Below are 57,671 nucleotides of genomic sequence, written 5' to 3' on the forward strand. Positions count from 1 at the left end.
ATCATCCTCAGGAGGAGGCGGATCCCCAGTATTTAAAAATCCTTACCCAGATGTAGCTCCAGACATTAAATCAATAAAAATAAAAGAAATAGTACATAAAGCAAAATTAATAGTAGGTTCTAATATAGATGTCAATCTGTCAGCAAAGGACTTAAAAACAACATTTGTTCTAACAAATAAACCTCTTGATATAGAAGAAGATTGTATCTTAATAGGAGGGCCGGTGGCAAACCCGATTGTGAAAAAATACTTGTGGGCATTCTCAGTTAAGGTAACTAACGAATACCCAGGAAAACATAAGGGAGTAATTCAAAAACAGATTATTAATGGACATACAGTTATTCTCTTAGCAGGTTCCGACAGATGGGGTACAAAGGCTGCCGTGGAGTACTTCAAGACCCTTGAAGATATCCCTGAAGAGCCAATCTTTGTAGAGTGGAGAGATGGAAAGGCAGTTAAAATAAACAGACCTTAATTAATATTTTATTCTTTTTGTTCCTTTTAATATAATTTTAAAAATATTTTTTTTAAAGTCTTTAATATTATTACGTTATTAAAATTAAACTTATAACCTATAAAATAAATATTATATGCTCGTATTTATACTAATACCGTTATTATATAACCAACAATTATATGTGTAATTAAAAAAAATATAAACATATAATGTATTCTAAATACCTGCAAAATAATAAGAAGTGAAATCTATACATTCCCAGTGGAAATAACCATTACAAATGCCTCAGGAAATGTGGTATATACTGATACAATAAATGTAAGCGGATTAAATTGGATGAAAATAAAACCTTAACCTTCAACTGGATTCCTGGCAACACTGGAGAATACACTATCATAGCAGTTGTAGATTCAAACTACACTATAAATGAGTCAAACTTAATGGTGAGGTATTATGAAGTGGAAGTTTTTACTAATACCAATTTTACTAATGTCACTGGTTGGTATCTGTTATGGGGAGAACATCACAGTGGAACTCCTACCTAGCAATATAGAGGCAAATATTGGAGATACTTTTAACTTAAGTTTAATTGTAAAAAATGTTCCTGAAATTGTAAAAAGTAGAATTAATATATTTAATCCAAATGTCCCTGAAGAAGATGGGAAGTGCGCAGGTGTTGATATTTATATATGTTATGACTCCAATATCCTGAGTTTAAGTAATATTCAATTGAGTAATATTGGAGAGAGTGCTGATTTAAAAATGGTAAATCTCTCCTCTGGATTCATATCCTTAGCATGGCTCTTTAACCCAGTTTATGGTAATTTTACAATAGCCACTATCTCCTTCAAGGGGTTAAATCCTGGAGAAACAAATATAACCCTGAAGAATGTGGTAATATCTACAGAGGATGGATACGAGTATAAAAATGTATCAACTTATCCAGCAACGGTTGTAATTAAACCCTACACCACAACCATCACTGTAACTGTACCTACACCAAACCTAGTAATAGGTACTACTACACCACCTCAATTACCTGCCCAATACTATGGAAAGGTTATTTCGCCAACTCCATTAAGTGGATATATTGTAGCAAAAATAGGGAATGAATCTTATGGTTCCATACCTCTAGTGAATAATACTTTTGGAGGTCCTACTTATTTAGATGAAAAGTTATTGGTATATGCACCGGGACAGGATGGTGCAGAGGTTACTTTTTATTTAAATGGTAGTATCCTACTTAACTCTTCTGATACTATATATTATAAGGCAGGAGACATTAGAAATGTTACCTTATATTATAATGCAGAAAACATTAGAAATGTTACCTCATCAAGTAGCACATCATCAGGATCAGAAAGTACAAGTAGTACATCATCAGGATCAGAAAGTATAAGTAGCACATCATCAGGAAGTAGTATATCATCCTCAGGAGGAGGCGGATCCCCAGTATTTAAAAATCCTTACCCAGATGTAGCTCCAGATATTAAATCAATAAAAATAAAAGAAATAGTACATAAAGCAAAATTAATAGTAGGTTCTAATATAGATGTCAATCTGTCAGCAAAGGACTTAAAAACAACATTTGTTCTAACAAATAAACCTCTTGATATAGAAGAAGATTGTATCTTAATAGGAGGGCCGGTGGCAAACCCGATTGTGAAAAAATACTTAGAGATTTTTCCAGTAAAGGTAACTAACGAATACCCAGGGAAGCACAGAGGAGTAATAGAGGTGACAAAGATCAACGGCCATACAGTAGTTCTTTTGGCAGGCTCAGACAGGTGGGGTACAAAGGCAGCAGTGGAGTACTTTAAAACCTTAGAGGATATCCCAGATAGACCTATCTTTGTAGAGTGGAGAGATGGAAAGGTAGTTAAAATAAACAGACCTTAATAATTAATATTTTTTTTATTTTTTAATATTCTAAGTTCCCATCTACTAATATTAAGTATTTTTCACCTGTATTTCTTCTTTTAACTCTTTTTATAGATCTCATTTTAACAACAAAATAGAAAATCTTCATGGTTATTATTAGATGGAAACTCTGAGATTAAAAAAAAATAAAAAAAGAAAAATAATTATAGAAAAAAGTAATGGGAATTAAGGTAATTTTATTCTATGTTAATACCTCTTTTAATAGAAGCTTCAGTCTTTGGTAGATTCACAATAAGTAGCCCATTTTCATATTTAGCACTTGCAGCATCTTCTTTTACAGTTGCAGGTAATTTTATTATCCTGTAAACTTCTTCATCTTCAGGTATTTCAGAGTAGATAACCCTCTCAGATTCAGTTACCATTAAAGGTGCCCTCTTGGCCCTAATTTCTAAGGTATCTCCAATAGCATTTAATACAATATCCTCCTTATTTACTCCAGGAAGCATAGCAATAACTTTTATATTGTTGTCTCCCTCTATCAATGTAATGGGCATGTATCCTTTACCTGAGATCTCCAGTCCTGTGGAAGTTATAGTTCTTCTACTGGATAAACCCATCATAGGAGTCATGAACATTTCAGCCATTAATTTTTCTATCTCTGAGAATGGATCTCTTCCAAACATATATTTCACCTCTTTCCGCTCTTATATAATTATTCCTCCGTAGTTCTATATAAATCTTTTGATGTAGTGCTAAATATAATCACAACAGTGGTATTAAAAGTTTTAAAGGTGATAATATTAAAATAACCAAAATAACTGAATTTTTAGATAAATCTATAATTCATCCTGTTTTTATTGTAACTATAGGACATTTGGCAATATTCTTAATAGCTATTCCTTACTATTCCTCTTTTGAATACACTTCATTAATAAAGATTTTTCTACTGGTTTTTATCTTTATAATCTTCTATTCCATACCTTTTTTTATAGATAAAAAAGTATATCAGTATTTCGATAGAATAAAAATACTCAATATCCAATTAAAAACACTACTTCCTGTAGTATATGGGACACTACTGTTTATCTTGATATTCCATGGAGTGTTTATAATTACACATTCCTATTTACTATCTCTTCTCTACCCTATCTTGGTACTTATAATATTGAATCTCTATGTCATCCAGAAGTTTGTAGAGAATGGAATTGTAAAAAACCTTTCCACAGTGTTTAGGGTATTCAGACAGATAGATAATGTACTATTTGTAGTAGGTGTTTTATCCTTTATAGTATTGACGGTGAAATACGGTACTCTACCAATATTGGACTACAAAGTTAGAATAGCTATCTCTCATGATCCCCTACGGCTCATTTCTACTGGGGCCCTTGTATACGGAGGCATGTGTAATACTTTTTACTTTACAGTAGCCTTTGTACTTCTTCTGCTTCTGGGATATAAGGCAGGGATATTGATACTTTGCATCTCTTTTTTACTATATAGATATAGTCTAAGGAAGATATCCATTAAAGAGATAGTTGTTTCACTACTGGGATTAATGGTAGTATTAGCAGTTATGAGTAAGGTTATACTGCTATCTTCTGGACAGAGATGGAGTATTGGTGTATTCGAGATACTGTCCTATAGAGCCTATTTCGATATTACTGTATTGGAAAAGATAATAAACTCCCAGATACACACACTAGGTAAGATTACACTAAACCCAGATGGTGAAAAACTAATTGGAGAGTTACTCTTTGGTTATCCCCATAACCTTACATCAACAATGTTTGGGCCTGTATACTTAGATTTTGGTATCTACGGGTTGGTGTTTGCAATCCTTTTGGGTTTATTTAGTAGATCGATATACATGGGGGATAGGAAGATATACTGTATATACGCAGCTATACTTCTGTCTATATGTGAAATAGGTATTAACTACGGATTTTTGATAGTTGTCTTTATTATGCTCTATATCAATTCCATTCTTTCTTCAAGGTGGTTTAGGATAATTGTTCTTAATCTTGTCCAATATTATAAAAATTAATAAAATTAATAAAAAAGTAAAAAAATGAAGGATAAATAGATAGATATACTCCCTCTACTCCTGAACGTTGCAAAAATAGAGATATATAATATCTTCTAACTACAAGTGTGGATATTCCTTATATCATGCTATAATTTTCTCATATTATTCCAGTATTCAGGAAAAGATCTTGGATATAGGTTATGGTCAAAAAATTAATTATACTTATAACTATTATAAAATAAAGAATTATTAAAATAATAAAAAAATCACTTCAAAAAGTTATGTGCCCAAATATATAACGATCAATAATATTTCTACAACTGTCAATCCGATTTAACCTTCTGCAATTTCTCCTTAAAAACCTCATAACAAAGATCTAAAACTTCCCTTATAACTTCATCTTTACTTCTATCTTTATCGTACTTTGCATTTAGTCCTGCAGCTTCTCTATGTCCCCCACCTTCTCCTCCTAACCTCTTAGCTACCTCTTCCATCACTTCCCCTATATGTATCCTCTTGGACAGAGATTTTCTACACCTCCCACTTACCCTTATCTCCCCCTCCTTCTTCCTCACCGCCACCACAAAGGACACATCTGCACCGATAGATACGATAGTTTTTGCACAGGATGCCTCGTAGGAACTTACATAGGACAGTGCTACGATATATCTGTCGACTTCCCTCAACTCCATCCTACTACAGGCCTTTAAATGTGCCATCCTTTTACTCTCATCCATTTCCTGGGTTAAAAGACTGAGTATTCTCTGAAAGTTAATACCTTTTATAAGCCAGGCTATTATCTGAAATGTTTCTTCCCTTGCAAGTTTCAGATGCTTGGTATCGTAGAGAATCCCGCAGAGTAGGGCTACCCTAATCCCCTTTGGAGGATATATTCCCATCTTCCTGAATATCTGAGAGACTATCTCACAGGTGGAGGTAGCCCCTTCATCTACGATAGAGAAAGTACAGAGATCTAAGAGATCTGTCTTTTTATGATGATCTATCATCACTAAAATAGAATTTTTCAACTCCTGGGTACTCACCTTCACCTGGTTTAAATTAGAGGTGTCTACAAAGAATACTACATCTAACAACTTAGGATACTGGACAATTTCCACCTCTTCACCAATTTCTTCAAGTATATTTTTTGACAACTTACTTATAGAATCCGCTGATATTTTGAGGTTTTTATCCTCTCCTTTGTTCAAAACATCTGCAAGGTACTTTAAGGCAACTGCAGCCCCAACTGCGTCTGGATCTGCATTATGATGACATAAAAACAGTATATTTCTATTCTCCTGAAGTATCTTTTTTAGGTTAATTACATCTTCACTTTTTAACTTTACCATATTAACACCAAGTTTTTATAGTCAAGAAAACAAATTTTCAAAGTAAAATTAAAAGTATAAAATAAAAAAATAAAAAATTCTAAGAAGAAAGGTCAACGGAGATCTATAGTGTTAGGATATTTTCAAAAGATGAAACAGAATTTATTTTTACTTCTGTTTTTCTTATTAAGTATCTGGCAATTTATAAAATTTTTATCATTTTTCTGATTTAACTATTCTTTAATTTATTATTAGCTCTATTTCTCACTAAACTGATAGTTAAAAAATAATTTTATTTAAAAATAAAATAAAAGAAGATTAAAAAAATAAATTAAATATAAATTCTCAAAAAAGTATTAACAGATAAATTACTCTCTCTACTCCTAAAAATTAGAGGAATTGTCCCTGAATATTTCTATTATAACTGTTGATATTACAATAGAGGTGGTTTAATAATATTTTTTTAATTCTACTTTGATGAGAACTAGGATTTATTGTTATTTTTTATTATATTCATATTTATTTTTTATATTATATTTTATTATTTTATCGAGATTCCCAATGTTTTTGAATGATTTGTTGTAAAACATTTTAAAATTAATTTTAATGTTATAAAAGTTACTTTTAATTCTTTAAATTGGATTTTAAGGGATAATTCATGCTATTCAAAAACTTTATATATTATTAACATAATTTATAATGATTTATAATGATAAATTTTATCCCTTGGTGATCTTAATGGATATTGATGAACTACTTAATCTAATGAAGAAGGTAAAGAAGATAAAAATAGATAATATCGAAATAACGGCAGACGAGATAATTATAAACATTCCCACACTACCTCCTATCCCCATACCACAAACTCCCCCAATAAGAGAAGGTATTAAGAGAATAGTATCACCTGTAGAGCCTAAGATAGAGATACCTGAGGTAGATTGGAGCCCTCCAGTAGAAAAGTATAAAGGATATATAAGGGAGGTGCAATTTGGTAGGCCTAAATCTGAGGGGGGTAGAGGTAAGGTGATAAAGATAGGGGGACAGAGAACACTTTACAGGTTCGAGGAGGTTCAACCAAACCCTCCAGTGGTAACATTTGATATATTTGATATGCCTATGCCTGGGCTACCTAAACCTGTTAGAGAGTACTTCCAGGACGTTATGGAGGATCCTGTTGAGTGGGCTAAAAAGTGTGTGAAAGAGTTCAACGCAGATATGGTAACTATTCACCATATATCAACAGATCCAAAACTTAAGAATACACCTCCAAAGGAATCTGCTAAGTTGATGGAGGATTTACTCCAGGCTGTAGATGTACCCTTTGTTATTGGAGGTAGTGGAGATCCTAAGAAGGATCCTCTTGTTTTGGAAGCCTGTGCTCAGGTTGCAGAAGGGGAGAAATGCCTACTGGCGTCTGCAAACTTAGATCTAGATTACAAGAAGGTGGCAGATGCTGCAATGAAGTACGATCACAACGTGCTATCCTGGACTATTATGGATCCAAATATGGCAAAGGACTTAAATAGAAGATTGATATCCCATGGCTTGGATGGAAATAGGATTGTTATGGATCCTACTACATGTTCCCTCGGATACGGTATAGAATTCTCCATAAACACCATGATAAGGTTGAGACTGGCAGGTTTGAAAGGTGATGAATTAGTAAATATGCCAATGTCTTCTGGAACTACAAACGCCATAGGTGCTAGGGAGGCCTGGATGGTTAACCCAGAATGGGGAGATAGAAGGTACAGACTACCTCTCTGGGAGATTACAACAGGACTGACTATGCTCCTATGTGGTGTAGATATATTTATGATGCTTCACCCTCTTTCTATAGCGGTAATAAAGGAGTTTGGGCGGTTACTGGTGAGTAAGCCTGAGAAAATAAAGGTAAATACTGATAACTATGAGTGGATAAGGGCATAGTGCCGGTGATATGATGGCTAAAAAAATAAGTGCCATGGATATTTACAAACTACTTCCAAAGATAAACTGTAAAAAATGTGGGGAATCTTCCTGTATGGCCTTTGCCACGAAACTACAGGAGAGAAAAGTTACCATCGATGAATGTCCTATCTTAAAGTCTCCAAAATTTGAGAAAAACAGAAAGAAACTTGAAGAACTCCTTTCTCCACCTGTAAAGGAGATATGGTTTGGATACGAGGATAAGAAGGTGATCCTAGGTGGAGAGGAGGTAATGTATAGGTATGAACTTACCTTTTTTAACCCCACGGCTATAGGGATAGATATATCAGATAGTCTACCTGAAGAGGAGATAAAAAAGAGGGCTAAATTCGTTGAAGATTTTGTTTTTGAAAGGACAGGAGAGAAATTGAAGTTAGATTTTATAGCCCTGAGAAACGCTTCAGATGATCCTGAGAGGTTTGTAAAGGCGTTGAAAATTATCCAGGAGAACACTAACATGCCTGTCGCTCTCTGTTCTCTAAATGTAGAAAGTATAGAAAAAGCCTTAGATATTGTAAGATCTAAACCTATGATATATGGAGCAACGGAGAAGAACTTCTCTGAAATGATAAAGATGTTAATATCTAAGAAGAGAGATAAAAAAGAGTTTGCACTGACACTGTCCTCAAGTAATATTAAAACATTAAAGGGCATGGTTAAGGCATCCTTGGAACATGGCATAGAGGATCTAATTTTAGATCCCCACACAACACCAGAGAACATTATGGAAACTCTGGATAAGTTCGTAATGATAAGGAGGAGTGCCATTGAAAGAGGAGACAAACTTCTTGGATATCCTATCTTAGGACTCCCAATAAACACTTACTTCTATGTACTCAAGGGCAATAATCCAATTAAACAGTTTGTTGAAAAGTTGGATAAGGCTGCTGCAATTATGGAGGCGAGGACAGCTTGTGCAATGTTGAACAGGTATGCAGATGGGATAATTATCCATGGTACAGAGGTCTGGGAGTTGATGCCGATACTTACCCTCAGACAGGCGATATATACAGATCCTAGAAAACCTCAAACTGTTGAGCCTGGCCTATATCCAATTGGCAACCCAGATGAAAACAGTCCTGTGATCATGACAACAAACTTCTCCCTAACCTTCTACACAGTAACTGGAGATTTTGAGAAGGATGGTGTTGTCTGTTGGCTCCTAGTTATGGATACAGAAGGTAAGGCTGTTGATGTTGCAGTGGCAGGAGGGCAATACTGTGGAGATAACGCCAAAAAGCTAATAGAAGAGACGAAAATAGAGGAAAAGGTAAATCACAGGATTATTATACTCCCAGGGTTGGCGGCTCCTGTAAGGGGAGATATTGAGGAGAAGACAGGTTGGACATGTGTAGTGGGGACGAGGGATTCTTCCCAGGTTGGAGAGTTTCTAAGGAAGAACTGGAATAAAATACTTGAAGAGTGGAAGGCTAAACAGGAGTTGTAAATATATACTTATTTAGTTATTCAGGAAAATATAGTAATGGTTTTATTTATTTTTATGATTATATTTTATTGGGGATTTTATTATTCAATAATAAATAAATTATATCATGTACTATTTAGATTAAATAATCTGGGAAATGATGAAAATAACAGAGTTGGATGTAATAAAAACCATAATGGATAACATAACCTACAGGGGAGATGTAGTAAAGGGAATAGGAGATGACTGTGCAGTTTTCAAACTGGGTAATACCTACTTAACAGTTACTACAGATATGATGTTCAGATCTACACACTTTCCAGATATTCTTACACCTTTTCAGATAGGAATGAGGGTGATCACTGCAACTGTATCAGACATATGTGCGATGTGTGCGAGGCCCTTGGGAATAGTAGTGTCTATGGGACTTCCCACGGTGGAGAGAGGTTTTCTCTTAGAGTTAATAAAAGGAATAGATTATGCATGTAGGAAGTACAGTTGTCCCATAGTTGGTGGGGATACAAACAGAGGGAAAGAGTTAATACTCTGTGGTACAGCAATTGGAGTTACAGATAATCCTGTATATAGAGGGGGAAAAGTAGGGGAAGATATAATGGTAACCTACGATATAGGCAGAGTATATTGTGCCTTAGAAATTCTCAAGATGAAGGAGAAGGGAGTAATAAGCAGAAAAACCTTTTACGATCTCTGGGAAGAGTATCCAAATATTATGAAAAAATTAGTTGAACCTATTGCAAGGGTGAGGGAAGGGCTGCTCTTGAATAAATATGTGAGTTCCTGCTGTGATATATCAGATGGACTTAAAAAAGAGTTATTCTATATTGGTAATTTTGAAATATCCAGTAAAAAACTTTTAAGAGTTGTACCAAAGGATGTTATAGAGTTCTGTGACAGGTTTCAGATAGATCCTATCCATGCCGCTTTAAACAGTGGGGAGGAGTTTGAATTGTTGTTTACAACGAAAAGATGTGATGACATCTTTGAGGTATTGAGAAGTGAATGTGAAGGAGAAGCTAAGAAAATTGGTAAGGTTATTGAGGAAGGCTACTATATAGATGGTGAAGAGTTAGAGTTTGGAGGGTACATTCACAGTTGGGAGTGATTTATAGAGAAGTAGAATAGTATTTATATCCAGGATTATGAGACATTTATTTTTAAAATCTTTTCTTTATTTTCTATATTATACTAAAAACTGTTAACACCTAATATAAAGAATAAATAGCGATAAGAAGTTAAAAATACAAATTTTACTCCTTAGTACTACCATATACATTTTTATTTTATTATTAATTTTTTTATATTATTATCCTGAAAATCCTATTTTCTAATTACTTATAACAATCTATAGCCTTTAACTTCTCTTCTATTGTGTTCTCCTTATCCCTTCTGTCGTCGATCTTTAAAGTACTCAGTACTCTTACAGTATCTTTAAGTACAGTTTCGTGAGCCTCTTTATAGGCCTTTATTATCTCATCTAAGTTCCCTTCTAATACAGTTCCCATAGCACCAGGTTCAACCTTCAAGTTATACTTTTTAAAAACATCTATGGCCTTCTTTACATACTTTGAGATACTTGGACCTTCTCCAATGGGTACTATACTAACTTCTGCAACGGGCATATTATCCCCCGAAATACTTTATAAAACATAAAAGTTTAAACTTCATACTATCTATAGTTAATTCCCTCTCTTAGCGAGGCGATCTTTCTCAGGTAGGCTCTCTATATCTATACCTGGCATGGCCTCTCCAAGGTTCTTACTAACCTCTGCTATAACATCAGGTTTATCGTAGTTGTATGTAGCCTCGACAATAGCCCTTGCTCTCTCCTCTGGATTCTCAGATTTGAAGATACCAGAACCTACAAATACTCCATCACATCCCAACTGCATCATCATGGCAGCATCTGCAGGTGTGGCAATACCTCCTGCAGCGAAATTTACAACAGGCAGTCTTCTCAATTTGGCAATCTCATATAAGAGATCTACAGAGACCTTTAGCTCTCTTGCCATTTGTAGAAGTTCCCTGTCTAATCCCATCTCGTAGTATCCAACTACCTTTGCAATACCCTCATTTACAGCCCTTACATGTCTAACAGCCTCTACAACGTTACCAGTCCCTGCCTCTCCCTTAGTTCTTATCATAGCTGCCCCTTCTTCTATCCTCCTAAGTGCCTCCCCTAACTCCCTTGCACCGCATACAAAGGGCACTGTAAATACCTTCTTATCTATATGGTGTACATCGTCTGCAGGTGTAAGTACTTCACTTTCGTCTATCATATCTACACCTATGGCCTCTAAGACCTGTGCCTCGACGAAGTGTCCTATCCTTACCTTGGCCATTACAGGAATGGACACAGAATCCTTTATATCTAAGATCAGTTGGGGATCAGACATCCTTGCAACCCCTCCCTGGGCCCTTATATCAGCAGGCACCCTTTCCAACGCCATCACTGCAGTAGCTCCAGCATCCTCGGCGATCTGTGCCTGTTCAACATTTGTAACATCCATTATAACTCCATACTTCACCATCTTAGCAAATCCTCTCTTTAAGACCTCTGTACCTACTTTTTTCATGTTTTTCACCTTTAGGTTATGATACATAATAACATACCATTTACTTTTCATTTACTTTATATCTTTAACACTAAATTTATAATAATTTATTTATACATAATATATTAGAATATAATATATAATATACTATATACCGACTATATTATTATCACATGGGATACTATGGTAAAGGTCCTAATAAATGGATATGGTTCCATAGGTAAGAGGGTAGCAGATGCAGTTGCAATGCAGAAAGACATGGAAGTACTTGGAGTTACCAAGACAAAACCAGACTTTGAAGCACGGTTAGCTGTAGAAAAAGGATATAAGTTATATGCTGCTATTCCAGAGAGGAAACCACTCTTCGAAGAAAAGGGTATAGAAATTGAAGGTACTATTTTCGATGTTATAGAGGAAGCAGATATTGTAGTAGACTGTACTCCAGGTGGCGTAGGGAAAGATAACCTAAAAATGTATAAGGAGTATAAGGTAAAGGCCATACTTCAAGGTGGTGAAAAGGCACAGTACGTAGAAGATAATTTCAATGCACTCTGGAGTTATGACAGATGTTATGGGAAAGATTATATAAGGGTAGTATCATGTAATACAACAGGGCTCTGTAGGATACTCTACGCCATAAATTCAGTTACCGATATTGTAAAGGTAAGGGCAGTACTTGTAAGAAGAGGGGCAGATCCTAACGATGTAAAGAAGGGTCCTATAAATGGAATAGTGCCGAACCCTCCAACTCTACCTTCTCACCATGGACCTGATGTAGTTTCTGTAATTCCAGAGCTTGAAGGGAAGATATTCACATCGGCGGTAGTTGTACCTACAACTTTAATGCATATGCATATAATTATGGTGGAGACTACAGGTACCACCAGGGATAATATCATAGAAAGTATAGAAAAAACTCCGAGGATAATTACAGTAAGTGCAGAGGAAGGTCTTAACTCAACTGCTGCAATAATAGAGTTTGCAAGAGATCTTGGGAGGATGAGGTACGACCTCAACGAGATTGCAGTGTGGGAAGAAAGTATCAACGTAGTGGATAACGAAGTATTCTTGATGCAGGCTATTCATCAGGAGAGTGATGTAATACCTGAGAATATAGATTGTATAAGGTCGATGCTAGAGATGGTGGATGATAAGATGAAATCTATAGAGATGACAAACAAGGCTATGGGATTGTTGAAGTAATGGATAGTTAGTTATCTTTAAAAGAGTCTTCTTTTTATATTAAATTAACTTTATAGGTGTAACATATAGAGGAAAAACTTCTAAGAAGAAGGATTAACAAAATATGCTTTAACTTTTACTCGTGTTTATTCCTTTTTATTTAGACTATTGTTTAAGATTTTTATTTTTTTGATTTTACTTTATTATTATTTTTATCAAGATTCTGAATGATGATATCTCACAAATTGTATTTAGAAGATATTGGAAAATCCATCTTCTTCTCCTAATGTTCAGGTGTGGTTATATTAGTTTATTTTCATAAGGAGTAGCACTGAATTTGATAGTAAGTATTTAAAAAATTAAAAAGTATATTAAGAATAAAATAAGATAAAATAACAGAAAAAATGGAAAAATTATTTTGTTCATATTTGCCAATGGTTGTTATTGGTTTAAAAAAGTTTTGTTCAAGGGTTGGTAATTATTTGTAATAAAGAGATAAAAATGATACATTTATCAATACCTCCATTGGATGAGTTTTATTATTATATTTATTTAATTATTGCTTCAATGAAACTAATAATATTCTATTCCTCATTTTTTATCTACATTCTCAATATATCTACATTTCGGATAGTTGGAACATCCTAAGAACATCCCGTATTTACTTCTTCTAACTACAAGATATCCTCCACACTTTGGGCATCTTCCAGAAGTTTTTATGTCCTTATCTTTCTCAATTTTGCTTATTAATTCTCTTCCAATCTCAACTTCTTTACTTTTTACCTCCTGTAGTATCTTTCTCAGTCTCTTTTCAGCCTCCTTTAAAACATCTTCCTTCCTTACCTCCCCCCTCTGTACTTTCTCCAGTTTATCCTCCATATCTCTTGTCATGCCTTCCTCTACTATCTCGGGACAGTACTTCTTTAAAGTCTCGATCACCGCCATGCCTAAATTAGTTACTCTAAGATAACCTTTCTCTTCAACTACATAACCTCTCTTTATAAGTTTTTCTACAATTTCCGCCCTTGTAGATTTTGTCCCCAATCTTCTTTTTTCCAGCTCCTTTATAATGGAAGACATGCTATATCTCTTAGGGGGTTTAGTTCTCCTCTCCTCTAATATTATCTTCTTAATAGATGCTACGTTTCCTTCTCTGAAGTTGGGAATCTCCTTCTCCTTAAACTCGGTGAAGTAGTATATCTCATGCCAACCTTCATTTAATGTTCTGGCACCACTGAGTTTAAACAACTCACCACCTATATCTAAATATATATTTATATACTCCCTCCTCATATCATCCCAGAATGCTCCCAAGGTTCTTCTAGCTATAAGATCGTAGATTTTCCTTTCCTTAGATGTTAGAGGTTCCTCAGGTATATCTACAATATGTATTGCAGGGTGGGCAGGATCCTCCTTCTCACCTTTAACAGGTTTTCTACCTTCCTTAATTATCTTCTCAGCGTATTCTCTATACTCCTCAATTTCAGTTATTTTTTTCAGTATATTCTCCAGGTATTCCCAATTATCAGGGAGTTTCTGGGAATTTGTCCTTGGGTAGGAGCAGTATCCTTTCTCGTAGAGTCTCTGGGCGATCTCCTGGGTCTCCTTAGGAGAGATTTTATATATCCTGTATGCCTCCCTCTGTAGAGTTCCTAAGTCAAAAGGGGGAAAGGGTTTTATATTTTTCTCCCTTCTTTCAATCTTTAGAATCATGCCTTCTTTTTTATCCTTTATCTTACTATATATATCCTTTGCCTCTCCCTCATTCCAGAATTTCTCCCTACTATGAATTACTTTTATATCTCCTTCCAATAACCCTTCTATTACCCAGTATTTTCTACTCTGGAAGTTTTTTATCTCCAACTCCCTCTCCACTAAGAAAGCCAAGGTTGGACCTTGAACCCTCCCGGTACTCATAGTTCTCCATCTATTTACAGCCTTGAGGGATTGCATAAGGGCTCTTGAAACGTTAATCCCGTAGTACCAATCTAACTTGTGCCTACTCTCCCCAGCATCTACGAGACCAAAGTCTATCCTATCTGGGTTTTCATATGCCTTTACTATCTCTTCCTTTGTTAAACTGGAGAATCTCATCCTCTTTGCATTCCTTCTTCCACAGATATAGTAGAGGACGTGGTATCCTATTAATTCTCCTTCAATATCCCAATCTGTCGCTATATAGATGTCATCCACATTCTTTGAGAGTTTTTTTAAAGTGTCTATGTATTTCTTTACATACTCCTTTCCCTTTACTATCCATGCAGGTACCCATTTCACACAGAATACTGGATACTCTCCAAATTTCCTATTTTTACTGTCCTCTTCCAATGTAAATAGATGTCCAACTGCAGAGGCAACTATAATCTTCTCTCCATTCCTCTCCACCTCGTAATAAGGTACTCCCTTGTAGGATTTCTTCTTTGCCTTTCCCAGAGCATTGCCTATCTTCTTCGCAACCTTAGGTTTCTCGCAGATTATTAACTTTGTCATGGTTAAAACCCTAGAATATTAATGTTAATTAAACCATAAATGTTATATAACATGAGAGAATGTAGTTTAACATTTGATAGAGTATAGAACATATCGATATTTAATTTAATAGATATTTTTAGAAAAAATTTTTAAAGTATTTATTACCTAACATAATTATATTAATTATTAATAACTTCTCTTTCTGGAGGAGAATATGATACTAATTATAGGTTATGGTTCCTTTGGTCGTAAAGTTGTGAGCTATGTTAAAGCCTTAGATAGGATAATAGTAATAGACAAAAACCCAACAGTTTTTGAATCCGTAGAGAAGTTAGACTTTGAATATATTGTAGGAGACGCCTGTGAAAAAGAGACACTTCTGAAGGCTGGTATTAAAGAGGTCGACACTGTACTGATACTTACCAACGATCATACAACAAATAAAAAGATAGTAGAACTGATAAGGGAGTTAAATCCTACTGCCTATTTAATTGTCAGAGGGATTTCCAAGTATCCAGATCTATATTCGGGGACTAAGGTCGATAGGGTCATATATCCTATTGATTGTGCTGCCAAGGAGATAGTAGCTGAGATGGAGAAATCTCAATTAAGAAAAAGATTGATGGATCTGGAAAAGGTAATACTGGATTTAAAGTCAAAACATGGTGTTACCATAGATGCAGATAATCCGAAGGAGGGTATTAACAACAACGGTATTATATCCTTTTTAATACTCATGCATAACAACCCAGATCCAGACTCTATAGCCAGTGCAATGGCTCTAAAGAGAATTCTTGAGAGGTGGAAGGTAAAGGCGGATATAGGTTATGGAGGAAGGATAGAGTTCGATGAAAATAAGGCTATGGTCAACCTCCTCGGTATAAAGTTGATACCTGTTGAAGATGTAGATATTAATAAATACGACGGTATTGCAGTTGTAGATACATCCTCCTCCAAATTACTCCCTATAAATCCAGATCGTGAGATAGACATCCTTATAGATCATCATGAGAATGGAGACCTAACAGCAAAATACATGGATATAAGGCCAGAGATTGGAGCAACTGCAACGATACTCTTGGAGTACTTAAACGAATTGAACATAACCCCAAAGCAGGATTTAGCAACAGCTCTCTACTATGCCATATGTACAGATACTAATTATTTCAGGAGAAAAACATCCAAAAAAGACTTTGAGGCAGCGGGATATTTACAGGATCTAATGGATCCAAAAACCTTAGAGATGATAGAGAATCCTGAGATGGACACCGAAACCATGGAGATTCTTGCAAGATCTATCTTAAATAGAAAGATAGTTAGAAGTAGCATTGCACTATCCTATGTGGGTATTATTAAAAATAGAGGAGCATTAGCCAAAGCTGCAGATTTTTTACTCAAGATGGAGGGTATAACTACGACTTATGTATTTGGAATATCTGGGAATAAGATATACATAAGTGCGAGAACAAAGGACTTGAGGATAGATGTAGGGGAGATTATGAGAAGGGCCTTTGGAGGAGGAGGACATCAAAAGGCTGCAGCGGCTAGTATAGATCTTGGGATATTTGAATCTGTCTCAGATAAGGATTCGCTTAGGAAGTTAGTTGAAGAGGCTATACAGACTAAAATATTGAAAGTGATGGGAATAAGTGAAGAAGAGAGAAGAGTTAAGAGTTAATAACAAAAAATAAAATATAAATAAAAAAAATAAAAACATGTTAAAGGAGTTAATAAACAAGATACTTTGGCATCCTGGTTACTCTCCTGAAGATTACGAGGTAGTATATTTACATAGGGAGGGTAGTAGTGGAAAATGTAATAATCTTAAAAAGAGAATCTCGATGGACAGTATATGTATTAAAGGATCCTTTATAGTATTTGAAAGAGACTGTGAAGTTACAACAATTCCACTCCATAGAGTACTGGAAATTAGAAACAAAAAAACAGGGGAGATACTGTACAGAAAGAGCAGAAGATAGGAAGGGTTATTATGGTTAAAGTGGAAGAATATATGACAAAAAATGTATATTACGTCAGTCCAGAGAATACTGTAAAAGATGTAATAGAACTCATTAAGAAGACCTCCCATGATACATTTCCAGTAGTCTCAGAGGGTAGAGTAGTAGGTATCGTCTCAGTCAACGACCTGATAGGTAAAGACGAAAATGAGAAGGTAAAGAACATAATGGTTAAAAGAAAAAATATGATAACCACTAGACCAGATGCCGATATAAGGGATGTTGGAAGGTTGATGTTTAGGACAGGGTTTTCAAAATTACCTGTTATAGATGAAGAAGATAGACTATTAGGTATAATCACTAACACCGATGTTATAAGATCCCAGATAGAGAAAACTACTCCAGAGAAGTTAAATAAAATAGTGGATGCCTATAGAAAGTTAGGGTTTAACCTTAGAGTATATACAGATACCATACCGGTAAATAAAATCAGACCTACACAGGGAAAGATCTACGAAGATGAATTACAGGGGAGAATATATGAGTTGAAGAGAGGCCTCGCTGAGCCTATAATAGTTATAAAGAAAAAGGGTAGAGATGATCAGTATATCCTTGTAGATGGACATCACAGGGCTGTAGCATGTAATATCCTTAAGATACCTACATTGGAGGCTTATGTCATAGAGATCGATACAGATAAAAAGTTAGGAATAGAGAAGACTGCCGACAGCTTAGGTTTAAGATCCATTGAAGATATTGAAATAGTAGATGAAGAGAATAACGACTCCTGTAGAATATACGAACTTACATCTAATAGAAACCACATATAACTTGATACTATGGATATCCCAAAAAGCCATCCAAGGTATAAATCTTTACTAAATAGGGAGAAGATAGTGGAAGCATTAGATAGGGGGATACTTGCAAAGGCAGGTCTTATCGCCCATGGTAGGGGAGAGACTTTCGACTATCTCATAGGAGAGAGGACTACAGATATTGCCCTAAGGGCTATAAAAACTGCTGCCGCAATATTGGTACTGGCAGAGAACCCTGTTATCTCAGTTAACGGCAATACGGTGGCACTGGCTAGGGAGGAAATCGTCAAACTTGCAGAGGAGTTAAATGGAAAGATTGAGGTAAATCTTTTCTACAGAAGTGAGGAAAGACTGAGGAAGATTAAAGAGTTCTTTGAGGAGAACCCTGTTATTAGGGAGAAGATTAAAAGTGGTAGAATAAAGATATTAGGAATAGAAGATGCCAACAAACAGATACCTAACTTGGAGAGTGCTAGAGGTAGGGTTTCCCAGGAGGGGATATACTCTGCAGATGTGATCCTTGTGCCTTTGGAAGACGGAGATAGAACTGAGGCTCTTGTAAAGATGGGCAAAAAAGTTATTTCTATAGATCTAAATCCACTCTCCAGGACAGCTCAACAATCTACAGTTACTATAGTAGATGAATTAACTAGATGCTTGCCACTTCTTAGGAAATACGTTAGAGATTACAAGAATTTAGATAGAGAAGAACTTCAGAGGATAGTAAAAGAATTTGACAACAAGGAGAACTTAAAGAATATGTTGAATCATATATGTAATAGGTTAAAGAATTTGCAATCCACTTAAAAATGAGGAGTATCATGTTTTTTGATGGATCAGGGTTGTCGGGTTTTTTTGAATTTTTAGGAATACTCTCAGCCCTAATTATACTTTTTGGATTTATCATAGTACTTGTCAGTTTAGTACTTGGTTATTTTTTAGTAAAGAAAAACAAGTTGATTCTTCCAACGGTATTTTTATATATCATGGATAACTTTCATCCTATACTTCTAAAGTTGTGTCTAATGATAGGTACAGAAGATACGTTTTACAGGATAGGGATAGACTTTTACAATAGGTACTACTATCAACCTTTCAAGAACGCTGAAAGAAAGGTACTTATACTTCCTCACTGTTTAAGGGATATAAAGTGTCCTGCCAAGTTAGGGGTAAACGGTATAGAATGTGTTTTCTGTGAAAGATGTCTATTAGGATCTATAATCAAAATCGCCAGGGAGAACAACTACGAGGTATATATAGTTCCAGGTTCTACATTTATAAAGAGGATATTAAAGGAGAAAAAACCTACAGGAGTTTTCGGAGTCTCCTGCTATAGGGATCTCTTCTATGGGATGAATTACCTATCTAGGAAGGGCATACCTGTACAAGGACAGCCTCTTTTAAAGGATGGTTGTATATGTACTTCTGTGGACGTTGAGGAGTTAATTACAAGGATAAAGGATAACAGGTGATAAGAATGATATCTAAGATCAAAGATACATTAAAGGGAATTACTAAAAAAAAGTTGGAGCAGGAGGGTACAAAGTATATAATGTTTGGAGGTAAGGGTGGTGTAGGAAAAACCACCATGAGCGCCGCAACTGGTATATACTGTGCAGAACAGGGGTTAAAGACTGTTATAGTATCTACAGATCCTGCACACTCTCTAAGGGATAGTTTTGAACAGGAGTTTGGCCATGAACCTACAAAGGTAAAGGGGATAGACAATCTCTATGTGGTTGAGATAGATCCCCATAAGGCCATGGAGGAGTACAAGGAGAAGTTAAAGAAGCAGTTAGATGAAAACCCTATGCTTGGAGGTTTGTTGGAGGAACAGCTGGAAATGGCAGCTCTATCTCCAGGGACAGATGAAAGTGCAGCCTTCGATGTATTTCTAAGATATATAGATAACAACGACTTTGACGTCGTTATATTCGACACCGCCCCAACTGGACACACCTTGAGATTTCTAGGTTTGCCAGAGTTAATGGACAGATATATGACGAAGATGATTAAGTTTAAAAAACAGATCAGTGGAATGATGAAGGTGATGAAGAAGTTGATACCTTTCAGTAGAGAAGAGGAAGATATAGACTACGACAAAGTTCTAAAGGAGTTAGAGGAGATGAAAAAGAAAATTACCAAGGCCAGGGAGATACTTGCAGATCCAAATAGAACTTCCTTTAGATTAGTAGTGATACCTGAAGAGATGAGCATCCTAGAGAGTGAGAGGGCTATGAAAGCCCTTGAGAAGTACAGGATACCTGTAGATGCAGTTATAGTAAATCAGATAATACCTGAAGACGTTGAATGTGACTTCTGTAGATCCAGGAGAAAACTACAGATGAGTAGGTTGAAGATGATAGAAGAGAAGTTTGGAGATAAAGTTATAGCCCATGTACCTCTTTTAAAAACTGAAGCTAAAGGTATTGAAACCCTTAGGGAGATAGCTAAGATACTATACGGTGAGAAGAAAAATAGTAGTTAATATTACTCTATCATTAATTATTTTTATTATTTACCATTTCCATTAAAAATTATAAAAATAATATAATACAATAAAAATAATAATTAATTAATAATTAATCTTAACAAAGTACTGTTATTTTTTTAACGGACTATTACAACTCTATGTTGTAAAGTTTCTCAACATTTTCCTTATGAATCTTATAAGCACCTTCTTCATTAATTATACCCATTTCTAAAAGTTTTCTAGTCCTTCTTGGGACTGTCTTTATCCCTAAAACTGCTCCAGGACGTCTTAAGTCGTCGATATAGTCAGTTTCCATTACAAACCTTAGGGATTTTTTTGCGGCCTCGACAACTGGTTTAGAGGCTATAATAGAGGGAAAGATTCCGTATTTTTCTCCTTCCAATACGTTATCTCCACAGTGGTGTTTTATAACCTTTTCAGGATTTAGATTTACAGATCTAGCCATATCTCTAAATTCCCTGAACTGCTCCTCTGAGGCACTCTCTCCATGGATCTGTAAGGCACATCCAATATCCTTAGCAATCTCCATAGAATATAGGAGTATCTCGTTAGAGAGCTTCCATACATCCTTACTCACTTTAAAGTGGGGTCTCCCTACCTCTCCAATACCAACTAAAAATTCCTTCTCTTCTACAAGTTTCCTGGCATAGTTTAAGGCTTCTATCACCTTCTCCTTAGTATATTCTAAACTCTTCCCTTTCTCCACCATCGTGATGATTTCACAGGGATGTACTCCAACTAATCCGTATACCTGTATCCCATCAACTTTCTTTCTTATAGTCTCTATATCCCGTATTAACATATCCATGGGGCCAGTTAGATCACCTGTAAATGAAGGTTTATTCAGTAATATTAGAGTCTTTCCTCCAGCATTTTTGAAAATTCTTGCCACCTTTTCAGCACCGTAACCATTCTTACCATCTACGTGCATATGATTGTCTGTAATAGGTATATCCTTTAAATCTGCACTCATTACATTCCCCAGATGTTTTATTGTAAAAACGATTAAAAAGATTTATTAAAAAGATTTTATAATTTTTATATTCCAATACATCCAGATTTATTGTGTTATATAGACTACTTGATTCAATCTACTATTTAGATACCCTTAGTGATTTGACTTCTTCTAAGAATCTTCCGATTCCAACTCTACTCATAACGGCAGATAATCTCTCCCTCTGAGGTTTCTCGGCATACTTAGAATATACCTTTAATACACTCTCTATTAGGGGAACTATCTCATCTACACTCACCAATCCGATAGGTACTCCAAATACCACATCCCTTCCAGATTTTCCTCCAATATACACCATATACCCCTCCTCTTTTACATCCCTACCCTCGTTAGGACAGGCCTTGATACACTTTCCACAACCTACACAGATGTTGTAGTTGGTATAAGAAGTTTCTCCTCTAATGTCTATAGCCTCAACCTTACAAACATCTGCACATCTTCCACATCCATTACAGTTTTCATTGGTCTCAGGGTATTTAACACCAACTATTCCAATATCGTGGATCTGTGGCCTAACGCACTTATTTGGACAGCCACTTATCGCAATCTTGAATTTGTAGGGAGCGGGATACTCTTTAAACTTCTCTTCTATCAACGTACATAACTCCTTAGTATCTATCAGCCCACTTTTACAGTTCCCACCACCTGGACATCCAAGAACAGTTCTCACTAAAGGCCCTTCGGATCCTGTCTCAAAACCTCTTCTATGTAGCTCTAAAACCATATCTTCTACATCGATTGGGTGAATGGAATGGATCTCAAATGATCCTCTATCTGTTATTTTTATCCTACCACCGTATTTTTCAGTAATCTCCAATATATCTCTTATATCTTCTATGGAGTACCAGCCACAAGGTTTTCCCCTTATCCTTATAAAGTGTGTGCTATCCGCTCTCTTACCTATACCTCCGTAGTCAGTAATCCAGTAGTAAGATATCTTTTTCCCACTTTTTCTTCTTTTCTCTATCTCTTTTCTAAATTTCTTCATTTTTAATCTTCTTATCTTTTCTATGCTCTCTATATCCACATTCTCCTTTAACTCTACAGCCTCTTTAATAATCTCTCCCTTTTCAGTCCTTATTATCACCGTAGAGTACCCCTCTGGACTTCCCACAGATCCCACAGAAACATCTGCCATTGTAGAATCGAAATCCCTACAGATTTTACACCCTTCACAGTATTCAAGCTCCTTCAGGGGGACAGTATATCTTTTTCCTTCCTTAGTTATCATTGTAAACATATCCTTCTTAATATCGAATTTCTCTATATCCTCTCTTCTCAGGTTGTTATTTTCTAGAACCCTGTTTATGCTTTCCTCTTGAAATTTGCCCATACAAAACAATCCTATTAAATACTCTATCCTTGGCAACTTTACCATCTTTCCATCTTTACCTATCTCACCGTTGTAATTAGCTAAGTATGGGAAATACTGGAGTTTTCTAAGGCCAGATATTTGACATGGAAGGCCTACAACTGCAACTCTTTCAATTCCCATCTCTCCTGCAGTCCTAAGTGCATCAAGTGTAGAAATTGTATACTTAGATTTTGTAGATCTTTTTATATCTTCAGAGTTCTGAACTATTATAGATACAGGCTTCCAGCACTCATCACCTACAACTATCGCTCCGTCTATCTTACCACTCTCTAAAAGATACTTTAAAAATGTGGAAACTACTCCACCATCCTGCCCCTCAATATCTCCCCTTCCGAAGTAGTACTCTATTCTCTCTTTAAAGTCAGCTCTGATCCTTATCTGATAACCACCAGAAGATACCCTTGGACATACCTCGTAGCACATCCCATGTCCCTTCCTTAGACACTCCTCTTTTAATTTTGGGATACCGTCAAAAACTATTTTACTATTTGGACATACTATAGCACAGGTACCACACCTGGCACATAAATCGTTATCTACTATTTCGCTTAGTTTCCACTGATACATGCTTTTCACCTATCAATCAAATATTGTAATTATTTATATTTTGAGATGGATGGAAGTTTTATTTTTTATATTAAATTTTTTAGTATCTTTAATTTTTATAATTTATGCTCTTATAATTATATTTTTATTAATGGGATTGATTCTGTTATTATTTTTATTGAGATTCCATGATCGTTTTAATAAAATAGAAAATAATAACGATATCAATAAAAATAATTTAAAAAACTAATTGGAACAAAATAAAAAATAATAAAAGAAATAAAAGATTATTAATAAAAAGAGAGTAAAACAGACACTTTAAGGAGATAAGAGTTTAAAGAATTCTATCGTACTTCCAGCATCTAATCACATCCCAAGGAGTTTTAAAAGTAAATTACTCTTTTATGTGTTTTTTCTGTTTTTTAATTTAAATGATCGTATGTATAAAATAACGACTAACCTGGTATAACTATGATAACCATAATAAGTCCAGAAGGTAGTTCCACGACTTATGCTCTAAAGAGGGCTATAGAGAATCTAGGGGGTAGATGTGAGGTTCTGCTATTGGCAGATGATAAATTAATAGTAGATAGAAATTTTTACATAGAATGTGATGTGATACATTCTAGATGTAGCATAGGTAACTATCTAGGCAGATTGACAATGTATTCCTGGCAGGTGTTAAATGCCTTGGAGTGTGAAGGATATATCTTTATAAACAGTTTAAAAGCCTTATATAATTCTTCAGATAAATTTAAAACTATCAAAATACTCTCTAAAAATAAAATAAATACTCCAAAAACAGCCCTAATAAGAGATTACGAAGATGCAAAAAGGTTTATGGAAGAAGAGAATTTGGATTATCCCGTAGTACTGAAGAACTCTTTTTCAAAGTGTGGAGTTACAGTGAAAAAGATAACATCAGATGAGGAGTTAAAAAGATACACCAAAAATGCAATATGGGAGGGGATGATAGTACAGGAGTATATAGATTTCAGGGTTGGAGATCTCTACAGGGATGTCAGGATATTGGTAGTTGGAGATGAAGTGATTGGAGGATACAGTAGGGTTAGTAAGAATTTTATCACAAATCTACACATGGGAGGTTCCATCAAACCTGTAAAAATCACTGAAGAATTAGAAGATTTAGCACTTAGATGTGCCCAGGCTATAGGTGGAGATATAGTAGGGATAGATATACTTCCCTCTAAGGAAGGTTATTACGTTATTGAAACTAACGCTGCACCAGGTATAAAGGGGTTCCAGTACTTAGGTATAGATGCGGATTACAGGATTGCAGAGTTTTTGATAAAGAGTAGTAAGGTATAACTCTCTTTGGGGATTTTCTATGGTTGAGTTAATTTATGGTTTTATCTTTATACTTATTGCTATAATTCTATCTATTAAGGAGGAAATCAGATTAGAGAAAGAGATTCTATATTCTGCCATCCTGGCACTTATTCAACTTATAATATTAGGCTATGTTCTTATCTACATCTTCGAATATGGAGGAATTGTAATTACCTATATTATGGTACTTCTGATGATACTTACTGCAACCTACATCGTCAACAGTAAAATGAATGCTAAAATTAAGGAAAATAAAAGGTATAATAAAAGATACATGTTTCTTTATATCTCTCTAACACTCCTAACAGTTACCTTCTTTACCTTGATGGTATTGAGGTTTTCCCATGTAGTACCCTACGAACCAAGGTACATCATTCCCTTGATAGGTATGATTGTTGGAAACTCCATGAATGCTATTCACCTCGTACTAGATAAGATCGTAGATCATATTAGATCCAACAGGAGTATACTCTGGGGATATTTAGCTTTAGGTGCATCTGAATTTCAGGCATTGAGACCTTTTATGAGGGTGGCAATTACCTCCTCTGTCACACCTATGATGAACATGATGAAGTCTGTAGGTATTATATTTATACCAGGAGCTATGACAGGTATGATACTTGCTGGTGCAGATCCCCTATATGCGGCGAAAATTCAGGTTATAATTATGTGGATGGTGCTGGGAACTGCCCTACTCTCAGGTTTAATACTCTGCTACCTGTCTTACCGGGAATTGATCAGGTTATAATCTAACAGCTGGAATCCTGTTAAAAGTTTTTTTATATTTTTTATCAACTATAAGATTCTCTCAATAGGTATTATTAATATATCCTTAGCACCAAGTTCCTCTAATTTAGCCACTGTAGAAAACACTTCCTTCTCATCTATCACTGCATGAATAGCCACTATACTGTCGTCAGAGAGGACCTGTGAAACTGTAGGACCACTCATACCAGGTAGTACCTTTTTAATATCCTCCAATATTTCCTTGGGCGCATTCATCATAATAAGTCTCTTTGTCTGGGCGTGGAGTACACTTTTTATTCCAGTAACTATCTGATTTATCTTCATCTGTTTCTTAGAATCTTTTATACTTTCTTTATTCGCTATCAACCTTGTAGTAGAAGAGACTATTGTCACGATAGGTTTTAACCTGTTTAACCGTAGGGTAGTACCTGTAGAGGTTAGATCACTTATAAGATCTGCAATCCCTATGAAAGGAGCTATTTCAGTAGCTCCACTAAGCTCTATTATTTCCAACTTCAAGTTTCTACTCTCTAAGAACTTCCTCGTAATATTTGGAAACTCTGTTGCTATTCTCATACCATCCTTTAAGTCATCTATTGAAGAGATGTTAGAGTCCTCTGGAGCTGCAATTACTAAATCAGCCTTTCCAAGGTTGAGATCTAGAAGGAATTCTACTCTATCTTCTACTCCCCTCTCAAGTACTAAGTCGTACCCTGTGATACCTAAGTCTGCCACACCATCTGCCACAAACTCTGGAATATCCCTGGCTCTGGCAAACATCACATTTATATCTTCATCTACAGTTTTTGCGAATAGACTTCTTCCCTTAACAGACATCTTTAACCCTGCTTTTTCCAGTATCTTGATAACAGGCTCAGAAATCCTCCCCTTGTTTGGCACTGCCAAAAGTATCAAACTACCACCTTTTGTAATAGTATTTGTTTTTCTAACTCTCTGTAGTTTTGAATAATAGTATTGATACGGTTTATTTATTAATAATTAATTACTACCTAATTAAAAATTAAAAATAGAATAGGAATAATAATAAAAATAGCCAAAATTATACAGAAAAGAAGCAAAAACTTATAAGAAGGAAGATTAACAGAAAATTCTATCCTGTTTTCAGTACTGATGTAGTCCAGGAAATAGGAGTTATTTTACTTTTTTACCCATTAATTTTTTTATTAAGCTCTATTAAGATTTCTATTTTTTTAATTTTAATTATTCTTATATAATTATATTTATTGTTGTTAATTCATGTTAATTTAAAAAGTCCTGTTTATAACTATTTATAACTATAACTATAACCAATCAAATAAAAAAGAAAAAGAAATACATTATACCATTTTCCACAACTAAGTAGAGGGGAATTTTCATCTTTATTGCTTTAGATAGGAAATGAGATGTATTAATCCATTAAAATGTTTTAATCTCTCCATTTATAACCCTCTCCATAACCTCCGGGATCTTATCTAACCATTTTTTTGCAATATCTTTTGCCCTAGGTTCTATATCCTCTAAGTTATAACCTTCTTCAGTTATCACCTCTATATCTAAGATCTTCGGTTCATTTATAGGTTTCCCTATCTGACTGAGTATTCTAACGTAACACTCCTTAACACCTCCTATCTCTGCTATATTATTGGCTATTATATTAGCTAGTATATTGTATATCTTTCCAACATGATTTACTGGATTTTTACCACTAGCTGCTTCCATACTCATGGGCCTAAAAGGTGTGATCAGTCCATTCACTCTATTTCCCCTTCCAACTGAACCGTCGTCTCCCATCTCTGCCGAAGTTCCAGTTACCGTTAAATATACACTGTCACCACTATCTGCAGTGTTTATACATATTTCTACATCGTAATCCCCTGCTATCTCCTTAGCCAACTTCTCCACCTTTTCTTTAACCTTTTTCTTTATCTCGTAGTACTCTTCGATGGATTTTACATATCTATCTACTACAGCCATGGCTATAGTTAAAGTAATCTTTTTCCCTTCCCTTAGACCCATAACCTTTATATCCTCTCCAACTGCAGGAATCTCCTTCTTTAACTCCTCACTGTTTAGGAATCTCTCTGTCTCTAAGACTAATTTTTCTGTGGTACTAAGTGGAGCGTATCCTACTCCAAAAGAGGTGTCATTTGCCAACGGGATCTCAGATTTTTTCCTCTCAAATACTTCAATTAAATCCATGGACCCCTGTCCCATCCTACAATCTATTACAACGTCTTTATCTATATCTATGTTTTTCAGTATCTTTTTCAAATAAGACCTTGCAGCCTCGATGGCAACAGTGGCAGTAGGTAATTTAACGATCTCTCCATTTTCCCTGTTTAGTATCTCCATGGTTGCCCTTCCAGATATAAGGATATAAATAGGAGTTACCACAAGACCTCCTCCTAATTTTGGATAGGCATGACCTCCCACAAGTTCAACCTGGTCTGTATTATGGTGAAGTATAGTACCTACTTTCTCCTTATACATCCTACAGAGTGCAGCACTTACACTTTCAGCTATACCATCGCAGATACTGTCCGGATGGCCTAAGCCCTTTCTCTCTACGATTTCAATAGGCCTCTCTTCTACAGGAGTAGTATCTAATTTTCTAACTACTATATTTACCACGGTATCACCAAATCTTTTTTATATTTTTTATATATCGATACTTACAGAAATACTAAAAAGATTTATGAAAACTTTAAATATAAAATCTATAAAAAGATTAAACTTTTAAGTATTATATATAAATACCTCATATTAACAGGAGTTATAAAATAATATAAAACAACTTATATAAAATAGTTGGAAAACATAGATTAAAAAGTATAAAATAAAAAAATCTAGAGGTATAATATGGAAAATAAACTAAAGAAGGTAGAAGAAAGGGAAATAACCATTGCAATTTTAAACTCTTCCTTTAAGATGTGGATGGATATATTGGATGTAGATGTAGTGATTGTAGGAGGAGGTCCCAGTGGATTAACAGCATCTAAGTATTTAGCAGAAAAAGGTGTCAAAGTTATAGTTTTAGAGAGACACCTTTCATTTGGAGGAGGTATTTGGGGAGGAGGAATGGGATTCCCTTATATTACAGTACAGGAACCTGCTCATGAGATCCTAAAGGATTTCAATGTTAAGTTAGAGAATGTAGGTAAGGGATTGTACGTAGCTAACTCCGTTGAAGTTGCGGCAAAGTTAGGTTGTGGAGCTATAGATGCGGGAGCGAGGATCCTTACTGGTATCGTGGTTGAAGATGTTATCTTAAAGGAGAACAGGGTATGTGGAGTTGTAATAAACTCCTACTCTATTGAAAAGGCAGGTCTCCATATAGATCCCCTTACAATAGATGCGAAATATGTAGTAGATGCAACTGGACATGAAGCTTCAGTTTCAAATATTCTTGCAATGAAGAATAAGGAGTTAAAATTGGAGATTCCAGGGGAAAGATCCTTGTGGGCTGAAAAGGGAGAAAATTCACTATTGAGGAATACTAGAGAAATATTTCCAGGACTATACGTCTGTGGTATGGCGGCAAATGCTACCCATGGAGGATACAGGATGGGGGCTGTCTTTGGAGGTATGTTCCTTTCTGGAAAGAAGGTGGCTAATCTAATCTTGGAAGATTTGAAAGAGAAATAAATAACAATTTCTTTTCTTTTTGAATAATAATACGGAAGTATATAAAACATACAAAATCTCTTGTGAAGATGATGGAAAATATAAAAATCAGAAAGATGAGGGACAGTGATATACTTCAGGTAATAAAGATAGAGGAAGAGTCTTTTGAATACACATATCCTCCTCTGTTGATAATGCAAGTATTTTCTTCATTTCCAGAAGGATTCTTAGTTGCGGAAGACGAAAATACCAAGAAGTTAGTGGGTTATATTATAGGGATTATAGAGTGGGGACATGGGCATATAGTGTCTATTGCAACTTCTAAGGAGTATAGAAATAAAGGTATAGGTACTGCACTCCTGAAGAAACTGGAAGATACTCTATTTAAAAAGTACAACGTTGGATATATAGCCTTAGAGGTGAGGTTCAACAACGTGGATGCAAGGAAGTTCTATTACAAGAGAGGTTACATGGACAAGAGATTACTACCAAGATACTACGAGGACGGTACAGATGCCATTCTAATGGTAAAGAAAAACCCTTACATTAAATTGCCTGATACTCCAGTTATTGTTACTATGTGGTAGAGATGAAAAGAATAACAATATTTTCTCCTAACTGTTATACCTACGGTGCTATGATCGTTGGAGGGGTGCTTAAAGAGAGATTTAAAGGTAAATACATCATAAAACTTGTTAGACATTTAAATAACAACATTCTCAATCTCTTTTTAAAGTCTGATGTTGTCATATTAAGTTTATACTCCACTTTACATATTTTAGACAACAAATTAAAGGAAATTATTGAATTTGTAAGAAAACAGAGTAAAAAAAGAAGAGATAAAAATATTAAAATTTACGTTGGAGGTCCTGTATCTGCCTATCCAGAGATAGTTCTCAGGGAGATGAAGGTAGATGGGGTGATACTAGGAGAAGGGGAAATCTCGACTCCAAATGTGATAGAGGGGCATAGGGAGGGCCTGGCGTATTTAGAGAATGGGGAGATAATAATAAACGAGTTAAAGGAAAAACCTGAGCTGACCTCAAAACCTCTTATACCAGATGATATAGGTAGTCAGAACATCAGAGGGGCAAATGTATATATAGAAACCCACAGAGGATGCTTAGGTAACTGCACTTTCTGTCAAGTTCCAAGGTTCTTTGGAAGAAAGATAAGGAGTAAGCCCTTAGAACTTGTATTAGAAGAGGTAAAGGAGTTTAAAAAGAAAGGCGTTAAGAGAATAGCAGTTAGTGGAGGTACAGGGAGCCTTTACAACTTCAAGAAGGATGTAAATAAAAGTGCATTTATTGAACTTCTCGAAGGTATAGCAGAGATCGTTGGAAGTAGGAACCTCTCTGTACCTGATATGAGAGTGGATTACGTCGATGAAGATATACTAGGGGCCATAAAGAAATATACTATTGGTTGGGTATTTTATGGTATAGAGAGTGGAAGTGATAGGATACTGAAATCTATGAAGAAGGGAACTAATAGGGAGAAGAATCTATACGCTATACAACTGGCAAAAGAGAATGATGTAAAGGTAGGAGGTAGTTTTATAGTGGGATATCCTGGAGAGAGGGAGATCGACTATCTACTAACTAAAGACTTTATAGTAGAGGCCGAGTTAGATGATATCTTTGTATCTATAGCCGAACCTATACCTAAAACAGAGTTGTGCAACTTAGTAATTAAAACACCTCTTGAGGAGAATCTAACATTTAAACCTCATTTAGGAAATTATAGACGTTTTAATCTGACAGAGAGTGAGGCTAGATGTCTCGACCTTATGCTCCATGGTGAGCAGTGGAAACCTAAGCCTTCTGTTATTACAAAGAGTAAGTTTTTACTGTATTTAAATGAGGCTAAGAGACAGGGAGAGGATATAAGGAATATTACAAGGTTAATATTCAAGTATAGAGATTGTTTGATGTGATTATTGGGGATTTAAAATATAATCTAAATAGAAAAAACTGTAAAGAAAACAAAATATTATTTTATAATCTTCGATTCCAATATTGGGAGAAGGGAGGAGATACGGTATATATCCGTGATAAATAGAGATTTTTATTTTTTAGCAACATTTTTCTTAATTTTTTATTTTTTATCATTATTATAAATATACTCTTAATAAAACTGAAACAATAATAATTATGAAAAAATTATTAAAATCAAAAAATATCCGAAGGTGTCTCTATTAATAAGAAGATCTTTATCCTGAAGTTTATAGTATACATGATAGTTATATATTCTATATTAAAACCCTTTGAAAATCATTTAGTATATAATGTAGCATACCAGAGTTATCTACTTCTGAAGATTTTTACCGATACATCCTACTCTGGAAATCATATATACCTGAATAGGTTCGATATAGAAATAGTGGCTCCCTGTACGGGGATAATATTTATTTCCCTCTATTTAGCACTATTACTCTCCCTATCTAAGAATATTAAAGAAGTTATTGCTGGAGTTCCTTTACTTGTGATAATCTATCTGGGAAATATTTTAAGGATATTTCTAACTGGGTTCTTTGGAGAGATCTTCAGTGAGAAGGTTCAGTGGGTGCATGAAGTTGTGGGATATTTAATACTACCTATCTTTTCAGTGATTGCTACTCTGATGTATCTTAAGATTCTATCCAGGATGAGAAGTAAATAAAGGGCAAAATTATGCAGTATCTCAGGGTAAATACCTTAAAGATATCTCCTCAAGAGTTGAAAGATAGATTAGAGAGTAAGGGGATAGTATTAGAAGATACCTACTTAGATTACATGTTTAAGATAGTGAAATCTCCCTATTCTCCAGGTTCCACTCCGGAGTATTTATTCGGATATTATTACCTACAGAACATATCTTCTACAGTACCTCCTCTTGTATTAAATCCATCCGTTGAGGATATGGTATTGGACATGTGTGCAGCACCTGGAGGTAAAACCACTCACATGGCTCAGTTGATGAACAATGAGGGGATTATAGTGGCCAACGACATGAAAAAGGAGAGGTTGAAGAGTTTGTCATCCAATATCCAGAGACTTGGTATCAAAAACGTTGTAATCCTAAATATGGATGCTCTTAAGTTAGATAAACTTCAGATATACTACGATAAAATACTCTTAGATGCTCCCTGTACAGGAAACCCAATAAAGGGCAGAAGTAGGAAGATTACCAGGAAGGATATAGAGTATTGCTCAAGGAGACAGAAAAGTTTATTAGATGTAGGTCTCAACATTCTCGAGATAGGAGGGGAGTTGGTATACAGCACATGCTCTCTGGAGGTGGAAGAAAACGAAGAGGTAGTTCATTACATCTTGGATAAAAGGAATGACATCCAGTTGGTAGATATCAGTGATTTCATAAAAGAAACTAAGGAGATAAATATAAAAGAAGGGGGGATAAAAGGTACTCTAAGAATATATCCCCCAGATGAACCTTTCTTCATTGCAAAGTTTAGAAAGGTGGAGTAATGAAAAGTAGAAACTCTTTATCTATTTCTTCTTAATAAGAAGAATTGTTAAGTTTATCTACTTTATTTAATCTCTTGATGATTCTATACTTTGGAAAAATATATAAGAATGATAGAAGGATAAAGATAGAACAGTGATTAAAAAGTTAGGAGGTGGGAAGGTGAAATTTTTCTTAGATACTGCAAATGTGGAGAAGATAAGAGAATTTGTCCAATTAGGTATAGTTGATGGAGTTACAACAAACCCAACACTCATTGCAAAGGAAGGTAGAGATTTCCAAGAGGTAGTTAGAGAGATATGTTCCATTGTAAAAGGGCCTGTAAGTGTAGAGGCGACTGCGTTAGATACTGAAGGTATGGTCAAAGAAGCCAGAGAATTCTCAAAACTTGCCGACAATATCGTAGTTAAGATACCTATGACTAAGGAAGGTATAAAAGCTGTAAATATTCTCTCAAAGGAAGGTATAAAAACTAACGTTACCCTTGTATTCTCCGCAAATCAGGCGTTAATTGCTGCGAAGGCTGGAGCAACTTATGTCTCTCCCTTCGTTGGTAGATTAGATGATAACGGACAGGAAGGTATGGAACTGGTAAAGGAAGTAGTAAGTATATTCAAGAACTACGAAATAGAAACTGAAGTTATTGTAGCATCCATCAGACATCCACGTCATGTAATCGAAGCTGCGAAGATCGGTGCCCATATCGCTACTATACCATTCGAGGTACTGGAGAAAATGTTCCACCACCCATTAACAGATAGAGGTATAGAGATCTTCAAGAGGGACTGGGAGAACTACTTAAAAAATAGAAGCAAATAGATCTATCTTATTAAAATAAATCAGAGCTACATAATACAGTGAGATTTATGAGATATATAAGAGATGAGATGATCGAACCTATATTTATTGGAGGGATTGTGGGCGGGGTACTATCTTCTATTCCTATAATAGCATGCTTAAACTGTTGCTGTCTTCTCTATATCCTATCTGGTGTTATTACAGCTTATTTAATGAGCAAGAAATTTAACCCAACTGATAGAGACTATCTTATAGCTGGTGGGTTAAGTGGGAGTATTGCAGGACTTATTAAGTGGTTAGGCATGTTAATAGGTTTTGGCATGTTTGGAACAATGGTTCCATTTATGATAAATCACTGTCCTAATAAATTACTATATATGAAGATGACGGGAACAATGGTTCCACCAATGATGGTATTTAGCATACTTTACTTCCTTATATACATGATAATAGGCGCTATCTTTGGAGCTATTGGAGGAATACTCTACGGAAAATTAAAGGAATAAAAAGTTAAAAATATTTTTTTATTTTTATATTATTTTCATTTAAGGGTAAAATTTGTGTGATGAATATCTCAATCTACCAATAGAGATTACTCGAACTATTGGAGAAATACCTTTTACGGAAAAAATTAAAGAGGTATATAGTAAGATGAAGAAAAAAATCTCATATGTTTATCTAATTATTCTATTTTTATTCCTAATCTTTTATATAGGTATTTTTTTAGCTCCTTACCTCTACGATAAGAATAGATTTCTATCCCTTCTTATCTACGGCATATACTCACAGATCTGTCATCAAATGCCTGAAAGGAGTTACTACATATTCAACCATAAGATGGGAGTATGTGCCAGATGTTTCGGTATCTACACTGGAGTTCTACTGGGTATGTTGATATATCCTTTTATTAGAAGATTAGATAACTTCAAAACTCCAAATAAGTGGTATTTAATTCTAGCGTTAACTCCCATGGGTATAGACGGTACTACACAGTTGTTAGGTTTAAGGGAGAGTTTCAACGAGTTAAGATTTATAACTGGTTTCATCGCTGGGTTTGTAGCCCTCTTTTATATTTTGCCTGTATTCTTAGGTGTTATTAATAAAGAGAAAGTTTTTATAGAGATGAAACATACTTCTCACCAAAAATCCAAGTAAAGTTGATTAGAAATAAATTAGAGTTTTATTGTTTAGGAGATTGTTCAGAAAACCGCTCTTCTTCAGTGTACTGGAGAAGTACTACATTCCTGTTAATCTAACTTCTTAGAAGTTTTTTGCCCCATTTATTATTTTTGTTATTGTTATTCTAACTATTTATATATAGTTTAATGAGTATGGATAAACGTTCTTTAAACCCATAAAGAACTCTTTAAAAACTATTTTTCCTTTACTAAGGAATTTCATTTAATCCTTAACAATCATAGTTCCAATACCTTCCTCTGTAAATATCTCCAAAAGGATGGAGTGGGGTATCTTACCATTTATAATATGGACACTCTCTACACCTTTTTTTAGAGCATTTATACACGCCTCAACCTTCGGTATCATCCCTCCAGAAATCATTCCTTCCTTTATCAGCTCTTCTGCCTCGGAGATTGTAAGTTTTTTAAAGAGTGTAGACGGATCTTCTATATTTTTCATAATTCCATCAACGTCTGTGATCATTATCAACTTCTTTGCACCGATAGCTGCAGCAATGTCTCCTGCAACCATGTCTGCATTTAAGTTAAATATATCACCTTTGTCATCTATTCCAATAGGGGATATTACAGGGATATACTTTTTCTCCAGTAGTATGTCTATTAACTCAGTATTTATCTCCTCCACATCACCAACTTTACCTAAATCAATCTCTATCTTTTTGTTGTCTTTTATAATATACCCTTTCTTCTTTTTAGCCTTAATTAGATATCCAGATTTTCCAGAGAGTCCTATAGCCTTACCACCGTATTTTCCAAGTTTTGATACAATATCACCGTTGATCTTTCCAACGAGAATCATTTTAACGATCTCCATCGTCTCTTCGTCAGTCACTCTTAAACCATGGATAAACTCAGGTTCTTTTCCCATCTTTCTCATTGCAGCGTCTATTTCAGGACCTCCTCCATGGACAACGACAGGATTGATACCAACGAATCTTAGGAGAACTATATCCTGTGCTATCCAATTTTTAGCCTCTTTATTTACCATGGCATGGCCCCCGTACTTTATTACGATCCTGTGATCTTGAAACTTACATATATAAGGTAGCGCTTCCACCAGTACCTCTGCTTTGAGGGAGTTATTTATTTCCACTTTCTCACCTTTAAGGGTTTATTAGACTTAATTAACTAATATAGAAGATCTCCAAAAATAATCTCTGTTGAAGATGTGTTTTTGTCATTTTTCTCCTTTAACATCAATTAACAACCATTAATATTTGCCTAATAATTTTATTATAATTTTATTTTATTATTTTTGAGTAGGGTTTTTATTTTTGTTATAACAATTATAATAATCATTTTTTTGACTACTACTTGATAAAATGAAGCTTTATTTTATAAGTCCATTATTTTTTATTTGAAATCTTTAAGGTGCTATATGTTTATTTAAGGGACATACGTATTCACACTCCCTACAGGATATACAGGAATATATATCGATACTTACCATAAGGTATTTTATATAATCTGTAGGAGAGTAAATAGCTTTCATGGGACAGATGTTAATACAGGATAGACACATTTTACATCTATCCTCGTCAATAAACACTTTATCATCTTTTAGATATACTGCACCTTCAGGACATCTTTTTATACAGAGACCACAACGGTTACATCTATCTTCTACTAAAACAGGTGTTTTTGGTTTAGGAATTTCCTCCTTAATAACAGGTAGAGTACATACTATCCCACAGTATCCACATTTTATACATCTCTCTTTATCTACCCTAAATCTATCTAAAGTTATAGCATTATTGGGACATACGTCTATACATGCTCCACAATTTTCACAGATTATATTTCTAAATTTAAACAATTTAATAGCCCCGGTGGGACATACTTTACTGCATAAACCACAAACTATACAACTGTTTAAATTTGGATATTCTTCCTTTACTACTACTTTTTTAGATTTTTCCTTTTGAATTAGATGTTTAAATATCAATCTTAGTGTCTTTTTACCTACCACAGCATCCCTCTGCAAATATCTATTGTTATAAAACATTTAGATATATCAATATACAATTGTAAAAAAATAAAGCGCCCTGGTCGGGATTTGAACCCGAGTCACAGGAGTGACAGTCCTGTATGATAGGCCCGGCTACACCACCAGGGCAAGATAAAAAGTGGCTGACGGCGTCGCCCCGTTCCCACCCAAAGGCAGTACTTGGGGCATCGCTGGAGGGCTTAATTTCCGAGATCGGGACGGGATCGGATGTAGCCCCTCCGCTATGGCCGTCATGCCACAGAGTATTTAACGGGCCCGAAGGGATTTGAACCCTCGACCACCTGGTTAAAAGCCAGGCGCTCTACCAGACTGAGCTACGGGCCCTCGGTGGTCCGGCGGGCCGGATTTGAACCAGCGACATGCGGATCTACAGTCCGCCGTTCTACCAGGCTGAACTACCGCCGGACTTTAGACATGCAATAGGATGATGGGCCTGCCCAGATTTGAACTGGGGTCTCAGGATCCCAAATCCCAAAGGATAGACCAGGCTACCCCACAGGCCCAACCTGATCTCCCAAATATTAAGCCCCGGGGGGGATTTGAACCCCCGACCACCTGATTACAAGTCAGGCGCTCTACCAGGCTGAGCCACCGAGGCATTTTACTTGCACACAAAATAAATAAATTTCTCATATATAAACTTTTCGGTTAACCTTCTTCAGTTAGAAAATTTTATATAGGAGAACTACAGTTGTTTATAGTAGTGTATAAAACCAACACAACTAACAATACTATAAATAGAATTTATTTATCTATATTAATATCTATTGGTGTATAATTAGGATATACTCAGGTGATATAATGGATATTAAAGAGTTAGGTAAAAAGTTAGAGGAGTTGTTGGGATTGGAGTATCCCGCAGTTGCTGTGAAACTTGCTAAATCTAAGGATGAAATCCCTGAAAATTATAATGAAATAGAAGAGCAGATAAGACACTGTGAAATGATCCAGATAGCAAGGAAGGAAGGGAAAAAATTCTACGCCACCTTAGATAAACATGCATGTAAAGGAGGGGCCTATGCAATGGGAATTCTCCAAAACCCACCAGAACCTTTGGCCACAGGTAAGTTGTATCACAAGTTAGGTAACTTCGAAACTGAGGAAGCTGCAATAAGAACTGTAGAAGCTATACCTAAGGTTAAGGAAAAGATATATGCTAGTGTGTATTCACCTCTAAGTAATACAGACTTTGAACCAGACTCAATACTGGTTATAACTACACCAAAGAAGGGATTAAGGCTGGTACAGGCCTTACTCTACAAAGAAGGTGGACGATTCCAGGGAGACTTTGCAGGTATTCAATCCCTATGTGCAGATGCAGTGGCTGCTGTAAAGGTAAGAGGAGTTGCAAATGCTACATTGGGATGTAACGGTTCTAGGAAGTATGCCCGAATAGAAGATGAGGAGATGATATTTGCATTCCCACCTTCTGATTTAGAGAATATCGTCAAGGCTTTAGAACACTTCAAAGAAGTCTGGGGATAATTAAAAAAGTAGGGGGTAATATTATGGTAAAAATAATAGTATTCACCTCTCCAATGTGTCCTCACTGTCCTCCTGCAAAGAGGGTTGTTGAAGAAGTAGTTACAGAGATGGGTAAAAATATAGAAGTAGAGTATGTAGATGTTATGAAGGAACCTGAAAAAGCTGCAGAGTATGGAATAATGGCAGTACCTACCATAGTAATCGATGGAGAAGTTGCCTTCGTTGGAGCACCTACAAAGGAAGCATTGAGAGAAAAAATAGCAAAATGTATCTAAATATATTTTATAATTTTTATTATAAGTAATATCAATATACTGATATCTATGAAACTACGGATACTCTGTAAATACAATAATCCAAAAAACATAGATGAAGATAGTCTTATAATAAACTGTGGTATATGTAGAGGTATGGATTTAAACTCTATTAATATTATATTAGAGGAATACCAAGATGAGATAGAAGAGATAGTTTATCCCGAATGCAATATCTTAAGGAATGTAATTAGAACAATAAAAAAAATAAATAAAAATAAACGATGATACGATGATAAGGGAGATATCTGTCAAGGGCTTAAGAAGTCCCGAAATATTGGTAGCATCCGTACTCAATAAGATGAAGAAGGGACTGCTAATTGTTGAAACAGAGGGGGAGTATCAGATAAAGGCCATAAAGGATCTTGCAGACAAGATGAACTATAAGATAGAGGTTGATAACAACGTCGTTAAAATACACGTTGGAGATATCGAGGCTTCACAATCTATAAACGTTGTTGGGGCAACCTGTCCAGGACCTATAATGATGGTATCAGATGTACTGGAGAAAATAGATGTTGGAGAAATATTAGAGATAATAGCAGGTAAAAATGCCCTAACCGATCTAACAGAGGGATTGAAAGGGATTGGTCATGAGATACTCTCTGTTGAAGAACTTGAAGATGGTAACTACAGAATACTGGTAAAGAAGGGAAAGAAGAAAGAGGAAGAACTCAAATCTGTAAATATAGATGAAATATTTATTATCAACACCACAGGTACTGGAAATGCAGAAAGGGCGTACTCTACCTTCATGATGGCAGATATTGCTCTAAGGATGAAGTTGAAACCAACTATATTTCTCATGTTAGATGGCGTCAGTTTAGCTCAGAAAGGTGAATGTGATAAGGTAAAACACCCTGCATTTCCCAAGTTAAGTGATCTAGTAAAGGAGGTTGTAAAGAAAGGTGTTAAAATTTACGTATGTGAGTTAAGTGCACAGTTTAGGGGAATTAGTAGAGAGAACTTAGAGGAAGGTTTCGAAATTGCAGGAGCACCTACGTTCTTCAACTATCTATCAAAACCCAACGTTAGACCAGTATGGTTATAAAATAACTTCGATGTGTTTATCATGAAAAAAATAGACCCTATATTCGTATCGGCCCTTTACTATGGGATAAATAAAGCCATAGTAAATATTATTGGTACAGGAGGTCAGGTTCTTGGAAGGGAAGCTTCAAGGAAAATGCTTGAGTTACTAAAGGAAGAGGATATAATAAAGGAAAACATGAAAGATGAAGATATAAAAGATACCTTCGTAAATATATTTGGTTTATCAGAAGACTTAAAAATTGAAAATAATAATGACGAAGTTATATTTCATGTTGTAAGACCTACTCTCTCTTTATTTTTGGAGAGGATAGCAAAAGAAAAAATACCCCTCTATATTTGTCCATTTATGTATTTACTTTCGGAAATATATTCCTATAACAAGGGATACAATTTGATGTTTAAAAATGTTCTACCCGAGGGGATACGGTAAAATTAATATTTAAAAAAGTAAAAAAATAAGGTGATTTAATTGAACACTATAATATCTTTAATATCCTTAGCAGTGATATTTGGAAGCATGTTCTCGGGATTTGCTACCTTTAGGTTAACAGGAATGAGACTCATGTATCATTTTGTATCTTTAATACTTGCTTTTATATTTACTTTGCTTTCTTTGATAGTCTCCAACAGTATAATATTTTATATTGCAGTACTTTTACAGATACTCACTCCATTTACTATATGTGGTACAATCTGTAATATCTTAAAAACACAGTTCCAAAATACTGGGATATACTCTGCTCACCTAGGTTTTATGGGAATATTACTCATTTTAGCACTGGGTAATTTATTAATTTCCTAATATATTATTATTTTTATTTATTATTATATTTTTTTTATTATATTATATTTTTTATAATTAAGTCTTGGACAAAACTATTTTATAAATGATTAAGTGTTAAAAAATAAAAAACTCAATAATTCTCAGGAAATATCCTGACAATGGACACAGTCAATGGATTTATTTCCTTAGTATGATATATTGATATTCTTTAACAATTTTTATTCAATTTGTTTTTTGCTTTATTGTTATTAAAATTTTTATCGTTATCATTTTCAAAAAATACATCTTCCCACTTTCTATCTTTCAACTTGGACCTGTATATAATCTCCATATGTGGATAAGCTATCTCCACATCTTTCTCTTTATTGATCTTTTCAAGTATTCTACTTAAAATCTCGGTCTTTACGTCTGCCCACTCAAAGGTATTTACTAAGTATCTAACCTTTAACTCGATACCGCTATCTAAAAAATTCACCCTGAGAATAGGTTTATCGTATACTTTTGCATTTGTGAAGGGCCTAGGTTTATTCCTCCAGATCTCTGCTAACTCCTTCATAAGATCTCCTACTACTTCTTCACAGGCCTCCAAAACTAACTTCTTCGCCTTCTCAAAGTTGCTCTCGTAGGTAACTACTACCTTAACGTTATCCCAAATATAGGGAGATCCCCTGGTGTAGTTAGTTATGGAGTTAGTGAGCACATAGGCATTTGGTATTATAAGATTTCTCCCAGTAGGCTCTCCAACAACTTCCCTTAAGTATATATGCATGGTGTCTATCTTGTATACGTCCCCCATTCCTATATCCTTTATATATATCCTGTCGTTTATCTTGAAGGGCCTTGTTATAACTATATTTATCCACCCTGCAAAGTTCATAATAGGTCTCTGGAGTGCAAAGGTGAGAGCTGCACCTATAATACCAAGAGACATTAAAAGGGAACCTATGTTGTTGTATATAATTGAAAGTCCTATTAATCCGGCGACAAACCATGTTGTATATTTAAAAACTGATGCAAAAATTGGATAATCTCTTAATTCTCCCTTCTTTTCAAAGAACCTCTTTATCAGTTCAAGGGAGATATCTAGGAATATCAAGGTACCAAGTATCAGAATAACCGTTATGATTATTTCATTAATATACACTTCTAAGGAAGAAAAATATTCGAATATATTCAACTTAATACTCAAGTAATATAGTATAATAATCAAGGCCAAAACCTTTATTAGAAATTTACCCCGGAATAGGATTCTTCTGTCTATCATAGCCTTCCCAGATGATGGAGTTTAATAGTTCCAACTTTCTATTAAGAATCCTCGAAAAAGAACAATCTCCTTGGATTGCATTTTATTTTTATTACCATGGTGTTTATAATTTTTACTATGATAATCAGCCTCGCTCCATTAAAGGTAATAGGATAAATAACGAGAGTTACTACTCTAATTCCTAATAATTGCAATAAATAATAAATCTATTTTTTTGAACACTGTAGATACTATATAATAAAACAAATTACTTTCTCCCCCGTATCTTCCTGAACATTAAAGTATCATTCCTACTGTATCTTCGATTGTCTCTATTCCAACAACATCTTCAGTATAGCCATTCTAACTGGTACCCCGTAAAAGGACTGCTGGAAGTACTTCGCCTGTGGGAGGTTATCTATCCTTGGATCTATCTCATCTACCCTTGGTAGTGGATGCATAACTATAAGGTCTTTATCCTTAACGTGCTCCAATGTAAGTTTATACTTCCCCTTCACCCTCTGATATTCGTTTAGATCTGGAAACCTTTCCTTCTGTATTCTCGTTACATAAACTACATCTACATCCTCCAGATCTATAGTTTCCGTCTCATAGAACTTTACATCCTTCTCGAGGAGATCGGCTACTATTTCCTTAGGTATCCTAAGTTCTTCAGGAGATATAAACTTTATCTCAACGTCTTCAAAGAGAGATAGAGCATAACATAGTGAGTGGACAGTTCTCCCATACTTTAAGTCTCCTAAGAAGGCCACCGTAATCCCGTCTATTTTTCCAACTTCTCTTTTTATAGTATACAGATCAAGTAGTGTCTGGGTGGGATGTTGATTTGAACCGTCTCCAGCATTGATCACAGGAACAGTTGAATACTCACTGGCTAACCTTGCAGCACCTTCACATGGATGCCTTATTGTTATTATGTCTACGTAGTCACTTACTACTCTTATAGTATCTATTAAGCTCTCTCCCTTCATAACTGAAGTATTCCTTATATCGGTAAATCCGATAACCGAACCTCCCAATCTCTTCATAGCAGTTTCAAAAGATAGTCTCGTCCTTGTAGATGGTTCATAAAACAGTGTAGCGAGTATTTTACCCTCCATAATTTTTAAGGATTTTTTAGAATTTAGAATATTCTCCATCTCCTTGGATTCATCCAAGATGTTTAAAATCTCCTCTTTTCTAATATCCCTGATAGATATCAGATGTTTTAAACCCACAAGAATCACCCTTACATTTGTAAAAACAACCTATAGTCAACATCTTAAACTTGTCCTTAAAATTTATTCCAAAAAATCCCTCTAAGAAGGTGTTTCTCTCTTCTCAGTTAAACCTCAATTACAAAAAGAAATTATTTCTATATAATAATAAATTCTATAAAATTTTTTTATTTTTTATATTATTTTTTAACTGCCACTTTGATGGAGACTAAGGTTTATATATCAATTATACCAATAAGGTCATTAAATAATAAAGATATTAATAATAAATTAATAATAAAATATTAAATAATAAAAACAGAAATTTCAAGATCGTCCAATCACTCAGAAAATTGACTAAAAGTACTTGTCCATATTTTTATCTTCTCTTCTATCTTGTGTTAGAATTATAATGTACTATTTTATTGTAGTTAAGTTCTTATTTTAAGGTGATCCAATGGAAATAAACTTGGACAAGTATAGAAACCTCAGTAGACACCTTGGAAGAGAATATATAAATTTAAACCCTATACAGAGGGGAGGGATTCTCCCTGTGGAAGCTAAGAAGGTAATTTATGAATACTGGGATGGTTACAGTGTATGTGACTACTGTGGAGGACGTTTAGACGAAATAAGGACTCCTCCAATATACGAGTTCCTAGAGGATGTTTCTAAGTTCTTAGATATGGATATATCTAGGCCCACCCATGGAGCTAGAGAGAGTAAGTTTATAGTTATGCACTCTATATGTAAAGAAGGGGACTATGTAATATTGGATGAAAACGCTCACTACACTTCTTATGTGGCTATAGAGAGGGCGAGGTTGAACTACGTCACAGTGAAGAACGATGGATATCCTACCTATCAGATAGAGCCTGAAAGGTATAAGGAGGCTATAGATAGGTTGGAGGATGAAGGAAAGAGTATAGGTTTAATACTACTTACCCATGTAGACGGATCCTATGGCAATCTAAGTGATGCCGAGAAGGTTGGAAAGATAGCCAAGAAAAGGAGGTATCCATTTCTCCTAAACTGTGCTTATACAGTTGGGAGGATGCCGGTCAAGGGGAAAAAGTTAAAGGCGGATTTTCTAGCCTGTTCGGGACATAAGAGTATGGCAGCATCTGGTCCAATAGGTATTCTCTCCATAAGGGAGGAGTTTGCAGAGGAGGTACTAAGAAGGTCTAAGAACCATCCTAAGAAAGAAGTAGAACTCCTAGGATGTACAAGTAGAGGGGTACCTCTCCTCTCCCTTATAGCAAGTTTTCCATACGTTGTTGAGAGGGTTAAGAAGTGGGAAGAAGAATTAAAGAAAACCAGATATGTGGTAGATAGGTTGGAGGAGATAGGCTTTAAACAGTTAGGTATGAAACCGAAGGAGCATGATCTCATTAAATTTGAGACACCTGTACTTGAGGAGATGTCTAAGAGAAATAAGAGGAGAGGTTTCTTCTTTTACGAGGAGTTGAAGAAGAGAGGTATTGGAGGCATAGTGCCAGGGGTTACAAAGGAGATAAAGATAAGTGTTTATGGGTTAACCTGGGAACAGGTGGAGTACGTAGTCGATACTATTATAGAGATAGTGGAGAAGTGTTAATATGATAGACTCTAAAACTAAACTTCTAGGACTTATAGGACATCCAGTAGAACACTCCCTATCTCCTATTATGCACAATAAAGCTCTAAGAGATAAAAATTTGAACTATGTATACCTGGCCTTCGACGTCCATCCTGATAGGTTGAAGTACGTAGTAGATGGTGCAAAGGCACTGGGGACATTTAGAGGTTTTAACGTAACAGTGCCCCATAAGGTAGAGATTATAAAGTATCTAGATGAGTTAGATAGAGAAGCTAGACTTATAGGGGCTGTCAATACTGTAAAGATAGAGAATGATAAAGCAATTGGATACAACACAGATGGTTTAGGTGCCCGTATGTCTCTTGAGGAGGAGATAGGGAAAGTAAAGAATAGAGATATCCTTATAGTAGGTGCAGGTGGTGCTGCAAGGGCGGTTGCCTTTGAACTGGCAAAGGATAACAACATCACCATAGTGAATAGAACTCTTGAGAGGGCTAAACTTCTAGCAGAAGAGATCTCTAGAAAGTTAAATAGAAGTGTAGATTACGGAGATCTAAATGTAGATGTAGGGAACTACGAGATAGTTATCCATACTACACCAGTTGGTATGTATCCTCATATTAATGCAGAACCTGTGATAGATGTGAATAATATACGTAGTGATATGGTGGTTATGGATCTTATATACAACCCAAGGGAGACTGTACTACTTAGGGAGGCTAAAAAGAGAGGAGCAAAGGCTATCAACGGTATTGGGATGTTGGTATATCAGGGAGCCTTGGCCTTTGAGATATGGACAGGTGTAAAACCAGATGTTGAAGTTATGAAGAGAACTTTAGATATTGAATCACTAAGATAACCAATAAATGTCCTATAACTTTAATATTTTAAACAGGGTACCTAACAAACTCCTTTTTAAACTAGCAATAACTATCAAGAACTTTAATCAATAATTGATTAATATAAATTATTATGATGGAAAATAATAATAAAAATAGAAAAAAGGTTTTAAAAATAATACTTAGAAGAAAAAAATATATAAAAATAGTTTTTTGCCCATAACTATACATTTCACTTTGTTTCTCAAATATTAATTTCTTTGTTTGTTAGATACCTTTTTAAACATAAATTATTTATAACCAAATATACAACAATTTGATCCCTATTAAGAATTTCAATAAAATAAAAAATTATAATTGTAAAAATCTTCTTTTTTATGTCCATAGGAAATTCTGAGAGAGAAGAGAGATTCCTTCACTATGTTTCTGTCCTGGTGTTTTTGGACAACGAGATGAGAGCAAAATTCGCCACTACTTGGAGTTATTATCACAATATCTGAGATAGGTAAGGTTGTATATCTAATCAAGGTGGAACATGGGAACATGAAATACAGAGAGTTAAACTTTGAAGAAATAAAAAGTATAAAAAATATATTAAATTACTATCTCAGTAGGGAAGCTATAGAAAATTTTAAATTCGAGAATTTATATCTCCTATATGATAAGGATAGATACGATGTTATTTATACTACTAAGGAAGTTTTAAAAAATCTGAAGTTATTTAAGAGTGTCTATGGAGCAGGTTTGATATTTGGAAGTTTTAAAAAGAGCAAAGATAAGGTTAAATTTACACTGTCCTTAGAAGGGATGACTCTTATTTCCAGGGATATTGTTAAAAACTACGCTATGGTGAATAGAAAAGGAGAGGTTCTCTTTTTATATGGTAGGGATATATTCATGTCTTCTGTTTTGGAGTTGAAAGGCGGAGGGAGGTTGGCTATATTTAACATAGATAGGGAGTTTCTCGGTATTGGTAACTACGGGGGAGGAAAGATCATTAAGAACGTTATAGATAAGGGATGGTATTTGAGAGAAGGTGGATAAATATATAAAAATTTTCAGTGATACTATGGAATCTAAAAGGCTTATAAAAAGGATATTGAAGGATATCTATAGAAATTTAGACGAATATTCCAAGGATCTTATAAGAGCTTGTAATTACAACGTAAAATTCCAGGGCTTGTTTTTAGTAGATAAGGATACAGGAAAGAGAAGAGATGTAAAATCCCTAGAGGACTGTGAGTCTCTACCATCCTTCAAGGTGGAGGACAGGGAGTATATTCTCAAAGGAGTTAACTTAGAAGATTTCCATAACGACACCTTAGAGATACTCCTATCTTCAAAGACATCTAAAGAGTACTCTTTCAAGGTAGATGAGAACTACAAGGTTATTAGACCTAACAGGGATATAACATACGAACACAGAGAGAGAATATTGAAGTGGAATGAACTCTCTGAAGAGGAGTTGGATAAAAAACTTGATAGGTTCTACGATATTGTAGAGAAAATTAGCGAGGATCTAAAGAAGATAGAGGGAATGGAAAATCACAATTTTATAGTATATACAGATATATTTATGGATCTGGACGTTATGGAAAATATCGTAGAGAAAGATGGAGATATGACTATAATCTGGATACATCCCCTCTACCTCTTCTCCAGTGAAGGTGTTTTGAAAGGTATTGTAGCTTACGAGTTATCCTCCTACAACAGAAAGATCTTAGAGGAGTTTTACAGGGATATCGTGGAGTACTGTGTAGAGTATAAAAAGCTCTTCGGTAAGAACTTGAATATTATCAGTAAGATAAAGGATATTGCTATAAAGAGGAAGGATAAAGAGGTTATAGCTATTATAAAGGAGATAGAAGAGATGTAGGGATTTTTTATTATTTTTCAAATCTAAAAATCTAGGTATATTTAATAGTTTTATTCGTTTTTATCTCATCTCCATTAAGATTTTTTAATTATAATTATTTTTTATTCATCCTTTTAATTCTACGTTAATAGACTAGAGTTATGTTTATTATTACTTTTTAACACCATATAGCAGAAACATCAAAAAGAACAGGTGATTCTATGTTTCAAATAAAGGCGAGAGATGGACTCGGAAAAATCGGAAAATTGGAGATAAACGGTAAAACAATTGAAACACCGACAATAATGCCTGTTATACATCCTGACCCAGATAAGCAACTCGTCCCCATGGAGACCGTTAAAAAACTTGCAGATGTGGTAATTACAAACTCCTATATAATATACTCTAAACCAGAACTTAGGGAGATAGCGGAGAAAAAAGGTGTCCATAAGTTGATAGGATTTGATAAAGTGGTTGTTACAGACAGTGGTTCCTTCCAACTTAGTGTATATGGTAGTATAGATGTGAAACCTTTAGAAATCGTGGAGTTCCAGGAGAAGATAGGTGTAGATGTAGGAACTATATTGGACATACCCACACCACCTTATGCAGACAGAGAGAGGGCAGAGAAGGAGATGGAGGAAACTATAAGGAGAGGTAGGGAATCTCTTGAGTTAAAGAGGGAGAACAACTACAAAATGCTCCTAAATGGGACTATACAGGGATCTACATATATGGATCTTAGAAGAAGATGTGCTGAAATCATGGGAAGTATGAATTTCGACATATACCCTATAGGTGCAGTTGTACCCCTTTTAGAGAAATATGACTATAAAACTCTTGTAGATGTTATCCTCAACTCAAAGATGGGTCTGCCTACTAACAAACCTGTCCACCTCTTTGGATGTGGACATCCTACTCTATTTGCCATCTCCGTCCTCCTGGGATGTGATCTATTTGACAGTGCAGCCTACGCTCTCTACGCCAAGGACGACAGATACCTAACAGAGAATGGAACCTACTATTTAGAGGATTTAAAGGACCTTAAACAGTTCCCATGCTCCTGTCCAGTTTGTAGTGAGTACTCCCCAAGAGAAGTATACAATATGGATAAGAAGGAGAAGGAGAAGGTACTGGCGGAACATAACCTGTACGTTACCTTTGAGGAGATGAGTAGGGTTAAGGAGGCTATCAGAGAGGGGGCTCTTTGGGAATTGGTGGAGTTGAGGTGTAGAAGTCATCCAAGATTGTTGGAGGCATACAGGCAGGCGTTGAAGTACGTTGAATTTATAGAGAAGTTCGATCCTGTCACTAAGAAGTCTGGGTTTTTCTACAGTGGATACGAGAGTCTATTTAGACCTGAAGTGATAAGACATAAGGAGAGGATTCATAGGATAAGATTTGAGAAGATATATATAACTACAGTGTCGAAGGATGTAGAGAAACCCTACAGTGAGAACCTCAAGATCCTCCCAAGTGACGTGGATATCCTTGTAAAGGATGACGTATTTGGATTGATACCACTAAATATAGATCTTATCTACCCATTACTTCAAAGTGAGGTACCTGAACTCTACGATATTGAAAAGAGTCACAATAAGAAATTTGTGAAGGAGTTCATTGAGAGATATAAGGACAGGATAATGGATATCGTTACTTATAACTACTACATCAGTTACTACAACTCCAAGGAGAATAAAAAGAAGATAAATAGCGATATTATAAAGATAGACAGGATGCTCCAGTATCAATACGGGTTTAAGATATTGGATGAAGAGGTTATAAAAAGAATAATAGTGAGGAGAAGTAAGAGGACAGGATGGATAAGGAATGTGCTTATAGTTAAAGATGGTGAGAAAAAGGTTTTATTCACCTTGAGATCTTACGACAACTTTCTCATACCTACAGCGGAAGGGGCAAAACTACTACATAGTAAAATACCATATCCAAAGTATAGGGTTGTTGTAGATAGATCTGTTGAGAGGTTTGCAAGGGAGGGTAGATCTGTATATGCTAAGTTCGTTGTAGACTGTGATAGGGATCTTAGACCTTACGAAGAGGTACTTGTTGTAAATGAGGACGACGAACTCCTGGGATACGGCACTACTATACTCAACGGTAGGGAATTGATGGAATTTAACTACGGTGTCGCAGTTGATATGAGAGGGGGAATCAGTGATAAAGAGCAATAAACATAACGATAATAAAAAAATATAAAAAATAATAAAAAAATAATATAGAAAAAAGTTTTAAAATAAAAAACTCCTATCATTCCAGATATAAAATTTTATAAAGAAATTGAAGGAAGGAAATCTTCTGAATATCTTCTAGCTATAAATACTGGATTTTTTATAGTTATGAACAAAATAATCCATACTAAACAGTAACTATCTAGGACTTCCAATAAAAATAAAACTTCTAATAAAAATAAAAATAATATAAAAATAATTTTATGGAATTTCTATTATAACAAAATAAAAGAATTTTAAATATAAAATAAAAAATTATAACAGATAATATAAAGTTTAATATACAATCCCTTAGACTACATAATGTACTGAAAAAGTAAACCTACCTTTTAAGAGTTTTTTATGACTTGACTATGTTATTTTTGTAACTTTTTTAAAAGTATGTTGTCACCAACTTCAACATCTATAAACTGAGCTACAGGTAAACACTTGGCCTTAAATATATAATATACAGGTTTGTCAATGGAGTATTCAGTTAAACTCTCAAAGTTACCCATTCCCTTGGCTATAATTATATCTGCCCTCTTAAACTCTTTTAAGAACTCCTCAGAAGATTCCTCCAAATTGACACCTATAACATCACAACCTGTTGTTACTACCTTCACCACTTTATCAAGACCTACGTATCTCGCATCTTCTAAGGTGGCGTCGTTCAATATAGGACCTCCCTTTACAGAAGCCACAACCTCACAGTATTCCTTCAACTCTTCAAGGAGTATCTTATCAAATAGTATCTCACCTGCGTTATCACATATGTAAAGTATCCTATCATATTCCTTTAGATCTTCAAGTAGTTCCCTACTATGATCGATCTTTAAATCTTCTTCTAATGTCTCCTTTAACTTCCTGTCTATATCTACATCTGTGCTGTAGGGTCCAAAGTCTATTACATTCCCTGCTATGGCTAATTTTATCTTATACCTCAGCCTCTCCAAGGGAGGTTTATAGTTATACTTTTTTAAACTCTCCTCTATACTCTTTATATATTCTATAGCCAACTTATTCGCCCTATCTTTTAGATACCTGTAAGGATCCCTATTACCACTTATCTTCTTGAGGTATCTATGCACCTCAGTCCCCATCCAGGCTGGAACAGCGTCAGGACCATAAACCTTCTTTATACATGAGAGAGTAGAACTTATCAATTTAAACTGTACTTCCTCCTCCTTAGATATCTCTTTAACAGCATCTACAACCTGTCTTACAATACATATGGCACACTCTGGTTTAATCTTCAAAGGACCACCCTTTAAATTTTTATACCTCTCTAAAGAGGAAGATAGACAAAGATTTACCTAAATATACTGCTAATATACATCCTACAACATTTAATAGAATATTCAACACCATCTTACCGATAAAACCCTTTTCCAGTAGAAAAAGATTCTCGTAACTGAATGTGGAAAAGGTAGATAGAGCTCCACAGAATCCTGTAACGATAAGAAGTCTATAATGAGGATAGATCTCGTTTAGTGGAGAATACATAAAAAACCCCATTATAAAACTACCTATTAAATTGACACCCAAAATCCCCATGGGCATTTCAAATGCTGGGGGTATAATATTACTTAGTATATACCTAAATACCGCTCCAAGGAATCCTCCAAACCCAATTATAAGTATCTCTTTTAGATTTTGAGACAACTCCAACATGATACTGACACCTAAATACTTAATAAGTCCTTCCCACTGTGATGTATTTTTCTCCCCTGTACTCGGTTATTCCAAGGATGGAAGCTTCTATCTTCTCCTCAAAATCTTCTCTATATACCTTCTCACTGTATGGTATTAACACTATTCCTTTTTTCTCCTTAAGTGTTTCCTTAACTCTACATGCTATTTCTTCTATAGGAATATCTGCATTATAATCAACAATAGTAATATATCTCTCTATCTTCTCTTTAGCCTTTTTTCTCATGTTATCCTTTATTTTCTCTAATAGATCCAGTATTTCGTCCATGATCTTATCTTCCCCTACATGATACTTCTCCCCGGTATCCCTCCTGTAGATGGTGACCACTTTATTCTCTATGTCCTTTGGACCAACCTCTATCCTGACTGGTACTCCCCTAAGTTCCCAGTCGTTGAACTTCCTACCTGGCCTGATATCCCTATCATCTATCTTTACCCTAACTCCTGCCTCCTTCAACAGGCTGTACAATTTCCGAGTTTTATCATATACTATCTCTTTCTTCCCCTTAAATAGCAAAGGTATTATAATTACCTGAATTGGGGCAACGTTAGGAGGTAAAATTAGGCCCTTCTCATCCCCATGAATTGCTATAATGGAAGCTATAGCCCTGTCAGATATACCGTAACATGTCTGATAGACATAATCCTTTCCACCCTCCAAGGTTTCAAACTCTAAATCAAAAGTTCTTGAGAAGTTCTGCCCTAAGTTATGGACAGTACCTATCTGTATCACTCTGCCATCTGGAAATACAGTATCGAAGGCGACTGTATATTCAGCACCTGGAAATTTATCCCACTCTGGTCTTCTAGATACAATAACCGGAATACCTAATTCGTTGAAAAACTCTCTGTATATCTCTATAGCCTCTTTAACCTGGTTTTCAGCCTCTTCCATTGTTGTATGGGCGGTATGTGCTTCCTTAAATGTCATTATCTCTCTCAACCTTATAAGGGGCCTTGTATGTTTTGTCTCGTATCTGAAGGTATTTACAATCTGGAATATCTTTATAGGTAGATCCTTATGCACCTTTATCCAGAGTTTCATCATATAGTATATAGGTGTTTCAGAGGTTGGTCTCAGTGCAAGTTTTATCTCTAGAGGCTTTTTCCCCCCATGGGTTACCCAGAATACCTCATTTTCAAATCCCTTTATATGTTCCCCTTCCTTAGCAAGGAGATCTTCTGGAATAAGTAGAGGAAAGAGAACTTCTTCATGTCCTTTTTCTTCTAACAGTCTCCTTAATATGTCAAAGGTGTATCTTCTAATTTTAAATCCATACGGTAGATAGACTCCACAGCCCTTTATAGGATATCTGACATCGTATATTTCAGCCTTCTCTAGTATCTCACTGTACCACTCTGAGAAGTTTTCCACGTTATCACCTCTGTCATCCTTTTACGGGATTAAGTATATAATTAATTTAGACTATTTATAATTAAATTTATAATTAAATTATAAAGATCTCTGGAAAAGTAGAAAAACATTATTAATCCTGACCATAGGAAAAGAGAATTTGCAAGATATACCCAGGACAAGATATAGAGATGAAAAGTTAAACAATAACAAAAAGATAAATAAAAAATTCAATATTGAACTTTATTAAAGATTAGAACCTTGAAACACAGATCCATTAAAATCTTCTAATTCGTTCCATCTAAATATTTAATGAAGAAGTTAAAGAGATCGTATCTCCTACTCTTCTTCTTAATTAGAACCAACAGTCAAAGGTTCAACACTTATTAACCGAAAACTTTATATATATGTTTGTTATATCTAATGATGAATTTGGGCGCAGGGGTTGTCGAGCCTGGCCAAAGACGCAGGACTTAAGATCCTGTCCCATAGGGGTTCGGGGGTTCAAATCCCCCCCCCTGCACCATTTTTTATTTTCAGTAATTATATCGATTGATTTATATATATTGTTATATATAGTTTTTGTTACTTTTTTATACTATTAACTAGTTATAAAGTTAAATATAACTCCCTAGGTGAAGGCATGACCAGATGGACCGCATACAAAATTAAACCAGTGGAATTTTTAGAGAGTGAAATAGTAGGTAACACTCTAATAATAGAGGGTAAAAGAATACACCGTGTTAGAATATTGGGAGAAGTAAAGAGAGTTTCTGAAACCTCTATACTTACATTTGAATTAGAAGAGGGAATAACTGTTAAGGACTTTGAAAAGAAAGGAAAAAATATTAAAGAGAAAGATCTTGTAGATATAATTGGAAAAGTTGGTTACTTTGAGGGCTCTCCTTATATTTCTTTAGAGCTCTATAAGGTAAGGAACGAGAATAAAGAGAAATGGAGAGAGTTGAGAGACCTTGAGATCGAGATAACAAGAAAGTATATAAAAGACGAAGATGAAAAAACTCCCGGGGATTACAGTAAAGATGACAGAGAAGATCTTATAACTGAGGAAATACAGAAAGATGTGTACAAGGAAGGGATTGATAATAAGGATATAGTTTTGAAGGTAATAAAAGATAGGAAATCTGTAGAATATGAAGAGTTATTGAAGGTAGTTAAAATAGATGAATATGAACTTGATAAAATTCTAGAGGAACTTCTGGAAAAGGGTTATATATATGAACCTAAGGCTGGTCTCTATAAAACAGTTGACTAAATAATAACAGTGTGGTAAGATGAAAAAGATATATATAATAATAGGAATATTTTTTATACTAATTGTACTACTATTATTAATCGTCATTGGAACAGTTATCTTACTTTTAGGTATCGGTGAGAATCCAGCGGGCAATATTGCAAGGATAGACATAGACGGAGTACTAACACTTCAGCCCGAGGGCACCTATCCCTTCAGGGAGGAGATAAGTGTCGAGGATTATATAGAGGCCTTGGATAAGGCAGAAATGGATCCTAACATCAAAGCTATAATTTTAAGGGTAAACAGTCCTGGAGGAGAGGTTATAGCAAGTGAGAAACTTGCAAGAAAGATTAAAGAAGTATCAGAAAAGAAACCTGTAGTAGCCTACGTTGAAACCATAGCTACTTCCGGAGCTTATATGGCAATAGCACCTGCAAACTGTATAGTGGCGGAGAAACATTCTATTGTTGGTAGTATTGGAGTTAGGATGGACGTGATCCAGTACTACGAACTTATGAGAAAACTTGGTATAAATGTAACTGTAATAAAGGCTGGGAAATATAAAGATATCTGTTCTCCCTACAGACCCATGACACCAGAAGAGAAGAAATACCTAGAACATATGATAAATGAGACTTATATAGATTTTGTTAGATGGGTAGCAGAGAACAGAAACATGACAGTTGAAGAAACTCTAAAAGTTGCTAATGGTAAGATATATTCTGGATACGATGCTAAAAAGGCTGGTCTTGTAGACTACGTAGGGACTGAAGAAGATGCAGTAAAGATAGCCCAGAAGTTGGCAAATATATCCCACCCAATGGTTGTAGATTACACACCTCATATATATACCGGATTCTTTAACTTAATGTCAAGTTTGGCATATAGTTTAGGTTATGGGATAGGGAAAGGTTTTGGTGAAATATGGATAGAGACACATACATTCTATCCTCCTAGTGTAACCTACTAGAAATTATCAGAGACTTGGAGTTTTGAAAGGAGTGATAGTCAATAAAATATGATTATAGTGATAAACAAAACTTTTTAAATTAAAAATAACCATCCATTACCTCCAATAAAAATAATTATAGAAAAAATATAATTAAAAATAAAAATAAAAATTCTTAAAACATTTTAAATAAAGAATATAAAAGGCACAAAATAATCTCTTACTCCTGGACTACATGGAGTACTGGAAAGCAGGGCAGAATTCTGTTAATCGTTCTTCTTATAAGTTTTTTACCTCTTTTTATCATTTTTTGTTATTTCTCTTTATGTTTATATTATATTAAAATATTTTATTTTTATTTATTTGTTTATAACTATAAAAAGTGAAGTTTTATTTTATATCTTGTTGTTCTGATCCTCCGCTACTTTTTAGGCCTAACTTACCTAGAGAACGATCTTAATAGCATTTTTCTCTCTCTTTTATGTAAATTAAATCTACCTTCACATATAAAAATTTAGTGAGGTGATATTATTACTACTGTAAAAAAGGATGATAATGAGAATATACAGTTTAGGGTAAAAAAGGGAAATTGGTTTGTTGTTAAAAAGATGGATATCGATGAAAATACTGAAGACATAGATATTGCAAGGATGTTGATATCTATAAATGAGACAGTGGATAGAAAGATAATGGAGTATCTTCCTTTCGATATGAAGAAACTTGAAGAGATCGCTGATGAGATATACAAAAAGAAGGGCAAAATAAAAAATGAAGATATAGTGGAGGTTATCAAGAAGTTAAAATCTCCTAAAATAACCAGGAGATTGAGGAAAATAACAGACTCCAAGGAAGGTGTGGAAATACTTGGGATTATCCTGAATAGAATTGTATTAGAGAGGTTAGGTATCAAGACGAGAATAGATACTAAACTTATAGATAGATATATAGAGAAAGCACGGAATCTAGAAATTAAGGGATAACTATGTTATTCTTCAAGGCAAAACTGTTGGATATAGATCTGGGGAATAATGGAGTGATAGCAAATGAGAGAGATCTAATAGGGACAGAATATTATCCTCAGGAGAGGGTGCTGATAGAGAGTTCTAAGGGGTCATTTATAGGAGTGTTATACACTACTAAAAGGATGGTTAAAGAGGGAGAGTTAGGCATAAGTAGAGGTTCTATAGAAGGTATAGAAGAGGGAGAAGAAGTAAGATTAAGGCATGCTCCCAGACCACAATCTCTAAGATATATAAAAAAGAAGATGGAAGGGCAAATACTGAGACCTCATGAGATACACACCATAGTAGATGAGATAGTCCAGAAGAAACTCTCAAATATAGAGTTAACAAGTTTTATAGTTTCTACCTATATACATGGGATGGAGATGGGAGAAATTGTAGAAATGGCTAAGAGAATGGGAGAAACCGGTGATAAACTTGAGTGGGATAAACATCCGGTGGTAGATGTTCACAGTATTGGAGGGGTTCCTGGAAACAAGTACGCCCTAATTACAGTACCTATTGTAGCCTCTGCAGGTATAGTTATCCCAAAAACATCTTCCAGGGCTATAACTTCTGCAGCTGGGACAGCTGATGTGATGGAGGTACTTACAAGGGTAAATTTAAATGCCCAGGAGATAAAAAGAGTAGTTAAAACTACTAATGGGTGTTTAGTTTGGGGAGGGGGTGTGAATTTAGCCCCTGCAGATGATATAATAATAAACGTGGAAAGGCCACTTTCCATAGATCCCCAGCCTCAACTACTTTCAAGTGTTATAGCCAAGAAAATCGCGGCTGGTATCAACTATACAGTAATTGATATACCTGTAGGGCCTGGAACTAAGATAAAAAATGATAGGGAAGGTTATGCCCTTGCAAGGAAGTTTATAGAACTTGGCGAGAGAGTGGGGATAGCTGTAGAGTGTGCCATTACCTATGGAGGACAACCAATAGGTAGGGCTGTGGGACCTGCCCTCGAGGCTAAGGAGGCACTTATGGCCTTAGAGGACCCTAACTCTGCTCCAAAAAGTTTAATTGAAAAATCTCTTTCTCTCGCTGGGATACTTCTGGAGTTGGGAGGGGTAGCACAGGTAGGGTCTGGAATGGAAATGGCTAAGAAGATCCTCTACTCTGGAAAGGCCCTGGAAAAATTTAAAGAGATAGTGATTGAACAGGGAGGAGGTATTACCAACTCCGAAGATGTGGAGTTAGGGAAATACTTTGAGGTCATCCCCTCTCCAAAGGATGGATACGTAGTATCTATATCCAATAAGGCAATAACAAATATAGCCAAAGAGGCTGGCGCTCCTATGGATAAAAAGGCTGGAGTGTTACTTTACGTAAAAAGAGGTAGTAAGGTAAACAAGGGAGATATACTCTACAGAATATACTCCAGTTCAGAGGAGAGATTAAGATCTGCTGTTAAACTAGCTAGAAGGACGTATCCAGTAAGAGTAGAAGGCATGGTTATTAGAAGGGTTAGTAAATTTTAATAAGGTGATAAATTGTATCTCACAAAGGAAGAGGAGAAAATATACAATGGGGAATATGGAGAAGTTCTTGAGATGGCTATGAATCTTCTAGTATCCCTTGGAGACATATACGGGGCGGAAAGACTTATAGATATATCTTCAGCCCAAGTCTCTGGAGTATCCTATAAAACCATAGGAGAAGAAGGTTTAAACTTCTTAAGAGATATATCCAAAGATGATGTTAAGGTATCTGTACCTACAACCTTGAATCCTGCAGGTATGGATCTATCTAGATACGAGGAACTTAATTTTCCCAGGAACTTTGTAAAGAAGCAGCTGGATATAATAAAGTGTTTCAAAAAGATGGGTGTTGAAATAGGATGCACCTGTACACCTTATCTATCTGGTAACATCCCTATCTACGGCGATCATATAGCCTGGGCAGAATCCTCCGCTGTATCCTATGCAAATTCTGTCATTGGTGCGAGGACAAACAGGGAAGGAGGTCCATCTGCTTTAGCCTCTGCACTAATTGGGAAAACACCTCTCTATGGATATCACCTAGATGAGAACAGGATGCCAAGTTATACTGTTGAAGTAGAGGCGGAATTAGAAGATAT

Annotated in this window: 56 protein-coding genes, 6 tRNA genes and 1 rRNA gene (1 of these 63 running past the window's edge); 41 read left to right on the top strand and 22 right to left on the bottom strand. The window is 35.2% G+C overall.

Features of this window, described 5'->3' with window-relative positions; genetic code table 11:
* The 3 genes from MHHB_RS02560 to MHHB_RS02570 all read left to right on the top strand — a co-directional run.
* Positions 1-475, top strand: a 475-nt coding sequence (locus tag MHHB_RS02560; RefSeq protein ID WP_229701904.1) for an S-layer protein, incomplete at its 5' end; no start/stop codon positions are given.
* Positions 476-789: 314 nt separating this feature from the next.
* Positions 790-1,002, top strand: a complete 213-nt coding sequence (locus MHHB_RS06645; RefSeq protein WP_192893806.1) for a CARDB domain-containing protein — start codon at positions 790-792, stop codon at positions 1,000-1,002.
* Positions 911-2,356: an S-layer protein gene (locus MHHB_RS02570; RefSeq protein WP_131007070.1), complete on the top strand. Its 1,446-nt coding sequence runs from the start codon at positions 911-913 to the stop codon at positions 2,354-2,356. The genes MHHB_RS06645 and MHHB_RS02570 overlap by 92 nt, the downstream gene beginning before the upstream one ends.
* Before the next feature lie 218 nt (positions 2,357-2,574).
* Here MHHB_RS02570 and MHHB_RS02575 read toward each other — a convergent pair whose 3' ends face one another.
* Positions 2,575-3,021, bottom strand: coding sequence for an Hsp20/alpha crystallin family protein (locus tag MHHB_RS02575; protein WP_131007071.1), 447 nt, complete (start codon positions 3,019-3,021; stop codon positions 2,575-2,577).
* A 158-nt stretch (positions 3,022-3,179) separates the two neighbouring features.
* Between MHHB_RS02575 and MHHB_RS02580 the strand changes: the two genes are divergently transcribed.
* The gene (locus MHHB_RS02580; protein ID WP_268220545.1) at positions 3,180-4,382 is read left to right on the top strand and encodes an oligosaccharide repeat unit polymerase; all 1,203 of its coding nucleotides are present in this window, start codon (positions 3,180-3,182) and stop codon (positions 4,380-4,382) included.
* 305 nt (positions 4,383-4,687) lie between these two features.
* Here MHHB_RS02580 and MHHB_RS02585 read toward each other — a convergent pair whose 3' ends face one another.
* Positions 4,688-5,713, bottom strand: coding sequence for a DHH family phosphoesterase (locus tag MHHB_RS02585; protein ID WP_131007073.1), 1,026 nt, complete (start codon positions 5,711-5,713; stop codon positions 4,688-4,690).
* A gap of 717 nt (positions 5,714-6,430) precedes the next feature.
* Here MHHB_RS02585 and cdhD point away from each other — a divergent pair.
* From cdhD to thiL, 3 genes are all read left to right on the top strand, one after another.
* A complete protein-coding gene (gene cdhD, locus MHHB_RS02590; protein WP_131007074.1) occupies positions 6,431-7,621 on the top strand; it encodes a CO dehydrogenase/acetyl-CoA synthase subunit delta in 1,191 nt (396 codons plus the stop codon).
* 13 nt (positions 7,622-7,634) lie between these two features.
* Entirely contained in the window at positions 7,635-9,107 is a 1,473-nt protein-coding gene (gene acsC / locus MHHB_RS02595; RefSeq protein WP_131007075.1) for an acetyl-CoA decarbonylase/synthase complex subunit gamma, read from the top strand.
* A gap of 145 nt (positions 9,108-9,252) precedes the next feature.
* Positions 9,253-10,209, top strand: a complete 957-nt coding sequence (gene thiL / locus MHHB_RS02600; protein ID WP_131007393.1) for a thiamine-phosphate kinase — start codon at positions 9,253-9,255, stop codon at positions 10,207-10,209.
* A gap of 226 nt (positions 10,210-10,435) precedes the next feature.
* Here the strand turns inward: thiL and MHHB_RS02605 are convergent, their stop codons facing one another.
* Positions 10,436-10,726: an MTH1187 family thiamine-binding protein gene (locus MHHB_RS02605; RefSeq protein WP_131007076.1), complete on the bottom strand. Its 291-nt coding sequence runs from the start codon at positions 10,724-10,726 to the stop codon at positions 10,436-10,438.
* Positions 10,727-10,783: 57 nt separating this feature from the next.
* Complete coding sequence (gene pdxS / locus MHHB_RS02610) at positions 10,784-11,680, bottom strand: pyridoxal 5'-phosphate synthase lyase subunit PdxS (RefSeq protein ID WP_131007077.1); 897 nt, start codon at positions 11,678-11,680, stop codon at positions 10,784-10,786.
* Positions 11,681-11,842: 162 nt separating this feature from the next.
* On the opposite strand from pdxS, the gene MHHB_RS02615 reads away from it, so the two are divergent.
* Positions 11,843-12,862 (top strand): type II glyceraldehyde-3-phosphate dehydrogenase, encoded by a 1,020-nt coding sequence (locus MHHB_RS02615; protein ID WP_131007078.1) that lies wholly within the window; start codon positions 11,843-11,845, stop codon positions 12,860-12,862.
* Positions 12,863-13,432: 570 nt separating this feature from the next.
* Here the strand turns inward: MHHB_RS02615 and topA are convergent.
* On the bottom strand, positions 13,433-15,331 hold the full coding sequence (gene topA / locus MHHB_RS02620) for a DNA topoisomerase I (protein ID WP_131007079.1): 1,899 nt from the start codon (positions 15,329-15,331) through the stop codon (positions 13,433-13,435).
* A gap of 196 nt (positions 15,332-15,527) precedes the next feature.
* Between topA and MHHB_RS02625 the strand changes: the two genes are divergently transcribed.
* The 6 genes from MHHB_RS02625 to MHHB_RS02650 are packed head-to-tail and all read left to right on the top strand — an operon-like array spanning position 15,528 to position 20,574.
* Positions 15,528-16,991 (top strand): DHH family phosphoesterase, encoded by a 1,464-nt coding sequence (locus tag MHHB_RS02625; protein ID WP_131007080.1) that lies wholly within the window; start codon positions 15,528-15,530, stop codon positions 16,989-16,991.
* A 37-nt stretch (positions 16,992-17,028) separates the two neighbouring features.
* Positions 17,029-17,292, top strand: coding sequence for a DUF504 domain-containing protein (locus MHHB_RS02630; protein WP_131007081.1), 264 nt, complete (start codon positions 17,029-17,031; stop codon positions 17,290-17,292).
* 11 nt (positions 17,293-17,303) lie between these two features.
* Entirely contained in the window at positions 17,304-18,101 is a 798-nt protein-coding gene (locus MHHB_RS02635; RefSeq protein ID WP_131007082.1) for a CBS domain-containing ParB/RepB/Spo0J family partition protein, read from the top strand.
* A 9-nt stretch (positions 18,102-18,110) separates the two neighbouring features.
* A complete protein-coding gene (locus tag MHHB_RS02640; RefSeq protein WP_131007083.1) occupies positions 18,111-18,893 on the top strand; it encodes a 4-phosphopantoate--beta-alanine ligase in 783 nt (260 codons plus the stop codon).
* Between the two features lie 14 nt (positions 18,894-18,907).
* Complete coding sequence (locus MHHB_RS02645) at positions 18,908-19,558, top strand: DUF116 domain-containing protein (RefSeq protein ID WP_229701906.1); 651 nt, start codon at positions 18,908-18,910, stop codon at positions 19,556-19,558.
* 5 nt (positions 19,559-19,563) lie between these two features.
* Complete coding sequence (locus MHHB_RS02650; protein ID WP_131007085.1) at positions 19,564-20,574, top strand: TRC40/GET3/ArsA family transport-energizing ATPase; 1,011 nt, start codon at positions 19,564-19,566, stop codon at positions 20,572-20,574.
* Between the two features lie 133 nt (positions 20,575-20,707).
* On the opposite strand, the gene MHHB_RS02655 is transcribed toward MHHB_RS02650, so the two are convergent.
* Together MHHB_RS02655 and MHHB_RS02660 are read right to left on the bottom strand one after the other, a co-directional pair.
* Complete coding sequence (locus MHHB_RS02655; protein WP_131007086.1) at positions 20,708-21,553, bottom strand: TatD family hydrolase; 846 nt, start codon at positions 21,551-21,553, stop codon at positions 20,708-20,710.
* A 121-nt stretch (positions 21,554-21,674) separates the two neighbouring features.
* A complete protein-coding gene (locus tag MHHB_RS02660; protein WP_131007087.1) occupies positions 21,675-23,537 on the bottom strand; it encodes a Coenzyme F420 hydrogenase/dehydrogenase, beta subunit C-terminal domain in 1,863 nt (620 codons plus the stop codon).
* 450 nt (positions 23,538-23,987) lie between these two features.
* Here MHHB_RS02660 and cofF point away from each other — a divergent pair, with 450 nt between their 5' ends.
* Positions 23,988-24,845 (top strand): coenzyme gamma-F420-2:alpha-L-glutamate ligase, encoded by an 858-nt coding sequence (cofF, locus tag MHHB_RS02665; RefSeq protein WP_131007088.1) that lies wholly within the window; start codon positions 23,988-23,990, stop codon positions 24,843-24,845.
* A gap of 19 nt (positions 24,846-24,864) precedes the next feature.
* Positions 24,865-25,614, top strand: coding sequence for an ABC transporter permease (locus MHHB_RS02670; RefSeq protein ID WP_131007089.1), 750 nt, complete (start codon positions 24,865-24,867; stop codon positions 25,612-25,614).
* Between the two features lie 47 nt (positions 25,615-25,661).
* Here MHHB_RS02670 and hisG read toward each other — a convergent pair whose 3' ends face one another.
* Together hisG and MHHB_RS02680 are read right to left on the bottom strand one after the other, a co-directional pair.
* Positions 25,662-26,528, bottom strand: coding sequence for an ATP phosphoribosyltransferase (gene hisG, locus MHHB_RS02675; RefSeq protein ID WP_131007090.1), 867 nt, complete (start codon positions 26,526-26,528; stop codon positions 25,662-25,664).
* A 501-nt stretch (positions 26,529-27,029) separates the two neighbouring features.
* Entirely contained in the window at positions 27,030-28,244 is a 1,215-nt protein-coding gene (locus tag MHHB_RS02680) for a methionine adenosyltransferase (protein ID WP_131007091.1), read from the bottom strand.
* 228 nt (positions 28,245-28,472) lie between these two features.
* Between MHHB_RS02680 and MHHB_RS02685 the strand changes: the two genes are divergently transcribed.
* From MHHB_RS02685 to MHHB_RS02720, 8 genes are all read left to right on the top strand, one after another.
* Positions 28,473-29,258 (top strand): sulfide-dependent adenosine diphosphate thiazole synthase, encoded by a 786-nt coding sequence (locus MHHB_RS02685; protein ID WP_131007092.1) that lies wholly within the window; start codon positions 28,473-28,475, stop codon positions 29,256-29,258.
* Positions 29,259-29,329: 71 nt separating this feature from the next.
* A complete protein-coding gene (gene rimI, locus MHHB_RS02690) occupies positions 29,330-29,824 on the top strand; it encodes a ribosomal protein S18-alanine N-acetyltransferase (protein ID WP_131007093.1) in 495 nt (164 codons plus the stop codon).
* 2 nt (positions 29,825-29,826) lie between these two features.
* The gene (locus MHHB_RS02695; RefSeq protein ID WP_192893808.1) at positions 29,827-31,173 is read left to right on the top strand and encodes a methyl-coenzyme M reductase glutamine C-methyltransferase; all 1,347 of its coding nucleotides are present in this window, start codon (positions 29,827-29,829) and stop codon (positions 31,171-31,173) included.
* Positions 31,174-31,445: 272 nt separating this feature from the next.
* A complete protein-coding gene (gene artE, locus MHHB_RS02700; RefSeq protein ID WP_268220547.1) occupies positions 31,446-31,898 on the top strand; it encodes an archaeosortase family protein ArtE in 453 nt (150 codons plus the stop codon).
* Positions 31,899-31,909: 11 nt separating this feature from the next.
* Positions 31,910-32,704 (top strand): NOL1/NOP2/sun family putative RNA methylase, encoded by a 795-nt coding sequence (locus MHHB_RS02705; RefSeq protein WP_131007096.1) that lies wholly within the window; start codon positions 31,910-31,912, stop codon positions 32,702-32,704.
* A gap of 160 nt (positions 32,705-32,864) precedes the next feature.
* Positions 32,865-33,521, top strand: a complete 657-nt coding sequence (fsa, locus tag MHHB_RS02710) for a fructose-6-phosphate aldolase (RefSeq protein WP_131007097.1) — start codon at positions 32,865-32,867, stop codon at positions 33,519-33,521.
* A 47-nt stretch (positions 33,522-33,568) separates the two neighbouring features.
* Positions 33,569-34,006, top strand: coding sequence for a hypothetical protein (locus MHHB_RS02715; protein WP_131007098.1), 438 nt, complete (start codon positions 33,569-33,571; stop codon positions 34,004-34,006).
* 145 nt (positions 34,007-34,151) lie between these two features.
* Positions 34,152-34,655, top strand: a complete 504-nt coding sequence (locus MHHB_RS02720) for a DUF2085 domain-containing protein (RefSeq protein ID WP_131007099.1) — start codon at positions 34,152-34,154, stop codon at positions 34,653-34,655.
* 246 nt (positions 34,656-34,901) lie between these two features.
* Here the strand turns inward: MHHB_RS02720 and argB are convergent, their stop codons facing one another.
* From argB to MHHB_RS02760, 8 genes are all read right to left on the bottom strand, one after another.
* Positions 34,902-35,786 (bottom strand): acetylglutamate kinase, encoded by an 885-nt coding sequence (argB, locus tag MHHB_RS02725; RefSeq protein WP_131007395.1) that lies wholly within the window; start codon positions 35,784-35,786, stop codon positions 34,902-34,904.
* Positions 35,787-36,065: 279 nt separating this feature from the next.
* A complete protein-coding gene (locus tag MHHB_RS02730) occupies positions 36,066-36,668 on the bottom strand; it encodes a 4Fe-4S binding protein (RefSeq protein ID WP_229701907.1) in 603 nt (200 codons plus the stop codon).
* A 72-nt stretch (positions 36,669-36,740) separates the two neighbouring features.
* Positions 36,741-36,815, bottom strand: a tRNA-Asp gene (locus MHHB_RS02735).
* A gap of 12 nt (positions 36,816-36,827) precedes the next feature.
* A 5S ribosomal RNA gene (gene rrf / locus MHHB_RS02740) occupies positions 36,828-36,942 on the bottom strand.
* A gap of 15 nt (positions 36,943-36,957) precedes the next feature.
* Positions 36,958-37,031 (bottom strand) — tRNA-Lys (locus tag MHHB_RS02745).
* 4 nt (positions 37,032-37,035) lie between these two features.
* Positions 37,036-37,112: transfer RNA gene (locus tag MHHB_RS02750), tRNA-Tyr, on the bottom strand.
* Positions 37,113-37,135: 23 nt separating this feature from the next.
* Positions 37,136-37,210 (bottom strand) — tRNA-Pro (locus tag MHHB_RS02755).
* A 21-nt stretch (positions 37,211-37,231) separates the two neighbouring features.
* Positions 37,232-37,305 (bottom strand) — tRNA-Thr (locus MHHB_RS02760).
* Positions 37,306-37,508: 203 nt separating this feature from the next.
* On the opposite strand from MHHB_RS02760, the gene MHHB_RS02765 reads away from it, so the two are divergent.
* Genes MHHB_RS02765 through MHHB_RS02790 form a run of 6 tightly spaced genes read left to right on the top strand, consistent with a single transcriptional unit; the run spans position 37,509 to position 40,361 of the window.
* Complete coding sequence (locus tag MHHB_RS02765) at positions 37,509-38,192, top strand: DUF169 domain-containing protein (protein WP_131007101.1); 684 nt, start codon at positions 37,509-37,511, stop codon at positions 38,190-38,192.
* A 23-nt stretch (positions 38,193-38,215) separates the two neighbouring features.
* Entirely contained in the window at positions 38,216-38,467 is a 252-nt protein-coding gene (locus MHHB_RS02770) for an MJ0307 family thioredoxin (RefSeq protein ID WP_131007102.1), read from the top strand.
* Between the two features lie 48 nt (positions 38,468-38,515).
* Entirely contained in the window at positions 38,516-38,734 is a 219-nt protein-coding gene (locus MHHB_RS02775; protein ID WP_131007103.1) for a hypothetical protein, read from the top strand.
* A 4-nt stretch (positions 38,735-38,738) separates the two neighbouring features.
* Positions 38,739-39,557 (top strand): DsrE family protein, encoded by an 819-nt coding sequence (locus MHHB_RS02780; RefSeq protein WP_131007104.1) that lies wholly within the window; start codon positions 38,739-38,741, stop codon positions 39,555-39,557.
* A 21-nt stretch (positions 39,558-39,578) separates the two neighbouring features.
* Complete coding sequence (locus MHHB_RS02785; protein WP_229701908.1) at positions 39,579-39,989, top strand: hypothetical protein; 411 nt, start codon at positions 39,579-39,581, stop codon at positions 39,987-39,989.
* Positions 39,990-40,028: 39 nt separating this feature from the next.
* Positions 40,029-40,361 carry a DUF5400 family protein gene (locus tag MHHB_RS02790; protein WP_131007105.1) on the top strand — a complete coding sequence of 111 codons (333 nt, stop codon included), beginning with the start codon at positions 40,029-40,031 and terminating at the stop codon, positions 40,359-40,361.
* Between the two features lie 190 nt (positions 40,362-40,551).
* On the opposite strand, the gene MHHB_RS02795 is transcribed toward MHHB_RS02790, so the two are convergent.
* Complete coding sequence (locus MHHB_RS02795; protein WP_131007106.1) at positions 40,552-41,607, bottom strand: mechanosensitive ion channel family protein; 1,056 nt, start codon at positions 41,605-41,607, stop codon at positions 40,552-40,554.
* Between the two features lie 311 nt (positions 41,608-41,918).
* Positions 41,919-42,824 carry an aspartate carbamoyltransferase gene (gene pyrB / locus MHHB_RS02800; protein ID WP_131007107.1) on the bottom strand — a complete coding sequence of 302 codons (906 nt, stop codon included), beginning with the start codon at positions 42,822-42,824 and terminating at the stop codon, positions 41,919-41,921.
* Between the two features lie 436 nt (positions 42,825-43,260).
* On the opposite strand from pyrB, the gene pscS reads away from it, so the two are divergent.
* From pscS to tgtA, 5 genes are all read left to right on the top strand, one after another.
* Entirely contained in the window at positions 43,261-44,400 is a 1,140-nt protein-coding gene (gene pscS, locus MHHB_RS02805; protein ID WP_192893809.1) for an O-phospho-L-seryl-tRNA:Cys-tRNA synthase, read from the top strand.
* Position 44,401: 1 nt separating this feature from the next.
* Positions 44,402-45,241, top strand: a complete 840-nt coding sequence (aroE, locus tag MHHB_RS02810) for a shikimate dehydrogenase (RefSeq protein WP_131007108.1) — start codon at positions 44,402-44,404, stop codon at positions 45,239-45,241.
* A 523-nt stretch (positions 45,242-45,764) separates the two neighbouring features.
* Positions 45,765-46,265: a PUA domain-containing protein gene (locus MHHB_RS02815; RefSeq protein WP_131007109.1), complete on the top strand. Its 501-nt coding sequence runs from the start codon at positions 45,765-45,767 to the stop codon at positions 46,263-46,265.
* Positions 46,266-46,290: 25 nt separating this feature from the next.
* The gene (locus MHHB_RS02820) at positions 46,291-47,097 is read left to right on the top strand and encodes a hypothetical protein (RefSeq protein ID WP_131007110.1); all 807 of its coding nucleotides are present in this window, start codon (positions 46,291-46,293) and stop codon (positions 47,095-47,097) included.
* A 200-nt stretch (positions 47,098-47,297) separates the two neighbouring features.
* Entirely contained in the window at positions 47,298-49,268 is a 1,971-nt protein-coding gene (gene tgtA / locus MHHB_RS02825; protein ID WP_131007111.1) for a tRNA guanosine(15) transglycosylase TgtA, read from the top strand.
* A 413-nt stretch (positions 49,269-49,681) separates the two neighbouring features.
* Here the strand turns inward: tgtA and MHHB_RS02830 are convergent, their stop codons facing one another.
* From MHHB_RS02830 to proS, 3 genes are read right to left on the bottom strand one after another with little or no spacing between them, the layout of a single operon-like run.
* Positions 49,682-50,563 (bottom strand): damage-control phosphatase ARMT1 family protein, encoded by an 882-nt coding sequence (locus tag MHHB_RS02830; protein ID WP_131007112.1) that lies wholly within the window; start codon positions 50,561-50,563, stop codon positions 49,682-49,684.
* A 19-nt stretch (positions 50,564-50,582) separates the two neighbouring features.
* Positions 50,583-50,978, bottom strand: coding sequence for a fluoride efflux transporter CrcB (crcB, locus tag MHHB_RS02835; protein WP_131007113.1), 396 nt, complete (start codon positions 50,976-50,978; stop codon positions 50,583-50,585).
* A gap of 19 nt (positions 50,979-50,997) precedes the next feature.
* Entirely contained in the window at positions 50,998-52,392 is a 1,395-nt protein-coding gene (gene proS, locus MHHB_RS02840; RefSeq protein ID WP_131007114.1) for a proline--tRNA ligase, read from the bottom strand.
* A 417-nt stretch (positions 52,393-52,809) separates the two neighbouring features.
* On the opposite strand from proS, the gene MHHB_RS02845 reads away from it, so the two are divergent.
* The 6 genes from MHHB_RS02845 to MHHB_RS02870 form a co-directional block, all read left to right on the top strand.
* A tRNA-Leu gene (locus MHHB_RS02845) sits at positions 52,810-52,897 on the top strand.
* 117 nt (positions 52,898-53,014) lie between these two features.
* Positions 53,015-53,647: a winged helix-turn-helix domain-containing protein gene (locus tag MHHB_RS02850; protein WP_131007115.1), complete on the top strand. Its 633-nt coding sequence runs from the start codon at positions 53,015-53,017 to the stop codon at positions 53,645-53,647.
* 19 nt (positions 53,648-53,666) lie between these two features.
* A complete protein-coding gene (gene sppA / locus MHHB_RS02855) occupies positions 53,667-54,599 on the top strand; it encodes a signal peptide peptidase SppA (protein WP_131007116.1) in 933 nt (310 codons plus the stop codon).
* Positions 54,600-55,108: 509 nt separating this feature from the next.
* The gene (locus MHHB_RS02860; protein ID WP_131007117.1) at positions 55,109-55,558 is read left to right on the top strand and encodes a DUF2666 domain-containing protein; all 450 of its coding nucleotides are present in this window, start codon (positions 55,109-55,111) and stop codon (positions 55,556-55,558) included.
* A 2-nt stretch (positions 55,559-55,560) separates the two neighbouring features.
* A complete protein-coding gene (locus tag MHHB_RS02865; RefSeq protein ID WP_131007118.1) occupies positions 55,561-57,072 on the top strand; it encodes an AMP phosphorylase in 1,512 nt (503 codons plus the stop codon).
* A gap of 12 nt (positions 57,073-57,084) precedes the next feature.
* Positions 57,085-57,671 carry the start of an aconitase X gene (locus MHHB_RS02870; RefSeq protein WP_131007119.1) on the top strand. Its footprint extends 631 nt past the window's final position, so 587 of the gene's 1,218 nt are visible here — the first part of the coding sequence; it begins with the start codon at positions 57,085-57,087; its stop codon lies off the right edge, out of view.

It is taken from the genome of Methanofervidicoccus abyssi (assembly GCF_004310395.1).
In the GTDB taxonomy this organism is placed as follows: domain Archaea; phylum AGJL01; class Methanococci; order Methanococcales; family Methanococcaceae; genus Methanofervidicoccus; species Methanofervidicoccus abyssi.

Bases quoted from the DNA above. Each gene is read 5' to 3' on its own strand.
- MHHB_RS02570 (WP_131007070.1), top strand. From the start codon at position 911: ATGAAGTGGAAGTTTTTACTAATACCAATTTTACTAATGTCACTGGTT.
- MHHB_RS02575 (WP_131007071.1), bottom strand. From the start codon at position 3,021: ATGTTTGGAAGAGATCCATTCTCAGAGATAGAAAAATTAATGGCTGAA.
- MHHB_RS02585 (WP_131007073.1), bottom strand. From the start codon at position 5,713: ATGGTAAAGTTAAAAAGTGAAGATGTAATTAACCTAAAAAAGATACTT.
- cdhD (WP_131007074.1), top strand. From the start codon at position 6,431: ATGGATATTGATGAACTACTTAATCTAATGAAGAAGGTAAAGAAGATA.
- acsC (WP_131007075.1), top strand. From the start codon at position 7,635: ATGGCTAAAAAAATAAGTGCCATGGATATTTACAAACTACTTCCAAAG.
- MHHB_RS02605 (WP_131007076.1), bottom strand. From the start codon at position 10,726: ATGCCCGTTGCAGAAGTTAGTATAGTACCCATTGGAGAAGGTCCAAGT.
- pdxS (WP_131007077.1), bottom strand. From the start codon at position 11,680: ATGAAAAAAGTAGGTACAGAGGTCTTAAAGAGAGGATTTGCTAAGATG.
- MHHB_RS02615 (WP_131007078.1), top strand. From the start codon at position 11,843: ATGGTAAAGGTCCTAATAAATGGATATGGTTCCATAGGTAAGAGGGTA.
- topA (WP_131007079.1), bottom strand. From the start codon at position 15,331: ATGACAAAGTTAATAATCTGCGAGAAACCTAAGGTTGCGAAGAAGATA.
- MHHB_RS02625 (WP_131007080.1), top strand. From the start codon at position 15,528: ATGATACTAATTATAGGTTATGGTTCCTTTGGTCGTAAAGTTGTGAGC.
- MHHB_RS02630 (WP_131007081.1), top strand. From the start codon at position 17,029: ATGTTAAAGGAGTTAATAAACAAGATACTTTGGCATCCTGGTTACTCT.
- MHHB_RS02635 (WP_131007082.1), top strand. From the start codon at position 17,304: ATGGTTAAAGTGGAAGAATATATGACAAAAAATGTATATTACGTCAGT.
- MHHB_RS02640 (WP_131007083.1), top strand. From the start codon at position 18,111: ATGGATATCCCAAAAAGCCATCCAAGGTATAAATCTTTACTAAATAGG.
- MHHB_RS02645 (WP_229701906.1), top strand. From the start codon at position 18,908: ATGTTTTTTGATGGATCAGGGTTGTCGGGTTTTTTTGAATTTTTAGGA.
- MHHB_RS02650 (WP_131007085.1), top strand. From the start codon at position 19,564: ATGATATCTAAGATCAAAGATACATTAAAGGGAATTACTAAAAAAAAG.
- MHHB_RS02655 (WP_131007086.1), bottom strand. From the start codon at position 21,553: ATGAGTGCAGATTTAAAGGATATACCTATTACAGACAATCATATGCAC.
- MHHB_RS02660 (WP_131007087.1), bottom strand. From the start codon at position 23,537: ATGTATCAGTGGAAACTAAGCGAAATAGTAGATAACGATTTATGTGCC.
- cofF (WP_131007088.1), top strand. From the start codon at position 23,988: ATGATAACCATAATAAGTCCAGAAGGTAGTTCCACGACTTATGCTCTA.
- MHHB_RS02670 (WP_131007089.1), top strand. From the start codon at position 24,865: ATGGTTGAGTTAATTTATGGTTTTATCTTTATACTTATTGCTATAATT.
- MHHB_RS02685 (WP_131007092.1), top strand. From the start codon at position 28,473: ATGGAAAATAAACTAAAGAAGGTAGAAGAAAGGGAAATAACCATTGCA.
- rimI (WP_131007093.1), top strand. From the start codon at position 29,330: ATGGAAAATATAAAAATCAGAAAGATGAGGGACAGTGATATACTTCAG.
- MHHB_RS02695 (WP_192893808.1), top strand. From the start codon at position 29,827: ATGAAAAGAATAACAATATTTTCTCCTAACTGTTATACCTACGGTGCT.
- MHHB_RS02705 (WP_131007096.1), top strand. From the start codon at position 31,910: ATGCAGTATCTCAGGGTAAATACCTTAAAGATATCTCCTCAAGAGTTG.
- MHHB_RS02715 (WP_131007098.1), top strand. From the start codon at position 33,569: ATGAGATATATAAGAGATGAGATGATCGAACCTATATTTATTGGAGGG.
- MHHB_RS02720 (WP_131007099.1), top strand. From the start codon at position 34,152: ATGAAGAAAAAAATCTCATATGTTTATCTAATTATTCTATTTTTATTC.
- MHHB_RS02765 (WP_131007101.1), top strand. From the start codon at position 37,509: ATGGATATTAAAGAGTTAGGTAAAAAGTTAGAGGAGTTGTTGGGATTG.
- MHHB_RS02770 (WP_131007102.1), top strand. From the start codon at position 38,216: ATGGTAAAAATAATAGTATTCACCTCTCCAATGTGTCCTCACTGTCCT.
- MHHB_RS02775 (WP_131007103.1), top strand. From the start codon at position 38,516: ATGAAACTACGGATACTCTGTAAATACAATAATCCAAAAAACATAGAT.
- MHHB_RS02780 (WP_131007104.1), top strand. From the start codon at position 38,739: ATGATAAGGGAGATATCTGTCAAGGGCTTAAGAAGTCCCGAAATATTG.
- MHHB_RS02785 (WP_229701908.1), top strand. From the start codon at position 39,579: ATGAAAAAAATAGACCCTATATTCGTATCGGCCCTTTACTATGGGATA.
- MHHB_RS02795 (WP_131007106.1), bottom strand. From the start codon at position 41,607: ATGATAGACAGAAGAATCCTATTCCGGGGTAAATTTCTAATAAAGGTT.
- pscS (WP_192893809.1), top strand. From the start codon at position 43,261: ATGGAAATAAACTTGGACAAGTATAGAAACCTCAGTAGACACCTTGGA.
- aroE (WP_131007108.1), top strand. From the start codon at position 44,402: ATGATAGACTCTAAAACTAAACTTCTAGGACTTATAGGACATCCAGTA.
- MHHB_RS02815 (WP_131007109.1), top strand. From the start codon at position 45,765: ATGAAATACAGAGAGTTAAACTTTGAAGAAATAAAAAGTATAAAAAAT.
- MHHB_RS02820 (WP_131007110.1), top strand. From the start codon at position 46,291: ATGGAATCTAAAAGGCTTATAAAAAGGATATTGAAGGATATCTATAGA.
- tgtA (WP_131007111.1), top strand. From the start codon at position 47,298: ATGTTTCAAATAAAGGCGAGAGATGGACTCGGAAAAATCGGAAAATTG.
- crcB (WP_131007113.1), bottom strand. From the start codon at position 50,978: ATGTTGGAGTTGTCTCAAAATCTAAAAGAGATACTTATAATTGGGTTT.
- MHHB_RS02850 (WP_131007115.1), top strand. From the start codon at position 53,015: ATGACCAGATGGACCGCATACAAAATTAAACCAGTGGAATTTTTAGAG.
- sppA (WP_131007116.1), top strand. From the start codon at position 53,667: ATGAAAAAGATATATATAATAATAGGAATATTTTTTATACTAATTGTA.
- MHHB_RS02865 (WP_131007118.1), top strand. From the start codon at position 55,561: ATGTTATTCTTCAAGGCAAAACTGTTGGATATAGATCTGGGGAATAAT.